The sequence below is a fragment of the Streptomyces sp. NPDC001493 genome, from assembly GCF_053597235.1.
In genome coordinates, this window is record NZ_JBSFHV010000026.1 from 57,672 (window position 1) to 115,342 (window position 57,671).

A 57,671-nucleotide genomic window follows, 5' to 3' on the forward strand; every position below is an offset into this window, starting at 1 on the left:
TCGGGCAGGCCGAGCGACTCCAGTGCCGCCCAGGCGGTCAGCGCGTTCATCGGAAGGGTGGACGCCTCGGCGTCGCTCGCTCCCACGGGCACCCGTACGACGGACTCGGCCGGGACGACGATCCGTTCGGCGTACGCGCCGTGCAGGCCCGTCGGCACCACGATGGCCATCACGCGGTCTCCGACGCGCAGGTCGGTCCGGGTGCCCTCGCCGATCTGGTCGACCACCCCGGCGGCGTCCATGCCGGGCACGAGGGGCGGGCCCGGTTCGCGGCGGCCCGCGCCGCTGATCAGCAGCGCGTCCGTGGGGTTGACCGCTGCGGCGCTCACCCGTACTCGAATCTGGCCCGGACCCGCCTCGGGGTCCGGGAGTTCCAGGACCTCCAGCACCTCGGGTCCGCCGAATCGCTTTGCTCCCACACCATTCATGAGGCGGTGCAACACAGGGCCGAGCCGCACTATTCCTTCGTGCTCCTCCGGTGCTTCTTCGGTCAACTGGCTTGCGTGGCAACGGATTCGCGGCCGCCCGGCCTGAGGGCAGCGGTGATCGCCGCGGTGAGGGGGCGTCCGGCGAGGACGTGGCGGACGGCGTCCAGAGGCACGGGGCGCTCGTAGTAGTCCTCGAAGTAGGAGTGGACGGCCTCGGGGGAGCGGTCGGTGAGGAGGTCGAAGAGGTAGGCCGAGCCGTCCGGGTCCTCGACCCCGGGCGGGAAGTCGATGGCCGAGCCGGTCCGCCACTCCGTGTCGTCGGACGTGCGCCACAGGCAGGCGGTCACGCGGGGGACATCGATGCCCTCCTCGAAGAAGGCGGGGTCGTCCAGGAGCGGACTCAGCGCGGCGGGCACCTCGTCGATGACGCCGGGCCAGACCTCCTCGTCGTCCGTGCCGTACGGACTCATCCTCGACTCGTGGTCGAAGCCGCGTATGAGCACACCGGCCGGGGTGAAGAGGACGGAGAAGTCGTCCCCCGAGCCGTTCTCCATCAGGGCCGCCTCTTCCCCGGGGGCCCAGTCGGCGTCGAAGGTGTAGCAGCAGTAGGCCGGGTCGTCGCCGATCGTGGCGTCCAGCACCGCCAACGCGCGCAGGTGGGCGCGGAGTTCGTCGGGGCCGGGAAGGCGGGCGGCGGTCTCGTGCAGGGTGCTCATGGCGCCATCCAAGCAGCACCCACTGACATCCTCCGTCTCAGACGGAGGCCCCCGACTCGTTCGCCCCCTGCGCAGGAACCCCCAGCGCCAGCAGTGCCGTGTCGTCGTTCACGCCCTCGCCGAAGCCGTCCAGCAGCCCGGTCAGGGCGGCGACGACGGCGTGGGCGGGTTCGCCGGCCCGGCCTCGGGCGAATTCGCGGAGCGCCTCGTCCCCGTAGAAGCCGGTGCGGTCCGGGCCGGTGCGGGCTTCGGTGAGGCCGTCGGTGTAGAGCAGGAGGGTGTCGCCGGGGGCGAGCCGGGTGTCGGCGGTGACGAAGGCGGGGTCGGGCAGGACGCCGATCAGGAGGCCGCCCGGTGTGGGCAGGTAGTCGGCGCGGCCGTCGGCGCGCAGGACGAGGGCCGGGGGGTGGCCGCCCGAGGCGAGGTGGACGTCGACCTGCCCGGTGGCGGGGTCGGGTTCGAGGACGCCGAAGACGGCGGTGCAGTAGCGGGGGTCCTTGTTGCCCGAGTAGCGCTCGTACAGCACCGTGTTGAGCGTGGAGAGGGCCGACAGGGGGTCGGGGTCGTGCAGGGCCGCGGCGCGCAGGGTGTGCCGGGTCAGCGCGGTGACGGCGGCGGCCTGCGGGCCCTTGCCGCACACGTCGCCGAGGAAGAAGGCGAACCGGGTGCCGTCGACGGGGAAGACGTCGTAGAAGTCGCCGCCGAGCCGGTCGGGGGAGGCGGTGTGGTAGTGCGCGGCCGCCTCCATGCCCGGGACCGGCGGCAAGGTGTTGGGCAACAGCGCCTGTTGGAGGACGGCGAGGGCGTCCTGCAGCCGGGCGCGGTCGGCCTGGGCGCGCCGGGTGGCCTCCTCGGCGGCTCTGCGGGCCCGCAGGAGCTCCTCCTCGTAGGCGCGGCGGTCGCGGGCGTCGAAGACGGTGACGCGGATCAGCAGCGGGTCGCCGTCGGCGTCGTTCTTGACCACGGCCGAAACGAGTACCGGCATCCGGTCCCCGCCGGACCGTCCGATCTCCAGGGCGATGCCGCTGATGGTGCCGCGCATGCGCAGCAGCGGGGCGAAGTGCGTCTCGTGGTACAGCTTGCCGCCCATGGTCAGCAGGTCGACGAAGCGCATCCGGCCCACCACGGATTCGCGCGCGAGGCCGAGCCAGTCCAGCAGCGTGCGGTTGATCTTCGCGACGGTGCCGTCCATCAGGGTCGACAGGTAGCCGCAGGGGGCACTCTCGTACAGTTCCTCGGCGCTGGGCTCCAGGAGGTCCATGAAGGCGTCCGCCCCGGGTGGTGGGTCGGCTTCCGGCCCCGGCCCTGTTCCGGGGTCGGGGCCGGGTTCCGGTCCTGGCCCCGTCCCGGGGTCGGGTTCCGGCCCCGTTCCGCCCGTCATCCCAGTCCGGCCAGGAACTCGGTGATCGCCGCGTTGGTGGCTTCGGGCGCCGACAGCTGGGGGCAGTGGCCGGTCGCGTCGAGGGTGACGAGGGTCGAGCCGGGGATCGCGTCATGCACGTACGCGCCGACTTCCGGCGGCGCGATCATGTCCTGGGCGCACTCCAGGATCAGCGTCGGCACCGTCACGCCCGCCAGGTCCGCGCGGCTGTCGGAGAGGAACGTGGTGCGGGCGAAGACCCTCGCCATGTCCGGGTCGGTGGCGCAGAAGCTGTTGGTCAGCTCCTCGCCCAGTTCGGGCCGATCCGGGTTGCCCATGATCATCGGGGCCGTCGCGGCGGACCAGCCCAGGTAGTTCAGTTCCAGCGACGCGAGCAGCTCGTCGATGTCCTCGGCGCTGAAGCCGCCCCGGTAGCCGTCCTCGCCGGTGCCCTCGTCGATGTACCGGGGCGAGGGGGCGACCATCACCAGTGCGCCGATCCGGCCGGGTGCCGCCTGCGCGGCCAGGACGCCGATCATGGCGCTGACCGAGTGCCCCACGAATACCGCCGGGCCGAGGTCCAGCTCCTCCAGGACGTCCACCACGTCCTGGGCGTACCCCTGGAGCGAGGAGTAGCGCTCCTCGCTCCACGCAGACAGGTCGGAGCCGCCCGAACCGACGTAGTCGAAGAGCACCACCCGGTACTCCCCGGCCAGCGCCGGTACGGTCAGGCGCCACATGTTCTGGTCGCACCCGAATCCGTGCGCCAGCACCACCACCGGACCGTGCGGGTTGCCGGTGACGGTGACGTTGTTCCTGCGCCGGATGTCCATGCCACCCAGTCTCGCAGCAGCCGTCGCCCGCTACGACCCGGACGGCACGCCCTGCCGCACCTCCAGCTCCGCGATCCCGGCAGGCTTCGCCGGGTCCGCCGAGACCACCGTCACCCGCACCTCGCGGGCGGTGGCGCCCGGGACGTACGGGTGCCAGGCACGGCCGTCCGACGAGGTCTCCACGGTGTGCGAGACGGGCGGTACGTCGCTCCAGACCGGGGTCACCGAGGTGATCCGCAGCGCGCGGTCCAGCCGGACCGTGAGGGTGCCGGTGGCCCCGTCGGGGGACCAGGCCGTGGCGGGGGAGCCGTCCACGGCGGCCTCCGCGTAGAGCCCGGGGGACTCCGAGGAGGCGGTGGCCGGGCGGCAGCGGGCGGCGTCGTCGGTGGGGGTCAGGTCGGGGCGGCGGGTGGGCAGGACCAGGGTGGAGGCCAGACGCCTCGGCCCCGCCGGGGTGTGCACGGTGAACGGGGCGCCCGACACCAGCCGGACCGTGGTGGTGCGGGGCCCGAGCTCGATGTCGTAGGTACGCCCCCGGTGGCGCAGCCCCTTCAGCGTGACGCCGGCGCGCAGCTGCGGCGGCAGCACGGGGTCGAGCCGGATGCCGTCCTCGCGGAGCCGCAGCCCGGTCAGGCCGTGGGTGAAGACCTGGAGGAAGCCGCCCTTGCCGGTGAGGAAGTCCTCGGCGGGGAAGCCCGACAGCGGGTCCGAGGCGCCCGACTTCGCGCCGCGCGCCTCGGAGAAGAGGCCGAACGGGCCCCGCATGAACGGGCGTACGGACCGCTGGAGATAGGTGTACGCGGCGCACCCGGGTTCCCCGATGGCGGCGGCGTCGATGGCGTGCACCGAGTCCGTCATGGCGGGGCCGTCCGGATCGGTGCGGGCGGCGTAGAAGTCGAGGGTCGCGGCGGCGGCACCCGGCTCCATCGGCCACTCCAGCGGGTACATCAGCAGCACCGTGTCGGCCTGCTTGATCGTCGAGCCGTTGTACCCCGCGTACTGGAGGAAGATCTTGCGCTCCGCGTCGTACGGGATGCGCAGCCCGTCCGCGACCCGCTGCCAGGCGGCGGGCGCCGGCCGGCCGAGGATCGCAGCGGCGCGTGCGGCGTCGCGCAGGGCGGTCGCGGCGACCGCGTTGGTGAAGACCCCGTCGGTGACGCCGTTGCTGTACTCGTCGGGACCGGCGACGTTCACGACCGACCAGCTGCCGTCAGGGTTCGGGGTGGCCCGGGAGGCCCAGAAGTCGGCGATCCCGCTCAGCAGCGGCCAGCCGCGCTCCGCCAGCCAGGCGCGGTCGCCGGTGGCCAGCCAGTACTGCCACACGGCCAGCGCCACATCGCCCTGGAGGTGGTTCTGGGTGAGGCAGTGCGGCGGGTCCCAGCTCTGGCATTCGGAGTCCAGGCGGCCCCGGCTCGCGCTGGTCCAGGGGTAGAACAGCCCGTCGTACCCGAGCTTCTCGGCGTTCGCGCGGGCCGCGTCGCGGGTGCGGTAGCGGTACTCGACGACCGTGCGGGCGAGTTCGGGGCGGGTGGCGAGCAGCCCCGGGTACATCCACGTCTCGGCGTCCCAGAAGATCATGCCCGCGTAGTTGTCGCTGGTCGCACCGGCGGGCGCGATGCTGTCGGAGGCGCCGGTACGGGTCGCGGCGAGCAGCCCGTACTGGGCCGCCCGCAGCCACCGCTGGAGGTCCGGGCTGCCCGGCACCAGCACGTCGGAGGACCAGTCGCGGCGCCACACGGCGGTGCTGTCGGCCAGTACCCGCGCCCAGCCGCGCCCGGCGGCCCGCCGCGAGGCCGCGCGCGCCGAGGCGAGCGGGGTGCGCGAGGTGAGGGCGGTGTCGACGCCGACGTACTTCTCGACGGTGTACGACCGCCCCGCGCGCACCCGCAGCTCCCGGACGAGCCCCTTGCCCGGGCCCTGGTCCGGGTCCGGGCGCAGGGTCTGCGCGACCGCGCCGTCCACCTCCGTACCGTGCGTGCGGAAGGTCCCGTCCTCCGCCACCGTCATCCGCCGCGCCCCCCGCGCGTCGAGCCGTCCGGTGACCGTCGCCGTGCCGGTCCACCGGGGCGTCAGCGTGAGCCGTACGGCACCGGCGTGGACGTCCGAGCGGTCCGTCAGCACCTCGTACACCAGGTCGGTGGCCCTGCCGTCCGCCGTCGTCCACCGCAGTGAGGTGCGGACCAGCCCGCAGGCGAGGAAGAGGGTCTGGCGGTAGCGCGAGATCCGGCCCGGCGGGGTGCCGGGGCCGAAGGTCTCCGGGCCGACGCGGACGTCGAGCGGGGTCCAGCTCGGCAGCGCGGCGAGGACCTCGCGCCCCTCGGTGGTGCCGGGTTCGGCCCCGTACAGCCCGGTGACGAACGCCCCGTCGTAGCGCGGGGTGTAGAGCGGCCAGCCGGTCTTCTCCGGGCGCTCGGCGTAGCCGGTTCCGGCCGGGGGGACGCGGTGGCCGAGGTAGCCGTTGCCGACGTACGGGTCGTACCCGTCGGCCTCGCCGTACCGGGCGGAGGTCAGTTCCCACGTTCCGTCGGAAGGCGTGGCCGGGGACGCGGGTGCCGTGCAGGAGGGCGGGGCGGGGGAGGGGCGGATGCCCTGGGCGGACACCTGGCCCGGCGTTACGATCACGGTCAGAAGAGCGCTGGTCAGGCAGCCGACGAGGGAGGTGCGCGCATGGGTCACCCGTACCAAAGTAGGGACGTGACCGGCGGGCGCCCGGCGCGGCGCGGGCGACCACGCGCACGGCAGGCGGACGGCCGAAGGGGCTGCCCGCCGGATGGAGCAGCGGCGCCCGGGAACGCACGGTCGCGGAGCTGACGCCAACTCGAGGACGGGGACACCCATGTCGTATCCGGAACCGGTGTACAAGGACGGCCAGGGCGTCATCAACGCCACCTACCGGCCGGCCGGGACCGCCGCCGAACTGGCCGCCCCCAACGGCAATCGCACCCACTACCTGGCCAAGGGCACCGCCACGAACGGCGCGTTCGGCCTCTACCGGGTGGACATGGCACCCCGGGCGGGCGGCCCCGCCACCCACTTCCACCGGGCGATCTCCGAGTCCTTCTTCATCCTCGGCGGGACCGTGCGGATCTACGACGGTGAACGGTGGACCGACGCCGGCGAGGGCGATTTCGTGCACGTTCCGCAGGGCGGACTGCACGGTTTCCGCAACGACGCCGACGCGGACGCCTCGATGCTGCTGCTCTTCGCCCCCGGAGCTCCCCGGGAGGAGTACTTCGAGAAGGTGGCGGAGGCCGTCCACTGGTCGGAGGAGGAGCGCGCGGAGTTCTTCATCAAGCACGACACCTACTGGGTGGGTGACTGACGCACCCTCAGGCGGCCATCCCCGTCTTGAGTCCCGCCCCGCAGACCGGGACCACGATGCTGCCGTCCGTCCACCCGCCGACCGCCGCCCAGCAGGCCACGGCCGTGGTCTCCGCGTAGAGCCCGCGCCGGGCCAGATCCCGCTGGGCCTCCCGGATCTGCTCCTCCGTCACCGTGAGGAAGGTGCCGCCGGACTCGCGTACCGCGAGCAGGATCTGTGCCGCGCGCGGCGGGTCCGGGATGGCGATGCCCTCCGCGAGCGTCGGCGCCGGGGCCGCCGGCTGCCGCAGGGAGGCCGCGCCGGCGTGGAAGGCGGCGGCGAGCGGCGAGACCGCTTCGGCCTGGACGGCGATCAGGGCGGGGCGCCGCTCGATGAGCCCCTGCGCGAGGAGTTCGGCGGTGGCGAGGGCGGCGCCGAGGAGCAGGGTGCCGTTGCCGACCGGGACCGCCAGGGCGTCGGGGAGCCGCCCGCCGAGGTCCTCCCAGAGTTCGTACACGTAGGTCTTGGTGCCGTGCAGGAAGTACGGGTTGAAGACGTGCGAGGCGTAGAAGGTGCCCGGCTCGTCGGCGGAGGCGCGGGCCGCCAGCGCGGTGGCCGTACGGTCGCCGGGGACGATCTCCAGCCGGGCGCCGTGGGCCCGGATCTGCTCGGTCTTCTTGGCCGAGGTGCCCTCGGGGACGTACACCGTGCAGGGCAGTCCGGCCCGCGCGCAGTAGGCGGCGACGGAGGTGCCCGCGTTGCCGCTGCTGTCCGCGACCACCCGGGCCGGGCCGAGACGCCGCGCGAGCTCCGCCAGCATCACCGCGCCCCGGTCCTTGAAGGAGAGCGTCGGCATCAGGTGGTCGAGCTTCGCCGAGACGGAACCGGTGAGCGCGACCAGCGGCGTACGCCCCTCCCCGAGCGAGACCGCGGGATCGGCGAGCGGCAGCGCTTCCCGGTACCGCCACAGGGAGTTGACGCGCCCGGCGAGGTCGGCCCGGCCGAGCGGCTCCGCAGGGGTGAAGTCGAGGTCCCACGGGCCCCGGCACTCCGGGCAGCACCAGTGCGCGGTGGCGGCGTCGGCCGTGGTCCCGTCCACCGGGCAGCGGTACGGGGGCAGGGGCGAGGTCTCCGGCAGGGTCATGGGGCCAGCCTGCCAGCCTGCCAGCCGCCGGGGCGGCGCGGGCGCCGACGGAGAAGATCGTGCGGCCCGTGCGCTTCCCGCACGCTCCGCGCACACGGCGGGCGCGGACCCGGGCGGCCGGGTGGCCGCCGTGACCCGACCGGTCGCCCGGGAGGCACGTGTCACTTCCTCGGGCTTCCGGGGCTTGCGGAGGGCGAGAAGTGGGCAGAGAACGGCCGGAAGAGCTGTGGTGATGTGGTTCGGACCATGCGTGGAGCACCCCCGAATCATCACTTTGAGTGAAACTCTGGCCATCGCTTGTCTTGTGCCACTCACGGTTGCGACTCTGTTGCGGTCTGTCAACTTGTTGGGAGTGGCCAGTGACTTTCGGTGAGCAGCCCGCCTATCTGCGCGTGGCGAGCGATCTGCGGGAGAAGATCGTCAAGGGAGCGCTGCCGCCCCATACCCGCCTGCCGTCCCAGGCGCGCATCCGCGAGGAGTACGGCGTCTCGGACACCGTCGCGCTGGAGGCGCGGAAGGTCCTCATGGCCGAGGGGCTGGTGGAGGGGCGCTCCGGCTCCGGCACGTACGTCCGGGCGCGCCCGGTTCCACGCAGGATCGCCCGGTCCGGGTACCGCCCGGGCATGGGGTCCAGTCCGTTCCGCCAGGAGCAGAGCGCGGACGGCGTGCGCGGCACCTGGGAGTCCAGGAGCGAGCAGGAGGAGGCCGGACCGGAGATCGCCGCCCGCCTCGGCATCGAGCCGGGGGAGCGGGTCATGCGCACCCGGTACGTCTTCCGGGACGCGGGTGAGCCGATGATGCTCTCGACCTCCTGGGAGCCGCTCTCGGTCACCGGGCGGACCCCGGTGATGCTCCCCGAGGAGGGGCCGCTGGGCGGCTGCGGGGTGGTCGACCGGATGGCGGCGATCGACATCGTGGTGGACAACGTGACCGAGGAGGTCGGCGCCCGGCCGGGCCTGGCGGACGAACTCGGCGACCTCGGCGGGGTGCCGGGCCATGTGGTCATGGTCATCGCGCGCACCTATTACGCGGGCGGGCAGGCGGTCGAGACCGCCGACGTGGTCGTCCCCGCCGACCGGTACCGGGTCGCCTACCACCTGCCGGTCAAGTAGGGCAGCCCCCGGGTCAAGTAGGGCCGCCCCCGGCCCGGTCCGGCAGTCGACGGCCTGTCGTCCGCCCCGCCCCGCCCTCGTCCACCCGCCACCGTCCGGCCCCGTTGTCCGCCCGTCCGCCCGTCCGCTCGTCCGTGACATGAGCCGTCGCGGGCGGGCCGGCCGGTGGGGCCGACCGGTGGGCGGTGCGGCGTGTCCGGTGCCGGTGACACAGACTTAACCCCCCGTCACCTGCCGTAACGCCCGGGCAATGCCCGGCACCCGCGGCCCGTCATGTCCGGCTCCTACCTTCCGGTCCGTCGCCGCACCAACGGACCGAGGACGGGACCCTCATGACGGACATCGCACCACCCACCACGGCCGAGACCCCGCACGCCCCGCAGCAGCCCCCCGGGCCCCCGGGCGCGCCCGGCTCCGGCGGACCGGCCCGCAGTTACGCGGCGCTCGCCGCCGACGAGAGCCGCGAGGACTACTCGCTGCGCTATGCCCCGCACGCGTTCCGCCGTTGGTCGCCCGGGACGGTCGCGGGTACCGCGCTCGGCGGCATCGCCTACCTCGCGGACTTCGCGATCGGCGCCTCGATCGTCTTCACCTACGGCTTCACCAGCGGTTTCGCGTCGATCCTGACCGCCGCCGCGATCATCTTCCTCACCGGCATCCCCATCGCCCGGGCCTGTGCGACGTACGGCCTGGACATGGACCTGGTCACCCGGGGCGCGGGCTTCGGCTACTTCGGCTCGACGCTGACCTCGCTCATCTACGCGTCGTTCACCTTCATCTTCTTCGCGCTCGAAGGCTCGATCATGGCGCAGGCCATGCACCAGGCGATCGGGCTGCCGGTCCAGATCGGCTATCTGCTCACCACGCTGATCGTGATCCCGATCGTCTTCCGGGGCATGGGCGCGCTCGCCAAGGTGCAGGCGTGGACCCAGCCCGTCTGGATCATCGGCATGATCCTGCCGTTCCTGGTGCTCGCCTTCGAAGCCCCGGACGCCTGGGGCTCGTTCAGCTCCTTCGGCGGTACGGAGGGGGCCGGCTCCGGCTTCTCCTGGCTCGGGTTCGGCCTGGGCACCGGGGTGGCGCTCTCGCTGATCGCGCAGATCGGCGAGCAGGCGGACTACCTGCGCTTCATGCCCGCGAAGACCGAGGCCAACAAGCGCCGCTGGAACCTCGCGGTGCTCGCCGCCGGGCCGGGCTGGGTGATCATCGGCGCCGCCAAGCAGCTCGGCGGCGCGTTCCTCGCCTTCGTCGCGCTGGAGGCGGTCGGCAAGACGCACGCCCTGGAGCCGATCGCCCCGCAGATCGAGGCGCTCAAGCCCTGGCTCGGCGGGTTCGCCCTGCCGGCCGCGGCGATCTTCGTCATCGTCTCCCAGGTCAAGATCAACGTGACGAACGCCTACAGCGGCTCGCTCTCCTGGTCGAACTTCTTCTCCCGGATCACCCACCGGCACCCCGGGCGGGTCTGGTACATCTTCCTCAACCTCGCCATCGCGCTGACGCTGATGGAGATGGACATGTTCGCGGCCCTCAACAAGCTGCTGGGCTTCTACTCCAACGTCGGCATCGCCTGGATCGCCGCCGTCGCCGCCGACCTGGTCATCAACAAGCGGATCGGGCTCAGCCCGCCGTACATCGAGTTCAAGCGGGCCTACCTCCACGCGGTGAACCCGGCGGGCTTCGGCGCCATGGTGATCGCCTCGACCGTTTCGATCCTGGCATTTTTCGGCCTCTTCGGGGAGTACGCGGAAGCCTTCTCCACCTTCATCGCGGCGGGACTCGCCGTGACGCTCTGCCCGCTGATCGCCTGGGCGACGAAGGGCAAGTACTACCTGGCCCGGCCCAATCCGGTGAACGGCCCCGGCGTGGCGGTCGAGGACATCACCGCCACCCACACCTGCGCGGTCTGCGCGACGGCCTACGAACTGCCGGACATCGCCGACTGCCCCGCCCACGCGGGCCCCGTCTGCTCGCTCTGCTGCTCGCTGGACGCCACCTGCGGCGACGTCTGCCGGAAGGCGCCCGCGGCCGGACCGGTGCTGATGCCCCTGCCCACGGTGCGGGTGGCCGGTTCCGGCGGAGCGGGGTGAGGGCGATCGCGCCCGGGGCGATCGGCGCCCGCCCGGCGCGGTAGGGTCCCGTTCTCCGCTACGGGGGCGCATCCGGACGGATGCGCCCCGTGTATGGCCGGTTCCGTATCCCTTTGTGTGATTCCGCATTCGCTGAGTGAAGGTCAGGCGTACGCTCCGGCATATGCGCACAGCGATTTCCTGGGGATCGTCCTATGAGATGTGCAGACCGGTGGGGAGAGGGGCAGCATGCTCGGGAGGAGCACGATGAGTGACAGCGCAGCTGTCCTCCCGTGGCTGGTGATACGGCAGGACATCAACGGCAGTACGTACCGGGTCGGCCGATACGCCACGCAGGAAGAGGCGCAGAAGGTCGTGGAAAAGTTCGACACCCGCGAGCATCAGCAGCTCTACTGGGTGGAACGCGCGGGTGAGACCGCCCGCCCCTGACCCGCGTCACCGGCGGCCGGGCACCCTCCCTGACCAGGGGGTGCCCGGCCGCCGTCGTACGCTCCGCCGGTGCCGCCACCGCCTGCCGCCACCGCCCGGCGCGCACTCCCTCCACGCCCGCGCCGGCGCGCGCCCCGCGGGCCTTCCGGACGGACCTTGGCTCGGAACGCGCCGCCGTACGAAGGTAGGGTCCGGCTGACCGGCCTGACCGCCAGGCCGGGGAACGAAGGCGGAGCGATGCCGGCCCTGATCGACACGGTGGCGTGGGTACGAGTGGAGAGCGGCAGGATTCTCTGCGCGCGGTCGAAGGGGAAGGACATCTTCTACATCCCCGGCGGCAAGCGGGAAGCGGGGGAGAGCGACCTCCAGACCCTGCTGCGGGAGGTGGAGGAGGAGCTCGCGGTGGCCCTCGACCCGGCGACCGTCGTGCACGCGGGGGTCTACGAAGCCCAGGCGCACGGGCACGCGGACGGCGTGGTGGTGCGGATGAGCTGCTACTACGGCGACTACCGGGGCACTGTGACGGCGAGCAACGAGATCGACGAGGTGGCCTGGTTCACCTATGCGGACCGGCCGCTCGTCGCCCCGGTCGACCAGGTGCTCTTCGACGATCTCCACGCGGCCGGGGTGCTGGCCTGAGCCGCCCGCCGCACCCGTAGGGCCTGCGTGTGCCCGTTAGGCCGGTGCACCCGTAGGGCCTGTGCGTGGACGCGTGAGGCCCGTGCGCCAGCCCGTGCACCCGTATGAACCATTGGTTACGATCTGTTGTGATACATGATGAATTCCGGGTATGTCCACAGTGACCCCTCGCAGGGTGAACCCGCTGTCGGCTCCGGGAAGTGATCGGCGTGATCGATACCGAAGGCGGCAGCGCCGAGTGGTCCTTCCCGGCGGAGCCGGGCTCCGTGCGGGGCGCGCGGAACGCGGTCCGCGAGACGCTGCGCGCCTGGGACCTCGGCCTGCCGGTCATCGACGTCACGGTGCTGCTCGTCAGCGAGCTGGTGACCAACTCGCTCCGCCATGCCACCGGACCCATCGGCGTACGCCTGGTACGGCCCGGCGACCCCCCGGCCGAGGTGGCCGAAGCCTCGGCCGACGGCCACGGGCTGCTGGTGGAGGTCTCCGATCCGCTTCCGGATCTTCCCACCCGCCGGCGGGCGGGCCCCGACGACGAAGGGGGCCGCGGGCTCCAGCTGGTGGCCTGTTCGGCGCGCCGCTGGGGGACGCGCAAAGGAAAGAGTGGCAAGACGGTGTGGTTCGAGCTGCCTCTGTCTGGTTAGGAGAGGAGGGGGACGCACAGCGATCACCTGAGGTCGGGGCCGCCGACGAGAAGGACTGAGACCTTGCTGTGATCGTGAACGCCGTGTCGGGAGTGGCCGCAGTGCTGAATACTGCGCACAGGACCGGTCCGGTGTGTGAGCTGGAGGGGACGGTCGCGTGAGCGAGATACCTGGGACAGCGGGCGACATCGTGTGGCAGAGCAGCCCGCCTGGCTCGATATATGAGTACATCAGGGTTGCCTCCTTCTCGATCGGCCCGGACGGCCTGATCGAGCAGTGGAGCGGAAGGGCCGCCGATCTCTTCGGCATGGGCCCGCACGAGGTGATCGGGCGCGATCCCGTGGAGGCGTTCATGCCTCCCGAGCTGCGCCGGGGCGGGCACCGTCGAATCCGCGAGATCCTCGACGGCAAGGAGTGGACGGGCCTCGTCCCCTTCCGGATACCGGGAGAGCGGGACGTCCGCGGGCTCGCCGAGGTCTACGTCATGCCCAGCGTGACCGCCGCCGGGGAGCGGGCCGCCCTCTGCATCGTGGTGGACGTGCGGGCGCTGCGCGGCATCGAGACGGACCTCGCCGCCTCGCAGGCAATTTTCGGCCAATCCCCCTTCGGGTTCGTCCTGTTCGGCAAGGACCTCTCGGTGGTCCGCGCGAACGAACGATTCGCCGACGTCTTCGGCGGCATGGCCGCCGACCACCGGGGGCGCAGGGCCGAGGACTATCTGACCCGCCCCGAGGCGGACCGGCTGACGGAGACCCTGAGAAGAGTGCTGGCGACCGGGGAGTCCGTCACCGACCTCCGGCTCATCGGCACGGTCCCCGGCGACACGGACCGCCGCCACTGGTCGATGAACCTCTACCGGGTACACAGCGGATCGGGGCGGCCCACCGGGGTCGCCGGACTCGCCACCGACGTCACCAGCCGCCACATCGCCGCACGCGAGGCGGCCAGCGCCCGGCGCAACCTCCGGCTGCTGAACGAGGCCAGTGCCCGCATCGGCAACTCCCTCGACCTGGAGACCACCGCCCGCGAGCTGCTGGACGTCGCCGTCCCCGGCTTCTGCGACCTCGCCACCGTCGACCTCTTCCCCGCCGTGCTCACCGGCGCCGAGGCCCCGCCCGCCGGCGGCCCCGCGCCGGAGCCCGGGGCCCCCTCACCGGAACTGCGCCGGGTCGCCCAGGCCAGCGCGGTCTCCGACGCCCACCCCCGCGTCCCCGGACAGCCGGGCGCACAGGTGCCGGCCGCGCGGTCCGGCGAGCACCCCGGCGGCGACGCGGGAGCCGGGCCCGCGACGGGGGAGCCCGTCCTCGGAGCCGTACACCGCTACCCGCACGCCTCCGCCTGCGCCACCGCCCTGCGGACCGGCCGGGTCCACGAGGCGCCCGGCGACGGCCTCGGGTTCGTCCGGTCCACGCTCGCGGTGCCGATGGTCGCCCACGACACCGTGGTCGGGCTCGTCCGCTTCTCCCGTACGAAGGGCAGCGAACCCTTCGGCGAACGCGACCGGGACCTGGCCGGCGAGCTCGCCGCCCGCGCCGCCGTCTGCATCGACAACGCCCGCCTCTACCGGCGCGAGCACGAACGCGCCCTGATCCTCCAGCGCAGCCTGCTCCCGCCCGGCGCCCCCGAGGCGGCGGGCCTGGACATCGCCTGCCGCTACCTCCCCGGCAACGCGGCCACCGAGGTCGGCGGCGACTGGTTCGACGTCATCGAACTGCCCGGCCACCGCACCGCGCTCGTCGTCGGCGACGTCATGGGGCGCGGGCTGCGCGCCGCCGTCGCCATGGGCGAACTCCGCACCGCCGTACGGACGCTCGCCCTGCTGGACCTGGAACCCGCCGAGGTGCTCTCCGCACTGGACGAGGTCGCCCGCGGCCTCGGTACCCCAGGCGGCGGCGACCGGCCCGAGGGCGGGGGCACCCAGTGGCCCTCGCGCGCCCGGCAGAAGTCCCGCGAGGCGGACCTGTCCGAGGTGTACCTCGCGACCTGCGTGTACGCGGTCTACGACCCGGTCACCCGGCGCTGCACCTTCGCCAACGCGGGCCATCTGCCGCCGGCCGTCGTCGAGCCCGGCCAGGAGGCCCGGCTCCTCGACGTACCGCCGGGGATGCCGCTCGGCGTCGGCGGCGAACCCTTCGAGGAGGTGGAGGTCGAACTCGCCGAGGGCGCCCTGCTCACCCTCTACACCGACGGCCTCGTGGAGTCGCGCGACCATCCGCTCGACGAAGGCCTCGAGACGCTCCGTACCGCCCTCACCGGGCCGCGGATGCGGCTGGAGGCCGCCTGCGACCACGTGCTGGCCGCCCTGGACACCCGGCACGGCGAGGACGACATCGCGCTGCTGATGGCCCGCATCCAGGGGCTGCCGCAGGAAGCGGTCGGCGACTGGACGCTGCCCCGGGAGCCGCGCTCGGTCGGCCGGGCCCGCGAACTCACCCGCCGGCGGCTGACCGAGTGGAACCTCGACGACCTGGTGGACACCACCGAACTCCTGGTCAGCGAACTCGTCACCAACGCCCTGCGCTACGGCGAGGGCGAGATCCGGCTCCGGCTGCTGCGCGACCGCACCCTGGTGTGCGAGGTGTGGGACGCGGGGCTGGTCCAGCCGCGCCGCCGCCGCGCCCGCGACACCGACGAGGGCGGCCGGGGGCTGCAGCTCGTCGGGCTGCTCAGCACGGCCTGGGGCTCGCGGCGCACCCCGCGCGGCAAGACGGTCTGGTTCGAACTCGCCCTGCCGGACGGGCAGCCGGCCGCCGAGCTCACGGTCGAACAGCTGCTCAGCATGTACTGAGCACGTACTGACACGATCCACGCGGGGGACGAAAGGGTGCGGGGCGGACACGTCCGCCCCGCACCCTTCATCTCTTCCCGCGCCGCTCAGGACGGGGACTTCAGCGCGGCGAGCCGTGCCTCGACCTCCGCGCTGTCGCCCATGGTGTCCAGCTGCTCGAACTGCGCGTCCAGCGAGGAAGCGGCCAGCTCCTGCTTGCCCACCGCCCTCGCCTCCTCGCGCCGCACCTTCTCCTCGAAGCGGTTCAGCTCGCTCGTCGGGTCGAGCACGTCGATCGACTTCACCGCGTCCATCATCCGGTTCTGGGCCTGGGCGGACTTGGCGCGGGCCACCAGCTCGTCCCGCTTCGCCTTCAACTCGCCCAGCTTGGCCTTCATCTGGTCGAGCCCCGCCTTGAGCTTGTCCACCACCTCGGTCTGCGAGGCGATCGTCGGCTCGGCCGTCCGCGCCTCCTTCTCCGACTGCAACTGGCGGCCCAGCGCGACCTTGGCGAGGTTGTCGAACTTGTCCGCCTCCGCCGCCGAGCCCGAGGCCCGCAGCTCGTCCGCCTTGCGGCTGGCCGCGAGCGCCTTGCCGCCCCACTCCTTCGCCGCCGCCACGTCCTCCGCGTGGTCCTGCTCCATCAGCCGCAGGTTGCCGATGGTCGCGGCGACCGCCTGCTCGGCCTCCGCGATGTTGTTGGTGTAGTCGCGGATCAGCTGGTCCAGCATCTTCTGCGGGTCCTCGGCCTGATCGATGAGCGCGTTGATGTTCGCCTTCGCGAGCTGGGTGACACGGCCGAGAATCGTCTGCTTCGACATGGGAGCTCCTCTCCTGGAGTGGGGACGGTTCGCCTGGGACGGGAATGCGGGCTGTACGGGGACGGAGCCCGGTCAGAAACGGCCACCACCGCCTCGGCGGCCCCGCGTACCTCCGCCGCCGAAGCTGCCGGGCCCCGCGCCGCCGAAGCCGCCCCCGCCGAACCCGCCGCCCCCGCCGAAGCCGCCGCCGAACCCGCGGCCGCCGCCCCGCCCGCCGCCGCCGAGGAGCCCGCCGAGGAGGATGCCGCCCAGGACGGCCCCGCCCATTCCGCCGCCCCCGCCGCGCATCCCGCCCGGACCGGAACGGCTGTCGAAGGCGCGTACGTCCTGCTCGGCGAGGGCCTGGGCCTGCCCGGCCAGCGCGTCGGCCCGCTGCGCCTCGGCGAGCGCGCGCTGCGGATCGCCGCCCGCGGCGAGCTGCCCGGCCTGCTCCGCGTGGCGCTGGGCCTCCGCGAGCCGGGTACGGGCCTGGCTGCCGACCGCGCCCCGGTGCGTCGTGATGTAGTCGGCGGCGGCCGAGACCGCCGAGCGGGCGGAGAGCATCGCCTGGTCCAGCAGCGGACGGGCCCGGGCGTTGCCCTGGTCCCGTTCGCGCGCCCCGGCCAGCGACTCGTCCAGTGCCGCGTCCGCCTCCTCCAGCCGGCGCAGCGCGTCGATGGGGTCGTAACGTCCGCCCGCCACCTCGCCCCGTACGTCCTGCAGCACCGCCTCCGCCCGGCCGATCCGCCCCTGGAGGTCGGCCGTGGAGACGCCCTGCGCGGTGCCCCGCAGCAGCCCGTGCGCGTCCGCGAGGTCCGTCTCCATCTCGGTGAGCGCGGCGGGGATGCGGGAGGCGGCCTCGGCGAGTTCGGCGGCCCGCCGTTCCACGGCGTCCACCAGGGTCGCGGCCTGGCGCACCGCGCTCTCCGCCGCCCGTACGAACACGGCGGCCCGGGAGTTGTCGCCGCCGTCCACCGCCTGGCGGGCCTGGTTGAGGGAGGACGTGGCGAAGACCAGGCGCTCCTTGGCCTGTTCGACGTCGTCCGCGACGGGGGCGGCGGCCGAGGGCGCGTAGTCCGTACGCATCGCGTCCAGCGTCGAACCCGCCGTCGCCGTACGGCCGGCGAGCTCGCGGAAGGTCGACTCCACCTCGGACAGTGCCTGCGGGGCGTTCTGCTCCAGGTCCCGCAGCCGGTCGAAGTCGGCCGACACCGCGTCGAGCTGCTCGTCGGCGGCGGTGCAGCGGCTGATGATCTCCGCCAGCATCCGCCGCTGGGTCGGCTCGTCCTCCGGGATCGTGTCGTCGAGCTGCTGGCGCAGCCGGAAGGACGCGGTCAGCTCGCTCTTGGCACGTGTCACCGCCGCCGCGAACGGTGCCGCCGCCTCCTCGCCGAACTGGGCCGAGGCGAAGCCCAGTTCCTCCTCGCTGGTGCGTACCGCGTCGTCGGTGTCCACCAGCAGCTCCTTGGCGCGGGCGTCCAACTCGGGCAGCGGGACGGGTGGTTCGCCGGCCGCCGCACCGGGCGCCGCGGTGCCCCAGCCGGTGGCGGCCGGAGTCGTACGGGTCTTCGCCCGCCGCTTGCGCCGGGCGAAGGCGTACGCCGCGACCGCGACGACCGCGACCAGCAGGACCGCCGGGAGCAGGAAGTCACCGGCGTCGGTGCCGCCCGAGCCGCTCGACCCGGGATCGGCCGCGCCGGGGGAGAGCGAGGGCGCGGGCACCGGCTGCCCCGCGAGCACGGCGGCGTACCCGTTCGCCGCGCCGATCGCCGCACCCGCCCAGTCGTTCGCCCGCAGCGCCGGCACGATCGCGGTGCTCGCCACGTCCCTCAGCTGCTCGTCGGTGAGCCGGGACGCCTCGTCCACGGAGTACGCGTACTGCCGGTCGTGGGTGGCGACGGCCAGCAGCACGTCGTCCTGGCCCAGACCGTTGCGGGTGGCGGTCTCGTCGGCCCAGCTCTGCGAGGAGCGGCCGGAGAAATCGCGTACGTACACGACGAAGAGCTGCACCCGCCGCTCGTCGAAGAGCGAGTCGAGGGCCGCCTCCACCTCCCCGGTACGGTCCCCGAGCGCTCCGGTCCGGTCGGTGATCTGCCCGTCCCGGGACAGCGTGACGGGGTTGTCCGCCCGCGCCGGGGCGGCGGTCCCGGCGGCCAGCCAACAGGCCGCGAACAGCACGCCGAGCAGGGCCAGGCCGGGTCGGGAGCTGCGGATACGGGTCGCGGGAGGCGTCACATCTGGGAGGCTATGGCCACCTTTGACCCCCCGCGACCCGAGCATCCGGCGGGGGCGCGGGGCCTGGGAGGGGGCCGGTCCGATCGGGGGGCGGGGCACGTCACGCGATCGGACCGTTGCACGGGGACGGAGGGTGCCCGGACATGCCGACGGCGCGGCCGGAGTGTGGGCTTCGGCCGCGCCGGGGCGTGGTTCGGTGGAGGCCGGCGGCGGGTCAGGACCGCCGTCCGCACCGGGTGGGGAGCCGGTCAGGAACTCCCCCGTTCAGGGGCGGCGGCGCCAGTGGGCCGCCGATGCCGGGATCAGCCCGCGAGGCGCGGGAGTTCGCGGGTGCGGCCGAGCGAGCCCAGCCACTTCGCGGAGTCGCGGGCGGTGCGCTCGAACGTCTCCAGGTTCACGGCGATCAGGCCGAAGGTCGGCTTGAACGAGCCCCACTCGTAGTTGTCGAGCGCGCTCCACGCCAGGTAGCCCTGGATGTTGAGCCCGTCCTCCATGGCGGCGGCGACCTCGTTCAGCGCACCGGCGTAGTAGTCGGCGCGGCGGGTGTCGTCGTCGGTGGCGATGCCGTTCTCGGTGACGATCAGCGCGACCTCGGGGCCGACCAGCTCGGCGGTGTGGCGCAGCGCGTGGCCGACCGCGCTGGGGTAGTACTCCCACTGCGTGAGGGTGCGCTCGACGTCGGCGGGCGCCGGGATCGGGCCGTCGGTGCCGATCTTCGTCCGGGTGTAGGACTGCACGCCGATCCAGTCGTCGCCGCGGGACGCCTCGATGAAGACGTCCTCGCGCGGCTGGCGGTAGGCGGCGGTGACCTCTTCGGCGCCGGGCTGGGCCTGGTAGACCTGGTTGGCGACGGACCAGCCGACCTTGATCGACGGGTCGATCGCGCGGACCTCCTTCACGGCCGCGTGGTGCGCGGCGATGACGGCGACGGTGGTGTCCTCGTCGGGGAAGGGCAGACCGGCCGGCGGGAAGCCGATCTCGCCGCGCTTGGCGAGACCCGCCATCACGGCGATCATGTTCGGCTCGTTGATGGTGCAGACGTGGCTGACGTCCGAGGCGATGACCGGGGCGCAGGCGGAGACGTACCGGGCGAACAGCTCGACGGCACCCTCGGCCGTCCAGCCGCCGCGCGCCTCGAACCACTGCGGCACGGTGAAGTGGTGCAGGGTGATCATCGGGCGCAGGCCGCGGGCGACGGCGCCTTCCACCATGCGGCGGTAGTGCGCCAGTTCGGCGCGGGAGAAGTGGCCCTCGGCCGGCTCGATGCGCGCCCACTCGATGGAGAACCGGTAGTCGGTGAAGCCGAGGGAGGCCAGCAGGTCCATGTCCTCGTCCCAGCGGTGGTAGCTGTCGCAGGCGTCGAGGCTGGGCTCCTGGATGTTGGTGCCGGCGGAGTGCTCCTTGACCCACCAGTCGCTGTTGGTGTTGTTGCCCTCGATCTGGTGGGCGGCGGTGGAGGCGCCCCACAGGAAGCCTTCGGGGAACGGGACCGGGGTGTGCGTCATCGCGGAGTGTCTTTCTGGTGCGTGAGGGGGCGGGCTCGCGGCTCTCCGTGCGCGGCCCGTGCGGGGTGGTGCGGGTGGTGCGGGTGGTGCGGGTGTCAGGGGGGTCCGCGCCGGGCGGGGCGCGGACCGGGGCGGCCGGACGTGCGGGCGGGCCCTACTTCATGCCGGCGGTGGCGATGCCCTGGGTGAAGTGGCGCTGCAGGGCGATGAAGAGGATCAGCACCGGCAGGACCACGAGGAAGGCACCGGCCATCAGCACGCCGTTCGATCCGCCGGCCTTGTTCGGGTCGGTGGCGAAGGTCGCGAGCGCGACCGGCAGCGTGTACTTGTCCGGGTCGTTGGTCGCGATCAGCGGCCAGACGAAGTTGTTCCAGGAACCGAGGAAGGTGAAGATCGACAGGGTCGCGAGGGCGGGCTTCACCAGCGGCATCACGATCCGCCAGAAGATGTACCACTCGCCGGCGCCGTCCATCCGGGCCGCTTCCAGCAGCTCGTCCGGGATCGACTGCATGAACTGCCGCATCAGGAAGACCCCGAAGGCGCCCGCCGCGAACGGCAGCACCAGACCGGCGTACGAGTCGATCAGGCCGAGCTTGCTCATCAGGACGAAGAGCGGCAGCAGCATCAGGTTGCCGGGCACCATCAGCGCACCCAGCACCAGGCCGAAGATCTTGTTCTGGCCGGCGAACTTCAGCTTGGCCAGCGCGTAGCCGAGCATCGAGCAGAACACCAGATTGCAGACGGTGACCAGCACCGCCACGATCACGGAGTTCATGAAGTAGAGCGGCAGGTTCAGCTTGTCGAGCAGTTCGCGGAAGTTGTCCAGCGTCCAGGTGGACGGGATCCAGACCGGCGGGCTGGCCGAGAGGTCGGCCGTGGTCTTGAAGGACGAGAGCGCCATCCAGAGGAACGGCGCGGACATGACCAGCAGTCCGACCGAGAGCAGCACGTAGACGAGGACGCGGCCGGGACGGAAGCCCGAGCGCGGCTTCGTCGCCTGCGGTACGGAGCCCTTGGACGCGGAGCCCCGCGACGGGCGCTGCTCCTTCGACGGCGCCGTCCGCAGCGTGCCGGGTGCGTTGGTGGCGCTCATTTGGTGTTGTCCTTCAGCAGTCGGAGCTGGAGCACCGTGATGGCCATGATCACCACGAACAGGACGTACGCCATGGCACTGGCGTAACCCATGTGGAAGAAGTTGAAGCCTTCGCGGTACATGTTCAGCGAGACGGTGAGGGTCGAGTCGGAGGGCCCGCCCTGGGTCATCACGAACGGCTCCTCGAAGACGTTGAGGTAGCCGATGGTGGTGATGACCGTGGCGTAGAGCATCGTCGGCCGCAGCAGCGGGACGGTGATGCCCCTGAACTCGCTCCAGATCCCCGCGCCGTCGAGGCGCGCGGCCTCCCGGACCTCGGTCGGGATGGCCTGGAGGCCGGCGATGAAGAGCACCATGACCGTACCGACGTTCCGCCAGACCGCCATGACGATCATCGACGGCATGGCGAGCGCCTCGGACCCGAGGAAGTCCGGCCCGGTGAGGCCGACTTCGGAGAACAGGCCCGAGATCAGGCCGTCGCTCGGGTCGAGCACGAACCGCCACACCACGGCGACCGCGACGATGGTGGTGACCACCGGGGCGTAGAAGCCCACCCGGAAGAACGTCCGGGCGCGGTCGATGCCGTTGTTCAGCAGTACGGCGACGACCAGGCCGATCACGATGGTCAGCGGTACGCCGACGACCACGAAGTACCCGGTGTTCAGCAGCGACCTCAGGAACTTGTCGTCACCGAAGAGGTTGACGTAGTTCTCGAAGCCGATGAACTTCGCGTCCAGCGGGTGCGTCACGTTGCGCAGCCCGAAGTCGGTGAAGCTCATCACCAGGGTGGCGAGGATCGGGAAGGCCATGAAGACGAGGAACAGGACGAGGAACGGGGTGGAGAAGAGCCAGCCCGCCGCGTTCTGCCTCCCCAGCGGCTTCCTGCGGACCTGACGGCCCTGCGATGCGCCGGGCCCGGCGGCGGGCGACTTCGCGGTCGCCCGCCCTTCCGGTCCCTTGGCCGTCTGCGCGGCCTTTCCGGTCACGGTGCTCATGGCTCCTACTTCACGAGGCTTTCGATCTGGGACTGCGCGGTCTTCAGCGCGTCCTCGGCCGAAGCCTTGCCCTGGGTCACCTTGGCGATGGCCTGGTCGACCTTGTCGGTGATCTCCGTCAGGTTCGAGAGGGTCGGGGACGCCTTGGCGGTGTCCATCTGCTTCTTGAAGACCTGGAGGTCGGCGTCGTCGGCGAGGGTGCCGGAGGTCCACGCGTTCGTGTTCGCCGGCAGGTCCTTGGTGCGCTTGTACCAGTCGGCCTGGCCCTCGGTGCCGGTCAGGTACTTGATGAACTCGGTGGCCGCGGCCTTGTGCTCGCTGTCCTTGGAGATCACCAGGGAGGAGCCGCCCGCCATCGAGGTGGAGGAGGCGTCGGCCGGTACGTTCGCCACGGCCCACTTGCCCTTCAGCTGCGGCTGGCCCTCGTTGAGGAGGGTCACGTGCCACGGACCGCCGAAGAACATCGGGACGCGGCCGTTGCCGAAGTCCTTCACCACGTCGTAGCCGGGCTGCACCGACTTGTTGGAGAGGCCCTTGTCGAAGTAGGAGCCGTACTCCTTCAGCGCCTTGACGGCGGCGGGGCTGTCGATGACGACCTTGCCCTTGTCGTCGATGATGTCGCCGCCGGCCGAGTACAGGAACGGGTAGAAGTTCTGCACCGTGTCCAGACCGCTGGGCTGGATGGAGAGGCCCCACTTGGTGCCCGCGTCCTTCTGGTACGCGGTGGCGAGGGCCTGCATCTCCTTCCAGGTGGTCGGAGCCTTGGTGATGCCGGCCTTCTTCGCCAGGTCGGTGCGGTAGTAGAGGACGCGGGTGTCGACGTACCACGGCACGCCGTAGGCGGTGCCGTCCACCTCGCCCTGGCTCCAGCCCGCCGGGAAGTAGTCCTTCTCGGCGAAGGTCTTGGTGTCGACCGGCTCCAGCACACCGAGGTCGGAGAACTCGCCCATGTAACTGCCGCCCATCTGGGCCACGTCCGGCATGGTGCCGGCGGCAGCCGCGGAGACCAGCTTCTGGTGGGCGACGTCCCAGCCGACCGGAGTCACCTTCACCGTGACGTTCGGGTGGGCCTTCTCGTAGACCTTGGCGACGTCGGCGAGCTTCTCACCCTCGGCACCCATGGCCCAGACGGTCAGCGTCTGCTTCTTGTCGGCGGCGACGGAGCCGCTTCCGGAGCCGCCACAAGCGGTGATGCCGAAGGCGAGAGCGGCCGCTATCCCGGCGGAGACGGTGATTCTGGCGGTGCGGGGCATGGAGGGCTCCTCCTTGAGCAATCCGAATGTATGCGCTGCCTGTAAGCGCATACATCACTTTGCGACACACGCTCAGAAATCCGCAAGAGGGTTCTGCGTCACATTCCGGCAAAGTCCCGGACATGAGGAAGCTGCGGCTTTCGAAGGTAAGCGCCATGTATGCGAAAGATGAAACCTTGTGACCGATTAGTCAGGCTTGAGGGGGGTGGCCGGGTCCGTGCGGGCGGGTCGTACTGTCGGGCGTATGCCCTCACCTGCCCACGCGTTCCCCTTCGACCCGCGCCACGGCCACACCCGCGCAACCCTGTTGGGCGTCCCCGCCCCCGCCGCCCCCGAGGACTTCGAGGCGTTCTGGCGCGGCCGGTACGAGGAAGCCATCGCGGTCGACACCGCGCCTGAGCTCGGCCCGGTGGAGGAGGAGCGGGACGGAGTACGCGTCCACGGGGTGACGTACACCTCGGTCGGCGGGGTGCGGCTGGGCGGCTGGGTCGCCCTCCCGCAGGACGCGTCTTCGCCCGGGGGCGTGGGCGAAGCCCGGTACGGCTTCGTCGTCGGGCACGGCTACGGCGGGCGCGACCGGCCCGGCCCCGACCTGCCGCTCCCGCTGCCCGGGGCGGCGGCGATCCTGCCCTGTGTACGAGGGATGGGCACCCGGGGGCTCGTCCCGGGCATCCCCGACACCGCGGACGCGCACGTCCTCACCGGCATCGGCGCCCGCGACACGTACGTCCTCGGCGGGTGCGTGGCCGACCTCTGGTGCGCCGCCTCCGCGCTGCTCGCGCTCGTACCGGAGCTGGAGCTGCCGGGAGCGCCGCGCCTCGGCTACCTCGGCGAGAGCTTCGGCGGCGGGCTCGGCGCCCTCGCGCTGCCCTGGGACGAGCGGTTCGGCGCCGCCCAGCTCACCGTGCCGACCTTCGGCAACCACCCGCTGCGCCTCACGCTCCCGTGCACCGGAAGCGGCGAGGCGGTACGCGCCCACCACCGGGAGCACCCCGAAGTCGCCGAGGTGCTGGCCTACTTCGACGCGGCGACGGCGGCGACCCGGCTGACCCTGCCGACGCTCGTCGCGGCGGCCCTGTTCGACCCCGCCGTACCGCCGCCGGGCCAGTTCGCCGTGTACAACGCGCTGGCCGGGGTGCGGGAGCTCCGGGTGCTGACCGCGGGGCACTTCGTGTACCGGGGCATCGCGGAGGAGGTCCGCGGACTGCGCGCGCACCGCGCACGGTTCTTCCGCGAGCACCTCGGGGAGTGAGGCGCCGCGCGGGAGGGGGGCCGCGTCACCGGCCCCGGGGAGTGAGGCGCCGCACGGGAAGGGGCCGCGTCACCGGCCCCGGCGGACACCGCCCGCCCGCTGGCTCACGCCCATCAGGGCGATCCCTGCCAGCAGGACCAGGTTCCAGACCGGGTAGACCGGCGGGAGGGCCCTGGACGTGCCGCCCAGGAGCAGCAGGAAGGCACCCTGCCCGAGCAGCGAGAGGGCCACCAGTGTCTGGCCCCAGCCGAAGAGGCGGACGTTGCGGACCCGGCCCCGGTTGAAGGGGAGCACCCAGCCGCGCGCGACCGCGGCGATGCCCGAAGCGCCGATGACCAGAGCGAGTGCGACGAGCGGTATGCCCACGTAGAACTTCATGATCCCCCCAGGCGTGCCGGAACCCGTGCCCGGCCGACGGCGCGATCATGGCACCCGCCGTACCGGGCGTCCACGGGCTTCACGGTTCCCGAACGGCGAGACGGCGGGACGGCGGGACGGCGGGACGGCGAAACGGCGAGACGGCGGGACGGCGAGTCGGCGGGAGTGCGAAACGGCGAGACGGCGAGTCGGCGAGTCGGCGGGAGTGCGCCTCGCGCCCCCGCCCGCCCCGCTCGCGGCCCCGCCGCCCCGCCCCCGCGCTACCCGCAGCCGCAGCTCTCGCGGCGGGCCAGGGCCACCGGGAGCTCCACCGAGACCGGATCGCGGTCGCGGTCGCCGAGGCGCTTCACCAGCAGCTCCGCCGCCTCCTCGCCGAGCCGCCGGATGGGCTGGCGGACCGTGGTCAGGGCCGGGCGTACGAGACGGCTCAGCGGGATGCCGTCGAAGCCGGTCACCGCGATGTCCTCCGGTACCCGCACCCCCCGGCGCTCCAGCGCCTGCAGGGCCCCCACGGCCATCTGGTCGTTGGCGAAGAGCATCGCCTCGGGCCGGACGGCCCCGGCCTCGTCCGCGCGGTCGAGCAGGACCTCGGCGGCGCGGGCGCCCTCCGCCTGGGTCATCATCGCGACGCGCAGCTCGGGCTGGTCCGGTACGGGCAGCCCGGCCTCCCGGCACGCCTGCCGGAAGCCGTCGAACCGGGCCTCCGCGTCGGGGGAGTCCGCCTCGCCGCCGACGAAGACCAGGCGGCGCAGCCCGTGGTCGTCGATGAGGTGCCGGGCGAGTTCGCGTTCGCCGTCCCGGTTGGCGACCTCCACGTGGTCGAGGTGGTCTATCTCGCGGGGGCCGGCGAGCATCACGACCGGGAGGCGGCGCGAGATGACGTCGAGGTCCTCGGTCGGCACGGTCCGCGCGAGGACGGCGAAGCCGTCGACCCGTCCCGCGACCTTCGCCACCAGGCTCTCGGGCCCGCCGTCCAGCGAGGCGGCGATCAGCAGGGCGTAACCGTGCCGGCGGGCGGCCCGTTCCATGCCCCGGATGATCTGGTCGGAGTAGAGCATCACGGCGTTGTCGTCGTCGCCGTCGCTGAGGGCCGCCGCCGTCTCGGCGTCCGGGTCGGCGTAGTCGGGGAAGCAGAGCCCGAGCACGCCCGTGGTGCGGCTGGCCAGGCCCCGGGCGTTCCCGCTCGGTACGTAACCCAGCTCCCGGGCCGCCGCCAGGACCCGCTCCCGGGTCTGGGGCCGGACCGAGTCCGGGGTGCGGTACACACGGGAGACCGTGGCGATGGAGACGCCGGATCGCTCCGCGACGTCGTACACCGTGGGGGCGCTCACTCGACCGGGACCGTCCGCTTCTTCGTTCGCGGCCACATGCCCGAGGCGTGCGCCGGCTGTCTGCCTGGGATGCCGCACCGCGCGGGGCCGGGGTGTGCACGGTCGGAATGTGCATGATCGGAAAACGCGCGATGAAAGCGCATTCACCCTAGATCGCGGGGGTGCGGAGGCACAAGGTGACGTTCCGGACATCACCCGAAGCGGGCAGTGCGGCCGGGGGTGCGCACCCCGGAACGTCCGGGGGGTGTCGCACCCCTGGGGGCCGGGGTCTCCGCGTGGCGCCATGCCCCGGAGGTCCGGGACTTCCAGCGACCCGGCAAGATGGACAGGCAAACTTGCAAGATGGTCTGCACATCTTCTACGGTGGAGAAATGCCCGATACGACCGAAACCTCAGCCACGCAGCCTGCCACGCCCCCCGCGGACGACCCCGCACCGGACGTGGTGGCCGTGCGGCTCGCGGCGGTGGTGAGCCGGCTGCTCCGCAAGCTGCGCACCGAGTCCGCCGAGAGCCTGCTCACCCCGTCGCAGCGGTCCGTGCTGGCCCGGCTGGAGAGCGAAGGGCCCGCCACCACGGCGGCCCTCGCGCGGGCGGAGTACGTACGCCCGCAGTCCATGCGGCTGACGCTCGCCGCGCTGGAGAGCCAGGATCTGGTCGACCGGGCCCCCGACCCCGAGGACGGGCGCAAGTCGCTCGTCTCCGTCAACGAGGCCGGCCGGGCCACGCTCGCCGGCGTCCGGGCCGCCAAGCACGACTGGCTGGCCGAGGCGCTCGGCGCGGAGATGGACGAGTCCGAGCGGCAGACCGTCGCGACGGCCGTCACCCTCCTCAACCGGCTGGTGGAGCAGTGAGCGCGGTGCGCGGCACACAGGCCGCGACCCCACCGCTCATACCCGCGGCGGCGACCGGAATTCCCGGTCCCGCCGCCCCGGCCGGGAGCGCGGGCAGCGCCTCCCCGGCCCCCGAGCAGCCGGGCTTCGGCGGCCGCCTCACGGCGCCCCTGCTGATCGGTTCGCTGGTCAACCCGCTCAACACCACCATGATCTCGACCGCCCTGGTCGCGATCGGGCACAGCTATCACGTCGGCGCGGCCGGTACCGCCTGGCTGATCTCCGTCCTCTACCTCACCAGCGCCGTCGCGCAGCCGGTGCTCGGCAAACTCGCCGACTCCATCGGTCCGCGCCGGGTCTTCATCGCCGGTCTGGTCGTGGTCCTGATCTCCGGCCTGGTCGGCGCCTTCGCCCTCTCCTTCACCTGGCTGCTCGTCTCCCGGCTGCTGCTGGGCATCGGCAGCGCCGCCGCCTACCCGGCCTCGATGTCGATCCTCCGCTACGAGGGCCTCCGGGTCGGCCGTACCCCGCCGCGCCCGGTCCTCGCCCGGCTCTCGTTCGCCGCGGTCGGCAGCACCGCCGTCGGCCCGACGCTCGGCGGCGTGCTGGTGATGCTCGTCGGCTGGCGGGGCATCTTCGCGGTCAACGTGCCCGTCGCGCTGATCGCGCTCGTCACCGCGCTCTGGTGGATCCCGGCCGACCGGCCCCGCGTGCGCGCCGCCGACGGCAGCCGTCCGAAGACCGACATCGACCCGCTCGGCATCGGCCTCTTCTCCACCGCCCTCACGCTGCTCGCCTTCTTCCTGCTCGACCTGGCCCACCCGAACTGGTGGCTGCTGCTGCCCTTCGTGGTGGTCGGCGCCGTGCTGATCCGGTGGCAGCTGCGGACCCCCAAGCCCTTCATCGACCTGCGGGTGCTCGTCTCCAACGGCGCGCTCACCCGTACGTACCTGCGGCACGGCCTCGGCTACCTGCTCGTCTACTGCGTGATGTACGGACTGACGCAGTGGCTCGAAGAGGTCCGCGGGTTCTCCTCCGGCGAGACCGGTCTGCTGATGCTCCCCATGTCCGTCGCCGCCCTGGCCTGCTCGCTCCTCGGAGCCCGTACGAAGGGCATCCGGGGGCCGCTCACGCTGGCCTGCCTGCTGCTCACCGTCGGTTCGGTGGTCCTGGTCTTCCTCACCGGGGACTCCCCGCTCGTCCTGCTCCTGCTCGCGGGCGCCTGCTTCGGCATCCCGCAGGGGCTGATCGGTACGAGCAACCAGGCGGCGGTCGCCCAGTTCGCCCCGGCCGAGTCCATCGGCTCGGCGGCCGGGCTCCAGCGCACCGCGCAGTACATCGGCGCGATCACCGCCTCCAGCATGATCGCCCTCGCCTACGGCCAGGCCGCCACGGACGCCGGTCTGCACCTCATGGCGTGGATCGCCGCCGGACTCGGGGTATTGCTGATCGGCCTGACCCTCACGGACCGGGCGCTGCGCACCCCGCAGGCGCACTGAAGACCACACCCCCCACGCAGGCCGTGTCCGCCCCTTCCCGTGGGGCGGGCCGGACACGACCTGAGACCGCACCATCCCGGCCCCGTACCAGCGGGCCGGACCACACAGCAAGGAGTACGTCCCATGACCACCACCCTCGACGCGAAGACCGCGCTCGTCGTCATCGACCTGCAGAAGGGCATCCTGGAGCTCCCGATCATCCACTCGGGTGACGAGATCGTCGCCAAGGCCGCCGAGCTCTCCGCGGCCTTCCGCGCCAAGGACCTGCCGGTCGTGCTGGTCCGCGTCACCGGCGGTGCCCCGGGCCGCACCGAGGCCGGCCACGGCGGCGGCCGGCCGCCGGCCGACTGGGCCGACCTGGTCCCCGGCCTCGGCCGCCAGGACAGCGACATCGTCGTCACCAAGCAGCAGTGGGGCGCCTTCTACGGCACCGACCTGGACCTCCAGCTCCGCCGCCGCGGCATCACCCAGATCGTGCTGCTCGGTGTCGCCACCAGCATCGGTGTCGAGTCCACCGCCCGTTTCGCCAGCGAGTACGGCTACAACGTCACCGTCGTGACCGACGCGATCAGCGACATGGACGCCGACTCGCACGCCAACTCGGTCGAGAAGATCTTCCCGCGCCTCGGCGAGACCGCCACCACCGCGGAGATCATCAAGCTCCTCGGCTGATCCCTCCCCGCACACCGGCCGCGACGCGCCACCTCCCGCGTACGGCCGGTACGGGCCCCCTCCGTGCCCCGGACCCGGCGAAACCCGCCGGACCCCCGGGGCACGGGTGCGTCCGGAGCCCGGCGGGACCCCGGACGGCGCACTCCGGTGCCCCCGCGCGGGTGAGGTTTCCCGGCCTGCCGACGTGTCGGTGACGACCCACGCGCGCAGGCGCTTTCAGTGGGGAGGCGTCAGCGGTGTGATCAACCGCTAATGCCATCAGATCGTCAGGTAACTGTCATCCGGTCCATTCCGGTACGGGGTGGTCCGTTCCGGCCCCGGAGGTACCAGCCATGTCCCACGTCGGCGTCCCGCGCGGGACCGCCCGCAAGCGCCGCACCCTCGCGCTGTTCACCGCGGGTGTGCTCACCATCCCGGCACTGGCCGGCTGCGGCTCCGGAGACGAGAAGGCGGTCCTCGGCGTCCCCCAGGACATCGCCCCGGCCGCCCGCGGCGCGATCGCCCAGGGATCCAGCCTGAACTGGGCCGTCGACGCGGTGCCCGCCACCCTCAACACCTTCCAGGCGGACGCGGACAGCTCCACCACCCGGGTCACCGGCGCGCTCCTGCCGAACCTCTTCCCGCTCGACGCGACGGGACAGCCGAAGCTCAACCCGGACTACCTGGAGTCCGCGAAGGTCATCGACCGGGAACCGAAGCAGGTCGTCCTCTACAAGCTCAACCAGCGCGCGGTGTGGAGCGACGGCCGCGAGATCGGCGCCCCGGACTTCGTCGCCCAGTGGCGTGCGCTGAGCGGCAAGGACTCCGCCTACTGGACCGCGCGCAACGCCGGGTACGAGCGGATCGAGAAGATCGAACGCGGCCACGACGACCTCCAGGTCCGGGTCACCTTCTCGAAGCCGTACGGCGACTGGCGCTCGCTCTTCTCGCCGCTGTACCCCAAGGAGGTCATGGGCTCCCCGGCCTCCTTCAACGACGGGGCCCGCACCACCCTGAAGAACACCGCCGGACCGTTCAAGCTCCGCTCCGTGGACAAGGACGCCAAGACCGTCACCCTCGTCCGCGACCCCCGCTGGTGGGGCGGCACGGCGAAGCTGGAGAAGATCGTCTTCCGCGCGGTCGCCCCCAAGGACCGGGGCGAGGCGCTCGCCGAGGGCACGGTGGACGTGGCCGACATCGACGGGAGCGACGCGCAGCGCATCCGCCTCGCCTCCCGCGACGACGGCCGCAACGGCCGCCCGCTCACCCACGGCCCCCAGGCCGACCTCACCCCCGCCGCCGCCCTGCGCTCCTGGGCGCTCGCGCACGGTTCGGACGAGGAGGCGGCCGAGATCGCTCAGGCGGCCCGGGAGAAGACCAAGGAGGCGGCGGAGGCGTACGAGGCCGAGCAGGCGGGCCTGCGCTCCTACGTCGTACGCAAGTCCCTGGAGCCCGCCTACACGCAGCTGGCGCTCAACGGGGAGTCCGGCCCGCTGGCCGACGAACGGGTGCGGCGGGCGGTGGCCCGCGCGATCGACCGCCAGGAGATCGCCGACTCCGTCCTGAAGCCGCTGGGGCTGCCCGCCGAGCCGCTCGGCAGCCACCTCGCGATGCTCGGCCAGCCCGGATACACGGACAGCAGCGGCGCCATCGGCGACCAGGACACCGCGGAGGCCCTGGCCCTGCTCGCGGACGCGGGCTGGACCCCGGGCGGCGGCGCCCGGAAGCCCAAGGGCACCGAGGCCGGCAGCGAGGCCGGGACGAAGGCGAAGGCCTCCGCCTCGGCGGACGCGGACGAGGAGGCGGACGCGGACGCGTCGGAGGGGGCGTCGGACGGGGCGGCGGGCGCGGAAGCCACGGAAGCCGCGAAGACCGACACGGAGGCCGACGCGGCGAGCACCGCGAAGACCGGCACCGGCAGCACCGGCAGCAGCACCGACAGCGCCGACGGGACGCCCTCCACCGGGGCGTCCACCGGAACGTCCTCCACCGGGGCGTCCACCGCCGACAAGGCCGCCGCCGACGAGAAGGCCGACGCCGGGAACGCCGGGCGCTACATCGTCGGGGACGACAACAAGCCGGGCGACGACGACTCCGCCGCCCAGGTCTCCCTCCGCGACCGCAAGGCCGGGGGAGCCCCCGGTCTGTACGCCCCCGTGGGCACCGCCGCCCCGGCGCGGCCCGCCGCACCGGCCCGGCACGCGGCGGTACGCAGCCGGATCGGCAAGGACGGAAAGACGCTGAGCCTCCGGTTCGTGCTCCCCTCGGGGGCGGAGTCGGCGGCCCTGCGCAAGGTCGGCGAGAAGATCGCGGCGATGCTCGACTCCGTCGGCATCTCCACGGTGATCACCAAGGTCTCCGACGCGAGCTACTTCAAGGACCACATCGCCTCCGGCGAGTACGACCTGGCGCTCTACTCGTGGCCGGTCAGCGCCTATCCCGCCACGGACGGCCGCCCCATCTTCGCCAAGCCCGTCCCCGCCTCGGACGGATCGCTGGTCGTCGAGCAGAACTACACCCGGGTCGGCACCGACTACATCGACCAGCTCTTCGACCGGGCGGTCGCGACCCTGGACGAGAAGACCTCGCGCGACCTGATGAAGCAGGCGGACGCCAGGATCTGGGCCGCCGCCGGTTCGATTCCGCTCTACCAGCGCCCGCAGCTGGTCGCGGTCGACAAGAAGCTCGTGAACGTCGGGGCCTTCGGCTTCGGGACGCCGCGCTACCAGGACATCGGGTTCAAGGGCAAGAAGGCCGCGGGCGCCCCGGCCCGCCTGACCGAGTAGCGGGGACCCGCCCTCGTACCCCTCGTACCCCTCGTCCCCCCACGACCGTGCCCGCCGGACCGACCCGGCGGGCACGGTCGCGTCCGGGGGGTCTGCGGGCCCCCGTCCCGGCCCGCGCGGGTGCTCGCGGGAGGGGGCCGGCGGACGGTCTCGGCGGCCGCTTTCGGCGTTCGTGGGCCGGTCCGCGACCGGTCCCCGCGCTGAATATCCGTTGAATCCTGGGGGCAGAGCGGTCTCGCGGATCGGGCCGGGAAGCCCCGCGCGCGGCTGGCCCGTACCATGGGACAAGCCGTGGCGTGTCAGCCCGGCGGGGCGTACGAGGACCTGAGACCGACTGCGACGCCTGATCCCACGATCCGAGAGAAGCGCATTCCACCCATGCCCACGCGCCACGACATCCGTAACGTAGCCATCGTCGCCCACGTCGACCACGGCAAGACCACGCTGGTCGACGCCATGCTCAAGCAGGCCGGTGCCTTCGCCGCGCACGCCGCCGAGAGCCTCGACGACCGCATGATGGACTCGAACGACCTGGAGCGTGAGAAGGGCATCACGATCCTCGCCAAGAACACGGCGGTGAAGTACCACCCCAAGGCCGGCGGGGAACCCATCACGATCAACATCATCGACACCCCCGGCCACGCCGACTTCGGTGGTGAGGTCGAGCGCGGCCTGTCGATGGTGGACGCGGTCGTCCTGCTCGTCGACGCCTCCGAGGGCCCGCTGCCGCAGACCCGCTTCGTGCTCCGCAAGGCGCTCGCCGCGAAGATGCCGGTCATCCTCTGCATCAACAAGACGGACCGTCCCGACTCCCGCATCGCCGAGGTCGTCGACGAGACGTACGACCTGTTCCTGGACCTGGACGCGGACGAGAACCAGATCGAGTTCCCGATCGTCTACGCCTGCGCCCGTGACGGCGTCGCCTCGCTGACCAAGCCGGAGGACGGCACCGTCCCCACGGACAGCGTCGACCTGGAGCCGTTCTTCAACACCATCCTGGAGCACGTCCCGGCTCCGGAGTACGACGAGGCCGCGCCGCTCCAGGCCCACGTCACCAACCTGGACGCCGACAACTTCCTCGGCCGTATCGCGCTCTGCCGCGTCGAGCAGGGTGAGCTGCGCAAGGGCCAGACCGTCACCTGGATCAAGCGCGACGGCAGCCAGCAGAACGTCCGCATCACCGAGCTCCTCATGACCGAGGCGCTCACCCGCAAGCCGGCCGAGGTCGCGGGCCCCGGTGACATCTGCGCCATCGCCGGTATCGCCGACATCATGATCGGCGAGACGCTGGCCGACCCCGAGAACCCGATCGCGCTGCCGCTGATCACGGTCGACGAGCCGGCCATCTCGATGACCATCGGCACCAACACCTCGCCGCTCGTCGGCAAGGGCGGCAAGGGCCACAAGGTCACGGCCCGCCAGGTGAAGGACCGTCTGGACCGCGAGCTGATCGGTAACGTCTCGCTCCGCGTCCTCGACACCGAGCGCCCGGACGCCTGGGAGGTCCAGGGCCGTGGTGAGCTCGCGCTCGCCATCCTGGTCGAGCAGATGCGCCGTGAGGGCTTCGAGCTGACCGTCGGCAAGCCCGAGGTCGTCACCAAGCAGATCGACGGCAAGACGCACGAGCCCATCGAGCGCATGACCATCGACTCGCCCGACGAGCACCTGGGCGCCATCACCCAGCTCATGGCGACCCGCAAGGGCCGCATGGAGACCATGACGAACCACGGCTCCGGCTGGGTCCGCATGGAGTGGATCGTTCCGTCCCGCGGCCTCATCGGCTTCCGTACGGAGTTCCTCACCCAGACCCGCGGCACCGGCATCGCGCACTCCATCTTCGAGGGCCACGAGCCGTGGTTCGGCGAGCTGCGCACCCGTCACAACGGTTCGCTCGTCGCCGACCGCGCCGGTTCGGTCACGCCGTTCGCGATGGTCAACCTGCAGGAGCGCGGTGTCATCTTCACCGAGGCCGGCACCGAGGTGTACGAGGGCATGATCATCGGCGAGAACTCCCGCGCCGACGACATGGACGTCAACATCACCAAGGAGAAGAAGCTCACCAACATGCGTGCGGCGTCCGCCGACACCACGGAGAACGTGGTTCCGGCCCGCAAGCTCTCCCTGGAGCAGTCCCTGGAGTTCTGCCGCGAGGACGAGTGCATCGAGGTGACCCCGGAGACCGTGCGTATCCGCAAGGTCGTCCTGGACGCCAAGGAGCGCGGCCGCTCCGCGTCGCGCGCCAAGCGCTGACCCCGGGCACTCTCTGATCGCCGATCACTTTCGGCCACTGGCCGGAGAGTGCACGGTGTGGATCGAACCCGATACGGAGCATTGACACGAGGCCCGGCCTCCCGCAGACACTGTGGGAGGCCGGGCCTTCGTCAATTGATTTTCGTCACTTCAGTGTCCGGTTATCGGGCGTTGCTCTCCGGAACATGTGTTAACAGTCCGTTTCGGGGGTGTCTGTCTGGACTCAGTTTGTCCGGATTTCGGTCATAGGGGGTGGAGTGATGTTGTCAAACCGAGACCCTTTAAGTGTGGTTTACAGCCTCGCGGTGCCCAATAGTTGGCTCCATTGAGCTCGGGTCAATGGGTCACGCACTGTGGGGAGTGCGCCGACTCACGAGCACACTTGGGGCACCAGGACCATCACCCTCAGAGGGGAGGGGATGGACGAGAGGTGCCCCTCTTGTAGTCATAAGTGGACTCATGAGGAGGAAACCCATGCGCGGTGCCAAGAGCGCCAAGTGGGTCGCGGGAGCGGCCATCATCGCCCTGGCCGCAACGGCCTGTGGCGGCGGCAACGACGACGCCAAGGACAGCGGAAGCGCCAAGGGCGCTGTCGACCCGAACGGGATGTTCTCCATCGAGGTCGGCGAGCCGCAGAACCCGCTGCAGCCGGCCAACACGATGGAGTCGAACGGCAGCATCGTCACGGACGCGATCTTCTCGCAGCTCGTGGACTACGACCCGTCCGGCAAGCTGGTGATGGTCAACGCCGAGTCCGTGGACACCACCGACTCGAAGCTGTGGACCGTCAAGCTGAAGGCCGGCTGGAAGTTCCACGACGGCACCCCCGTCACGGCGGAGTCCTACGTCAAGGCCTGGAACTGGGCCGCGAACATCACCAACGCGCAGACCAACGCGTCGTGGTTCAGCGACATCAAGGGCTACGCGGACGTGCACCCCGACGGTGAGGGCGCCAAGCCGAAGGCCGACGCCATGTCCGGCCTGAAGGTCGTGGACGACACCACGTTCACCATCGAGCTGAACTCCGCGCTGCCGTACTTCTCCTACAAGCTCGGCTACACGGTGTTCTCGCCGCTGCCCGAGTCCTTCTACGCCGACCCGAAGGCCGCCGGCGAGAAGCCGGTCGGCAACGGCGCGTACAAGTTCGTCAGCTGGGACCACAAGAAGCAGATCAAGGTCGTCCGCAACGACGACTACCAGGGTCCGGACAAGGCGAAGAACGGTGGTGTGATCTTCAAGAACTACACCACCCTCGAGACCGCGTACGAGGACCTGAAGTCCGGCAACGTGGACGTGCTCCGCCAGCTCGCGCCGAAGGACCTCCCGGTCTACAAGGCCGACCTCGGTGACCGCGCCGTGGACAAGGCGTACTCCGCCATCCAGACGCTGGGTGTCGCCTTCTACTCGCCGACCTTCAAGAACGTCGACCCGAAGGTCATCCAGGGCCTGTCGATGGCGATCGACCGGGACACCATCACCAAGACGGTGCTCCAGGGCACGCGTGAGCCGGCGACCGGCTGGGTCGCCAAGGGCGTCCTCGGCTACCAGGCCAACGCCGCGGGTGACGTCACCACCTACAACCCGACCAAGGCCAAGGCCCTCATCAAGGAGGGTGGCGGTGTTCCGAACAACAAGGTCTTCATCCAGTTCAACGCCGACGGCGGTCACAAGGAGTGGGTGGAGGCCGTCTGCAACAGCATCACGCAGGCGACGGGCGTCCAGTGCGTCGGCGACTCCAAGACGGACTTCCAGGCCGACCTGAACGCGCGTGACGCGAAGGAGGTCAAGTCCTTCTTCCGCAGTGGCTGGGTGCTCGACTACCCCGTCAACGCCAACTTCATCAGCGACCTGTTCAAGACGGGCGCCGCCGGCAACCAGGGCGGCTTCTCCAACAAGGAGCTCGACGCGCAGATCAAGGCCGCGGACTCCGCCGCCTCGCTCGACGAGTCGGTCAAGGCCTACCAGCAGATCGAGAAGGAACTGGCCGACTACATGCCGACCATCCCGCTCTGGTACTACAAGGTCAACGCCGGTTACTCGGAGAAGGTCCAGAACGTCAACTACGCCCAGGACGGCGACCCGATCCTGACCGGCGTCGAGGTCAAGAAGTAACACCGACGTAGTCAGCGGGCCGGTACCGGACCGAACTGACACCGGACCTGTACCAAAGCCTGCACGCAGTGGCCGGGGGGCCCTTCCGCACCTCGGACCGACCCATCGGGGAGGTCCGTCGCACGGGAGGGCCCGTCGGCTGCCGCTGCCGATTTACATGGAGGCACGATGGGGCGCTATGTCGTACGGCGACTGCTCCAGATGATCCCGGTCTTCATCGGGACAACCCTGCTGATCTTCCTGATGGTCTACACGCTGCCCGGTGACCCCGTGCGCGGGCTCTTCGGGGACAAGGGCGCCGACCCGGCGACCCTCGCGGCGATGAGACACCAACTCGGGCTGGATCAGCCGATCCTGGTGCAGTACTGGGATTACATGAAGGGGATTCTCTTCCACTTCGACTTCGGCAACCAGATCGCGAGTGGACGGCCCGTCACCGACGTTCTCGGCGACGCGTTCCCGGTCACCCTGCGACTCGCCGGAATCGCCTTCGTGATCGAGATCGTCCTCGGCGTCGGACTCGGCATGATCGCCGGTCTGCGCGCGGGCAAGCTGACGGACAACATCGTCCTCATCGTCACGCTGCTGATCATCTCGATGCCCGTCTTCGTGATCGGCTTCCTCGTCAAGTCGGTGTTCGCGTTCCAGCTGGACTGGATCTCGCCCAACGTCTCCAACGACGCCACCTGGGGCGAGCTCTTCACACCGGGCATCGTGCTCGGATCGCTCTCGCTCGCCTACGTCGCCCGGCTCACCCGGACGACCATGGCGGAGAACCTGCGCGCCGACTACATGCGTACCGCGGTCGCCAAGGGTCTGCCCAAGCGCCGCATCGTGGGCGTGCACCTGATGCGCAACTCGCTGATCCCGGTCGTCACCTTCCTCGGCACGGACCTCGGCGCCCTGATGGGTGGCGCGGTCGTCACCGAAGGCCTGTTCAACGTGAAGGGGATCGGCGGCACCATCTTCGAGTCGATCGTCCGACGCGAGGGCACCACCCTCGTCGGACTGGTCACCATCCTGGTGCTCGTCTACCTCGTCATGAGCCTCATCGTCGACCTGCTGTACGCGGTCCTGGACCCGAGGATCCGGTATGCCTGACATGACCAAGACCGCGACCACCCCCGAGGACCCCACGTCCGCGGCCGAGCCCGTCGAGGCCGTCAAGACCGAGAAGGCGCGCAGCCTCTGGGGCGACGCCTGGATAGACCTGCGCCGCAACTGGTACTTCCTGATCTCGGCCGTCCTCATCCTGCTCCTGATCGTCATCACGGCGTTCCCGAGCTGGTTCACCGGCGCGTCGCCCACCACGGGCGACCTCGTGCACCACTTCCTCAGCAAGCCCGAACTGGGCAAGGTCGGTTCGGACGGCTGGCTGGGCTACGACGGCCAGGGCCGCAGTGTCTACGCGCGTGTCATCTACGGCACCCGCGCGTCGGTGATCGTGGGCGTCGGCGTGACGCTGCTGGTGACCGTGTTCGGCGGACTGATCGGCATGCTCGCCGGTTACTTCGGCGGCTGGATCGACGCGGTGCTCTCCGGATTCACCAACATCTTCCTGGGCGTGCCCTTCCTGCTCGGTTCGATGGTCGTCCTCCAGGCGTTCACCGAGCGCTCCACCCTGGTGGTCGTCATGGCGCTGGCCTTCCTCGGCTGGACCCAGATCGCCCGTGTGATGCGCGGGGCGGTGATCACCGTCAAGCAGGCCGACTTCGTCCAGGCGGCCAGGGCGCTGGGCGCCGGCACCAACCGGATCCTGTTCCGGCACATCCTGCCGAACGTCATGGCCCCGGTGATCGTCGTGGCGACCATCTCGCTCGGTGTCTACATCTCCGCCGAGGCGACCCTGTCCTACCTGGGCCTCGGCCTCGCCGCACCCACGGTCTCGTGGGGCATGGACATCTCCGACGGCGCGAGCCAGATCCGGGTGGCGCAGCACATCCTGCTGTACCCGTCGATCATGCTCAGCATCACCGTCCTGGCGTTCATCATGCTCGGCGAAGCCGTCCGTAACGCCCTCGACCCGAAGACGCGATAAGGAGGGCGCACGTGACCAGCATCGATCAACTCGTAGAAATCCCGGCCGCGCGCTCGGGGGACGACCACGTCGGCCCCCTGCTCGAAGTACGTGACCTGCACGTGGAGTTCCACACCCGGGACGGCGTGGCCAAGGCCGTCAACGGTGTCAACTACTCGGTGAACGCCGGGGAGACGCTCGCCGTGCTCGGTGAGTCGGGCTCGGGCAAGTCCGTGACCGCGCAGGCGATCATGGGCATCCTCGACATGCCGCCGGGCAAGATCCCGCAGGGTGAGATCCTCTTCCGCGGCCAGGACATGCTCAAGATGTCCAACGAGGAGCGTCGGCAGATCCGCGGCCGGAAGATCGCGATGATCTTCCAGGACGCGCTGTCCTCCCTCAACCCCGTGCTGAGCGTGGGGTACCAGCTCGGCGAGATGTTCCGCGTGCACCGGGGACTCTCGAAGAAGGAGGCGCGGGCCAAGTCCATCGAGCTGATGGACCAGGTCAAGATCCCGGCGGCCGCCGCGCGTGTCTCGGACTACCCGCACCAGTTCTCCGGCGGTATGCGCCAGCGCATCATGATCGCCATGGCGCTGGCCCTGGAGCCCGACCTGATCATCGCCGACGAGCCGACCACGGCTCTCGACGTGACGGTCCAGGCGCAGGTCATGGACCTGCTCTCGGAGCTCCAGAGCGAATACAACATGGGTCTCATCCTGATCACCCACGACCTCGGTGTGGTGGCGGACGTCGCCGACAAGATCGCCGTGATGTACGCGGGCCGGATCGTCGAGACCGCGCCGGTGCACGAGATCTACAAGGCGCCCGCGCACCCGTACACCAAGGGCCTCCTCCAGTCGATCCCACGGCTGGACCAGAAGGGCCAGGAGCTCTTCGCGATCAAGGGTCTGCCGCCGAACCTGCTCAACGTCCCCTCGGGCTGCGCGTTCAACCCGCGCTGCACGATGGCGCAGGACATCTGCCGTACCGAGATCCCGGTGCTGCACCAGGTGACCGACCGGGACGGTGCCGAGCAGGCGGGCCGCGGCAGCGCCTGCCACTTCTGGAAGGAGACGATCCATGGCTGACATCGAGAAGAAGTCCGTGGACGCCACCCCGAGCGTCACCCCGGTGGAGACGGTCGACGCGGCCACGGAGGCCGAGGCGGTCGCCGCCATCGACGCCCCGGTGGCGCAGGGCGAGCCGATCCTCCAGGTCCGCAACCTGGTCAAGCACTTCCCGCTGACCCAGGGCATCCTGTTCAAGAAGCAGGTCGGCGCGGTCAAGGCCGTGGACGGCGTCTCGTTCGACCTGTACGCGGGCGAGACCCTCGGCATCGTGGGCGAGTCCGGCTGTGGCAAGTCCACGGTCGCCAAGCTCCTGATGACGCTGGAGCGGGCCACGGCCGGCGAGGTCTTCTACAAGGGCCAGGACATCACCAAGCTGTCCGGCCGGGCGCTGAAGGCGGTCCGCCGGAACATCCAGATGGTGTTCCAGGACCCGTACACCTCGCTGAACCCGCGCATGACGGTCGGCGACATCATCGGCGAGACCTTCGAGATCCACCCCGAGGTGGCCCCGAAGGGCGACCGGCGCCGCAAGGTGCAGGAGCTGCTGGACGTCGTCGGCCTCAACCCGGAGTACATCAACCGGTACCCGCACCAGTTCTCCGGCGGCCAGCGCCAGCGCATCGGCATCGCCCGCGGCCTCGCGCTCAACCCGGAGATCATCATCTGCGACGAGCCGGTCTCCGCGCTCGACGTCTCGGTGCAGGCCCAGGTCATCAACCTGATGGGGAAGCTGCAGGACGAGTTCAACCTCTCCTACCTCTTCATCGCGCACGACCTGTCCATCGTCCGGCACATCTCCGACCGGGTCGGGGTCATGTACCTCGGCAAGATCGCCGAGATCGGCTCGGACGCGGAGATCTACGACCACCCGACGCACCCCTACACCCAGGCGCTGCTGTCGGCGGTCCCGGTCCCCGACCCGGAGGCCCGCGAGGGCCGCGAGCGGATCATCCTCTCCGGTGACGTCCCGTCGCCGGCGAACCCGCCGTCCGGATGCAGCTTCCGCACCCGGTGCTGGAAGGCGCAGGACAAGTGCGCCGCGGAGACCCCGCTGCTGGCGATCCCGGAGCGCTTCAAGTCCGTGGAGACCCCGGCGGCCCACGCTTCGGCGTGCCACTTCGCCGAGGAGAAGGACGTCGTTCACGCGGCCTGACCCTCAACACCCCGCACGGGCCCGTGCGCGCGGAACGCTCCGGCGTTCCCCGCGCACGGGCCCGTCGGCGTACCGGGTGCGTACGAAACGTTCCGGCACCGCCCCGTACGGGCGACGTGAACATGCGGCCGGGGTGCGCATGGGTTCCGATGGGCTGAGCTACCCATAGGACTCATAGGAGGCACTCCATGCGCGGAGCCACACACGTCAAGTGGGCCGCATGCGCGGTGGCCGTCGCCCTGGCCGCGACGGCCTGCGGCGGTGGCGGCGACAGCGGCAGCGGCGGCGGTGGCGCCGACGGGATCGTCAGTTCCTCCTGGGGCGACCCGCAGAACCCGCTGGAGCCCGCGAACACCAACGAGGTGCAGGGCGGCAAGGTCCTCGACATGCTCTTCCGGGGGCTCAAGCGGTACGACCCGAAGACCGGCGAGGCGAAGAACATGCTCGCCGACAAGATCGAGTCCAGCGACGCGACGAACTACACCATCACGGTCAAGGACGGCTGGACCTTCTCCAACGGCGAGAAGGTCACCGCGAAGTCCTTCGTCGACGCCTGGAACTACGGCGCCGCGCTGAAGAACAACCAGAAGAACGCCTACTTCTTCCAGTACATCGACGGCTACGAGAAGGTCCACCCCGAGAGCGGCTCCGCCTCGGCCGCCTCGCTCTCCGGTCTCAAGACCACCGGCGACCTGACCTTCACCGTGAAGCTGTCGCAGAAGTTCTCGCTCTGGCCCGACACCCTCGGTTACGCCGCCTTCTCGCCGCTGCCGCAGAGCTTCTTCGACGACCACGACGCCTGGCTCTCCAAGCCCGTCGGCAACGGCCCGTACACCATCGACAGTTACGCCAAGGGCTCGTCGATGAACCTGCGCCGCTGGGACGACTACCCCGGCGACGACAAGGCGGAGAACGGCGGCATCGACCTCAAGGTCTACACCGACAACAACACCGCCTACACCGACCTGACCGCGGGCAACCTCGACCTCGTCGACGACATCCCCGCCTCCCAGCTCACCAACGTCCAGTCCGACCTCGGCGACCGCTACATCAACACCCCGGCCGGCATCATCCAGACCCTCGCCTTCCCCTTCTACGACAAGGAGTGGGACACCGAGAACGGCCGCAAGGTCCGCCAGGGGCTGTCGATGGCGATCAACCGCCAGCAGATCACCGACCAGATCTTCCACCAGACCCGGACCCCCGCCTCCGACTGGACCTCGCCGGTCCTCGGCGAGGAGGGCGGCTTCAAGAAGGGCCTGTGCGGCAAGGAGTGCGAGTACAACGCCGACGAGGCGAAGAAGATGATCAACGACGCGGGCGGCATCCCGGGCGGCCAGCTGAAGATCTCGTACAACGCCGACACCGGCTCCCACAAGGAGTGGGTCGACGCCGTCTGCAACAGCATCAACAAGGCGCTGGACAACAACCGGGCCTGCGTCGGCGGCCCCGTCGGCACCTTCGCCGACTTCCGCAACCAGGTCTCCCAGCAGAAGCTGCACGGCGCCTGGCGCGCGGGCTGGCAGATGGACTACCCGCTCATCCAGAACTTCCTCCAGCCGCTCTACTACACCAACGCCTCGTCCAACGACGGCAAGTGGAGCAACCAGGAGTTCGACGACCTCGTCGACAAGGCCAACGCCGAGACCGACAAGGCCACCGCGGTGAAGACCTTCCAGGACTCCGAGCAGGTGCTCGTCGAGCAGATGCCGGTCATCCCGCTCTGGTACCAGAACGGCAGCGCCGGCTACTCCGACCGCGTCTCGAACGTCGCGCTGAACGTCTTCAGCGTCCCCGTCTACAACGAGATCAAGGTCAAGTGACCCGCTGAAGCCGGGTGGCCGGAGCGGAGCACCGCCCCGGTCGCCCGGCTTCCCCGTCCCGGCCCCCGCTTCCGCCCCGACCCCCCGGAGCCCCACATGGGACGTTATGTGATCCGGCGGCTGCTGCAGATGATCCCGGTCTTCTTCGGCACCACGCTGCTGATCTTCCTCATGGTGAACGTGATGGGCGACCCCATCGCGGGTCTCTGCGGCGACCGCCAGTGCGACCCCGCCACCGCCGCCCAGCTGCGCGCCGAGTTCGGCCTCGACAAGCCCGTCTGGCAGCAGTACCTGACGTACATGGGCAACGTCTTCACCGGCGACTTCGGCACCGCGTTCAACGGGCAGAAGGTCACCGAGCTGATGGCCACCGCCTTCCCCATCACCATCCGGCTCACCCTCGTCGCGATCTTCTTCGAGATCGTCATCGGCATCAGCCTCGGCGTCCTCACCGGTCTGAAGCGGGGCCGGCCCATCGACACCACCGTGCTGATCCTGACCCTGGTCGTCATCTCCATCCCGACCTTCGTCACCGGCCTGCTGCTCCAGCTGCTGCTCGGCGTGAAGTGGGGCATCATCAGCCCCTCGGTCTCCTCGGCCGCCCCGCTCGACGAACTGATCGTCCCCGGGCTCGTCCTCGCCTCGGTCTCGCTCGCGTACGTCGCCCGGCTCACCCGCTCCTCCATCGCCGAGAACACCCGCGCCGACTACGTACGCACCGCCACCGCCAAGGGGCTGCCCCGGCGCCGGGTGATCGTCCGCCACCTGCTGCGCAACTCGCTGATCCCGGTCATCACCTTCATCGGTACGGACGTGGGCGCCCTGATGGGCGGTGCCATCGTCACCGAGCGGATCTTCAACATCCACGGCGTCGGCTACCAGCTCTACCAGGGCATCCTGCGCCAGAACACCCAGACCGTCGTCGGGTTCGTCACCGTCCTGGTCCTCGTCTTCCTGGCGGCCAACCTGATCGTCGACCTCCTGTACGCCGTACTCGACCCGAGGATCCGCTATGCCTGAGCCCGAGCCGTATTCGCAGGACGGGGCGATCTCACCGGCGGGCGCCGGCGGGCCCATGGACCTCGCCCTGGAGGAGGGCGAGACCCTGGAGAAGCCGCCCGGCCACGACGGCGGAGGCCCCTCCGAGAAGCCCCGCAGCCTCTGGTCCGACGCCTGGCGCGACCTGCGGCGCAACCCGGTCTTCATCATCTCCGGCCTGGTCATCCTCTTCCTGGTGATCATCTCGATCTGGCCGTCGCTCATCGCCAGCGGCGACCCGCTCCAGGCCGACCTCGCCGACGCCCAGAAGGGCCGCGAACCCGGCCACCCCTTCGGCTTCGACGGGCAGGGCCGCGACGTCTACACCCGCGTCGTCTACGGCGCCCGCACCTCCGTCACCATCGGCGTCTGCGCCACCCTCGGCGTCGGCATCCTGGGCAGCATTCTCGGCGGACTCGCCGGGTTCTTCGGCGGCGGCTGGGACGCCGTGCTCTCCCGCATCACCGACGTCTTCTTCGGCATCCCGGTGGTCCTCGGCGGCCTGGTCTTCCTCTCCGTCGTCACCAGCTCCACCGTCTGGCCCGTCGTCGGCTTCATCGTCCTGCTCGGCTGGCCGCAGATCGCCCGCATCGCCCGCGGCTCCGTCATCACCGCCAAACAGAACGACTACGTCCAGGCGGCCCGCGCGCTGGGCGCCTCGAACTCGCGGATGCTGCTCCGCCACGTCGCCCCGAACGCCATCGCCCCCGTCATCGTCGTGGCGACCATCGCGCTCGGTACGTACATCTCCCTGGAGGCGACCCTCTCCTACCTCGGCGTCGGCCTGAAGGAACCCGCCGTCTCCTGGGGCATCGACATCTCCGCCGCGTCCAACTACATCCGCAACGCCCCGCACATGCTGCTCTGGCCCGCGGGAGCGCTGGCGGTCACCGTGCTGTCGTTCATCATGCTCGGCGACGCGGTGCGCGACGCCCTCGACCCCAAGCTGCGCTGAGGAGTCCGCTGCCATGCTGCTGGAAGTGCGCGATCTGCACGTGGAGTTCCACACCCGGGACGGCGTCGCCAAGGCCGTCAACGGCGTCAACTACTCGGTGGACGAGGGCGAGACGCTCGCCGTACTCGGCGAGTCCGGCTCGGGCAAGTCGGTCACCGCGCAGGCGATCATGGGCATCCTCGACATGCCGCCCGGGAAGATCAGCGGCGGCGAGGTCCTCTTCAAGGGCCGCGACCTGCTGAAGCTCAAGAAGGACGAGCGGCGCAGGATCAGGGGCCAGGAGATGGCCATGATCTTCCAGGACGCGCTCTCCTCCCTGAACCCCGTGCTGACCGTCGGCGACCAGCTCGGCGAGATGTTCCGGGTGCACCGGGGGATGTCCCGCAAGGAGTCCCGCCGGAAGTCGATCGAGCTGATGGACCGGGTCCGCATCCCGGCGGCCAAGGAGCGCATCGGCAACTACCCGCACCAGTTCTCCGGCGGTATGCGCCAGCGCATCATGATCGCCATGGCGATGGCGCTGGAACCCGCGCTGATCATCGCCGACGAACCCACCACCGCCCTCGACGTGACGGTCCAGGCGCAGGTCATGGAGCTGCTCGCGGAACTCCAGCAGGAGTACCGCATGGGCCTGATCCTCATCACCCACGACCTCGGTGTGGTCGCCGACGTCGCCGACAAGATCGCCGTGATGTACGCGGGCCGGATCGTCGAGACCGCTCCCGTGCACGAGATCTACAAGGCCCCCGCGCACCCGTACACCAAGGGCCTCCTCCAGTCGATCCCGCGCCTGGACCAGAAGGGCCAGGAGCTGTACGCGATCAAGGGGCTGCCCCCGAACCTGCTGCGCATCCCGCCCGGCTGCGCCTTCAACCCGCGCTGCCCGATGGCCCAGGACGTGTGCCGCACCGACGAGCCGCCGCTGTACGACGTGGCCGAACACCGCGCGAGCGCCTGCCACTTCTGGAAGGAGACGCTCGATGCACGCTGACCACTCCGGTGGCCGCCGGGAGGCGCGCGAGGAGGGCGAGATCGCCGCCACCCTGCTGTCCGAGGCGCGGCACAAGTCCGCGTGGGCCGAGGGCGAACCGATCCTCCAGGTCCGCGACCTCGCCAAGCACTACCCGCTCACCCAGGGCATCGTCTTCAAGAAGCAGGTCGGTGCCGTGAAGGCCGTCGACGGGGTCACCTTCGACCTCTCGGCCGGTGAGACGCTCGGCATCGTGGGGGAGTCCGGCTGCGGCAAGTCCACCGTCGCCAAGATGCTGGTCCACCTCGAACGCCCCACCGCCGGCGTCATCCGCTACAAGGGCGAGGACGTCACCAAGCTGTCCGGCCGGGCGCTGAAGGCGGTCCGCCGGAACATCCAGATGGTGTTCCAGGACCCGTACACCTCGCTCAACCCGCGCATGACGGTCGGCGACATCATCGGCGAGCCGTACGAGATCCACCCCGAGGTCGCCCCGAAGGGCAGCCGGCGGCAGCGGGTGCAGGACCTGCTGGACGTGGTGGGGCTGAACCCCGAGTACATCAACCGCTATCCGCACCAGTTCTCCGGCGGCCAGCGCCAGCGCATCGGCATCGCCCGCGGCCTCGCCCTCAACCCCGAGATCATCGTGGCCGACGAACCCGTCTCCGCCCTCGACGTCTCCGTCCAGGCGCAGGTCGTCAACCTGCTGGACCGCCTCCAGGCCGAGTTCAACCTCAGCTTCGTCTTCATCGCCCACGACCTCTCCATCGTCCGGCACATCTCGGACCGGGTCGGGGTGATGTACCTCGGCCGGATCGTCGAGATCGGCACCGAGGAGGAGATCTACGACCACCCGACGCACCCCTACACCCAGGCGCTGCTCTCCGCCGTCCCGGTGCCCGACCCGGAGGCCCGCGAGCACCGGGAGCGGATCATCCTGCACGGGGACGTGCCCTCGCCCGCCAACCCGCCCTCCGGCTGCCGCTTCCGCACCCGGTGCTGGAAGGCGCAGGAGCGGTGCGCGGTGGAGGAACCGCTGCTCGCCGTCCCGGAGGCGTTCACGGCGGCCCGGGGCCCGCTCCACCACGACTCCGCCTGCCACTTCGCGGAGGAGAAGCACGTGGTCGCGGTGGAGGACGAACGGGTGCTGCCGCCGGGGGCGGAGACGGGCCGGGGTACGGATACGGCTCCGGGCGCGGATGCGGGTACGGCTCCGGACTCGGGTGCGGCTCCGGCTCCGGACCCGGGTGCGGCTCCGGACCCGGGTACGGGCCAGGGGCCGGGCGACGGGGAACATCGTTAACAGCGAGGCAACTTGCCTGTCGCCACACCGATATACGAACGCCGCACCATGGACAGCGTACGGCCGTGCGGGTGCCGTGGACCGGCCGGGACGACTTCGTGTCGTACCGGCCGGTTACCCGTTTCCCGGCCCTCCGGCCCCCTTGTCGGGTGGTTCCGGGCGGTAGAGGATCCTCGCGTGACACTCACACGGGGAGCCCGCATCACGGGCACGGTTCTCAGCGCCGTGCTCGCTCTGATCAACGTCGGCTGGATCGTCCGGGACCTGCGGGTCCTCGGCGGACCCGGCCCCCTCTGGGACTTCTGGTCCGGGACGCCCGAGAGCTTCCCCACCGGAATCCCCACCACGACCGGCGGCACGCTGGTCCTCCTCCTCGTCCAGGTGGTCACCGCCTTCGTCGTGCCCCGCTCACCGGCCGCCGCCGGGGCGCTGGTCGCCACCGGCGTGACCACCCTGGTGCTGAGGCTCCCCGGTGTCTGGACCACCACCGCCTCGTGGATGGGTGCCTACTCCGACGAGCTCCGCCTGCGCGCGACGATCTGCACGGCCCTCGCCCTGGCGGCCGCGATCGCCATGATCGTGACCGCATCGGCCGGCCGGCGGCCCGCCGAGGAGGTGGGGCTCCCCGCGCCGAACCGGCCCACCGCGGGCGCCGGGGTCGTCGCCTTCCTCGCGCTCGGGACCGCCGGGCTGGTGGTGGTCGCCTGGGAGATCCGGCAGTTCTTCGTCTTCCCGGCCGAGTTCTACCCCGACTGGTACATCGGCGGGCGGGTGGCCGGCAGCACGCTCGTCGACCCGCCGGGCGGCTGGTCCACCGTGACCGTGGCGCTGCTCGCCCTGTTCGCCGCGGTCTCGGCGCTCGCGCGCGCCGCGCACTCCCGGCCGTTCGCCATGGTCGCCGCACCCTTCCTGCTGCTCTCCGGCGGACTGGGCATCGCCCGCGGCATCCGGCTGGACCTGTTCGGGGGGTTCTCCGACGTGGGGATGGAAGAGCAACTGACCACGGCCACCTGGGTGTTCCTCCCCCTCGCGGGGGTCGTCGCGCTCCTTGCGGCCGTCCGCCCGGGGCGGCCCGAGGCCGAGGGCGGACCGGGCCAGGGATGGGGGCCGGGCGCCCCGGGGTACGGCTACCCGCCCCTGGAGCCTCCCGGCCGGGCCCCCGGCTACGGCTACCCGTACCCGTCGTCGGCCCCGGGCTCCGGGTACCCGCAGGCCGGCTCCCCGTACGCGGGCGGTGCGGGGTACGGCTACCCGTCCGCCGGGCAGGGCGGGGGGTACGGCACCGGGCAGGGCTCCGGGCAGGAGTACGGACAGAACTACGGACAGAACTACGGACAGAACTACGGACAGGACTATGGGCAGGGCCCGACGGAGGGCCCGGCGGAGGGCTCCGGTGGCCCGGGTTTCGGTCCCCCGCCGCCCTCGTCGCCCCCTTCCTCCCCGCCGCCGCCCTCGTCGCCGCCGCGCGGCTGGTGAGCCCGGGGGCCCCGACGGTCAGCCCGCCGTGGGCAGGCCCAGGGAACGCCTGAGGAACTCCACCTGGAGCAGGAGCAGGTTCTCCGCGACCTGCTCCTGCGGGGTCATGTGCGTGACCCCGCTCAGCGGCAGCACCTCGTGCGGGCGTCCCGCCGCGAGCAGCGCGGAGGAGAGCCGCAGGGCGTGCGCGACCACCACGTTGTCGTCGGCCAGGCCGTGCACGATCATCATCGGCCGTACGGTGTCCGCCGGTTCGGACAGCCCGTCGTCGGTCACCAGCGAGTTGCGCGCGTACACCCCGGGCTGTTCGGCGGGGTCGCCGAGGTACCGCTCGGTGTAGTGGGTGTCGTAGAGCCGCCAGTCGGTCACCGGGGCGCCCACGACCGCCGCGTGGAACACGTCGGGGCGCCGCAGCACCGCGAGGCCCGAGAGGTAGCCGCCGTACGACCAGCCGCGCATCGCCACCTTCGACAGGTCCAGCGGGAAGCGCCCGGCCAGCGCGTGCAGGGCCTCGATCTGGTCGTCCAGGGTGAGCGCGAAATCGTCCCGTACGGCCTTCTCCCAGGCGGGGGAGCGGCCCGGGGCGCCCCGGCCGTCGGCCACGACCACCGCGAAGCCCTGGTCGGCGAACCACTGGGAGGTGAGGTGGGCGTTGTACGCGGCGACCACCCGGCGGCCGTGCGGGCCGCCGTACGGGTCCATCAGCACCGGAAGCGGACCGTCCGACTCCTGATAGCCGGTGGGCAGCAGGACGGCGCACGGAATGCGCCGTGCGCCCCCCTCGGTGAGGACCGGCCGGGCCCGCAGCACGGGTTCCTGGGCGTGGCTGGCCACTTCGGCGACCTGCTTGCCGTCCCGCAGCACGCGTACGGTCGCGCCGGGGCGTTCCAGGGAGGTGGAGAGCAGCACCGTCAGGGGGCCGGAGCGGACCGCCGAGTGGACGCCCACCCCTTCCGACATCCGTTCGACGCCCAGTTCGTTCACCCGGTACACATGGCTCTCGCCGGTCTCCGGTGCGGCGGCCTCCTCGCCCGCCACCGCCTGCACCAGGATGTCGGATTCGCCGATGTCCAGGACCGCCTGGAGGTGCAGCCGTGCCCCGGTCAGTGCCCGGTCGCCGACCTGGAGGACCCGCGCCCCGCCCTCGTCCGCGATCCGTACGAGCCGCCCGTCCGGCGTCCACGCGGGCACCCCACCGAAAAGATCAAGCCAAATCGGGTCCCCTTCGGCGTGCACGGTCCGGGTCGTCCCGGTCTCCGGGTCCACCGCCAGGTACAGCTGGGAGCGCTGGTCGCGGGCCTGCACCAGCAGCAGCGGCGCACCCGCCGACGACCAGTGGACCCGGGCCAGATACGGGTAGCGCGCCCGGTCCCACTCCACCTCGGTGCGCCCGCCCGCCAGGTCCATGAAGAAGAGCCGGACTCCGGCGTTCGGGGTGCCCGCCGCCGGGTAGGCGACCTCGGCCGGCCTGCGCTCCGGGTGCGCCGGATCCGCGATCCACCAACGCCGGACCGGGCTGTCGTCCGCCCGGGCCACCAGCAGCCGGTCCGACTCCGGCGACCACCAGAAGCCCCGGTGCCGGTCCATCTCCTCGGCCGCGACGAACTCCGCGAGCCCGTAGGTGAGGTGCTCCTCCTCCGGTTCGGCCACCGCCCGGTCGCCGGTCCCGTCCGCGCCGACCACCCGCAGCGCGCCCCGTACGACGTAGGCGACGTGCCGGCCGTCGGGGGAGGGGCGGGGGTCGATCACCGGTCCGGGGACGGGCAGCGCCCGTGCCGTACCGGCACGCAATTCGGCCACGTACACCGTGCCGGAGAGCGCGAAGGCGGCCAACTCCGCCTCGGCGTCCACCGCGTACCCGACGATGCCGGCGCCGCCCTCACGGGTGCGTTCGCGCCGGGCGCGCTCCTGCGGCGACAGCTCCTCCGTCGAACCGTCCAGCAGGGCCTCGGGGTCGGCGGCGACGCGTTCCTGGCCGGTGGAAGGGTCCAGCACCCAGAGCCGGTTGACCGGGTCCGTGCCCGAGGAGGAGCGCAGGAAGACCACCCGCGTCCCGTCAGGTGAGACGGAGAAGGCCCGGGGCGCACCTCGGGTGAATCGCTGGGTCCGTGCGTGCTGGCGGGGAAAAGACAGCTTCTGCGAGGTCATGGGCCGAAACCTAGCCGGAGGCCCGCCGTCCGTGCGCCCCCTTGTGCTGCCGTGACCCGGACAATGCCTTGGCACGGATAGTTATGATCCGTAGCGCTCGGTGGGTAGGAACCTGCTGGGCTCTTCGTTGCTGCCCGACTGCTGTCCGTTCAGACCCGATGTGTTTGATCTGTCCGATGTTTCCGTCGCGACCGTACTGATGGAGGTGAACCGCCGTGGCACTCTCGATTTCGGCGGTAGTGCTGCTGGCGATCGTCGTCTTCCTGCTGATCCGGAAATCCGGACTCAAGGGCGGACACGCGGCGATCTGCATGCTGCTCGGGTTCTATCTGGCGAGTTCTTCCATCGCCCCGACGATCGCGGACCTCACGTCGAACGTCGCGGGCATGATCGGCAGCATCAAGTTCTGACGGGCCGCCTCCGAACGGTCCGCCCAGGGGCTTGACCGCCCGGCGCGCGCACGAGGTACGAGGCCCCCGGCCACGGCCGGGGGCCTCGTACTTCGCGCCGTCGGGCTCCCCGGTCGTGTGAACCGAGGACGCCGACGCCCGGAGGGTGCGCCGGGCTCGTAGGGTGGTCCTCATGAAGGACCTTCCCGCCCGCCGTCTGCTGCTGGTGCACGCGCACCCCGACGACGAGTCGATCAACAACGGCGCCACCATGGCCAAGTACGCCTCCGAGGGCGCCCACGTCACGCTGGTGACCTGCACCCTGGGCGAGGAGGGCGAGGTCATCCCGCCGTCGCTGGCGCATCTCGCGGCCGACCGGGACGACACGCTGGGCCCGTACCGCGTGGGCGAACTCGCCGCCGCCATGAAGGAGCTGGGGGTCACCGACCACCGCTTCCTCGGCGCCCCGGGCCGGTACCGCGACTCCGGGATGATGGGCACCGAGCAGAACCACCGCCCCGGCGCGTTCTGGGACACCGCCGTGGACGACGCGGCGGCCGCGCTGGTGGACGTCGTCCGCGAGGTCCGCCCGCAGGTCCTGGTGACGTACGACCCCGACGGCGGATACGGCCACCCCGACCACATCCAGGCGCACCGGGTGGCGATGCGCGCGGCCGAACTCGCCGCCGACCCCGGGTACACCACCGGCTCCGGCGCCCCGGACGCGCCGCACGCCATCGCGAAGATCTACTGGAACCGGATGCCCCGCCCGGTCGCCGAGGAGGCGTTCGCCCGGCTCCGGGCCGAGGCGCCCGCGGTGTTCGGCCAGATCGCCGGGATCGACGAGGTGCCCGGGGTGACCGAGGAGTCCGTGATCACCACGGAGATCGAGGGCGGCCCGGCGCACGCGGCGGCGAAGGCGGCGGCCATGCGGGCCCACGCCACCCAGGTCACCGTGCACGAGCCCTGGTTCACCCTCTCCAACGACAAGGGCCAGCCCCTCTTCGCCACCGAGTACTACCAACTCGTCCACGGCGTACGGGGTGGTGACGGGGCCCGCGAGCGCGACCTCTTCGCCGGGCTGCCCGAGGCGGCCGCCGGTGCGGGGGCGCGGGCATGAGCGGCAAGAAGGACCGGGCGCGCGCCGAGGCCCGCGCCCCGCGCACCAACGCCCCGCCCCGGGCGCCGGAGCCCACCGGGATCGCCGCCCCGCTCAACCCCCGCCGGATCGGCGCCTACATCGGTCTCGCGGTTCTCGGGGCCCTGGTCTCGCTGGCCGGTTCGCTGGTCCAGGGGGCCTGGTTCCCCGGTGGTCTGCTGCTGGCGCTGGCCGGTGCGGCGGGTGTCTTCTACGGCGGGCGCGTCCTCACCCGTACGCAGCTCGGCGCCTTCGCGCCCGCCGTCGGCTGGCTGATCGCGGTGGTGGTGGCGCTCAACGGGCGCCCCGAGGGCGACTACTTCTTCGGGGGCGGTGACGAGATCAATCTGGCGCTCTTCGTCCTCGGAGGGATGGTGGTCGCTGTGATCTGTGCCACCATCGGCAAGGGGCCGGTTTCGGCCAACGGCCAGGAACGTTCAGGCCGGTGACCCGCCTTGAGCGGCAGCTCGGGGACGTCCATGTGTGTGAGGCGCCGGTGGAGGTTTGCACCGGCCGTGAAACGCCCGTGCGCGGCGGCCAGTATGGTGGTGCGCGCGCCGAGCCGTCCCCTGGCCTGCGGCATGGGGGAAGTACGGGCGGCGGAGCCAATCGGGAGAACCTGCTTTGAGTCGTGAAACTGACAGTTCGTCCTCCGGGCCCCAGGGGCGCGGTGGTGCCGCCTACCCCTCGGGCACGCCGCCGTACGGATCACGCCAGTACCCGTCGTTGCACCCGACGCAGGACGGCGTGGATCCCGCACCGGAGTCCGCCCAGGAATCCCCCCGGTCGTCACGGCCCGACGAGCCCAGGACCGAGACGACCCTGACGACGCGCATCCGGATCAACATCCCCGGTTCGCGGCCGATCCCGCCCGTCGTGATGCGTACGCCGATGGCGGAGGGCGACAGCGCCCCCGACCCCGACCCCGAGCGCACCGCCGTCACGCCGCTCCCGGGCGCGGGCACCCCCGCCCCCGGGCAGCAGGCCGGCGAGTCCGCGTCCGCCGCGGAGACGCGCGAGGGCGGCGACCCAGAGGGGACGCCGGCCGAGCCGCCCGCCAAGGAGAAGCCCACCAGCGACTGGTTCGCCCCGCGCAAGACCCCGGCCGCCAACTCCGTACTGGGCACCCCGGGCACGTCCACCGGCTCCGCCGGTGGTTCTTCCGGCGGTCCTTCCGGCGGAACCGTGCCCGGCCCGGCCGGAGCGGAGCCGCAGTCCGGCCCGCGTGACGGTTCGCCGTACTTCGACGGCCCGCAGAGCGGCCCGGGGAACGGCCCGCAGAACGGCTTCCCCGCCGCTCCTCCGGCCGGCCGGAGCGCCCTGGACAGCATCGACGCGGACCTGACCGACTCCGGCCGGCCGACGCCGAACCTCGGGGTACGTACCCCCGGCCCGGCCGGCTCCACGACCGGACCGGCGGCCGGCACCGCCAGCTTCCCGGCGCCCGGTGCCGGTGGGCCCGGTACGCCCGGTGCTCCCGGTGCCGGTAACCCCGGCTCCGGCGCGCCCGGCCTCGGAATCCCGGGCCTCGGCGTCCCGGGCCTCGGGAACCCCGTCCCCGGGAACCCCGCGGGCCAGGGCCGTCCCGGCCTCACGGTCCCGGGTGGCCTCGGCGCCCCGGGCGGTCCGGGTGCGCAGGGCGGTCCCGGTGACTCCGGTGTTCCGGGCTCAGCGCCCCGGCTCTCCGACGACACCGCGATCCTGACCCCGCAGGCCCCCGCGCCCGTCCCGGGCGGCGGACACGTCTCCGGTGACACGCTCACCGGCGGCATCCCCGTCGTGCCCGGCGGTCCGCGGCCGTTCCCGCCCCGCCCCGAGGGCGCGGACGGGCCGAACGCCGCACCGCAGGGGCCCTCGGGTCCCACCACTCCGCGTCCCGCCCCGCAGGCCGCCGCCGCGCCCGCCCGCAAGGGCCGGTCCAAGACGGTCCTGCTCGGCGTCGCGGTCGTCGTCCTGGCGGGTGTCGCGTACGGCGCGGGCCTGCTGATGAACCACTCCGAGGTCCCGAAGGGCACCACGGTGCTCGGCCTGGACATCGGCGGGGGCACCAGGACCGAGGCGGTGAGCAAGCTCGACGCCGAGTTCGGCAAGCGCGCCCAGGCGCCGCTGAAGCTCTCGGTCGACGGCAAGCAGACGGCACTCTCCCCGGAGAAGGCCGGCCTGGAGCTGGACAGCGAGGAGACCGTGCGCGAGGCGGCGGGCAGCGACTACAACCCCGTCTCCGTGATCACCTCGCTCTTCGGCGGGGCACGCCCGGCCGACCCGGTGATCCCGGTCGACGAGGAGAAGCTCGGCGCGGCGCTCAACGCCCTGTCGGGCGAGTCGGGGTCCGCGACGGACGGCACCATCAAGTTCGAGCCGAACAAGGCCGAGCCGGTTGCGGGCAAGCCGGGCAAGGGGATCGACGTCAACCAGTCGATCATCGCCGTACGGGACGCCTACCGCGCCCAGGTGCAGACGGGTACCTCCGCGGTCGTGGAGCTGCCGGTCGTCACCCAGCAGCCCACCATCACCCAGGCCGAACTCGACCGGGCGATGAAGGAGTTCGCGGAGCCCGCCATGTCCGACCTGATCACCATCCAGGCCGGTGGCAAGGAGATCCAGTTCGGCCCGGCGCGCTCCCTGCCGCAGATCCTGTCGATGAAGGCGATCGACGGCAAGCTGGTGCCGTACTACGACAAGAAGGCGATCGAGACCCTCTGCGACGGTGTCTTCGACGGCGTCATGGCGGTCAAGGCCGACGGCAAGCAGCACCCGATCGGCGCCGACGACGTGGCCAAGGCCATGCAGACGGCGCTGCTCGGCAAGACCACCGCTGAGCGCACCGTCACGATCGACCTCACCGGCGAGGGCTGACCGGGCCCGCCCGAAGCGTTGCCGCACACCGCCCCGTCCGGGTCCTCCGGTCGGGGCGGTGGCGTACGTACGGGGGCGGGGCGACGACCGTGCGGGGGCGTACGTACGGGGCGGGGGAGTGGCCGTGCGGGGGCGTGCGGGGCGGTCCTCCGGGTGGCCCGGTCGTCCGGTCACCCGCCCGGTATGACAGATGTCATCGCCGATCACAGCCCCCCGTCCCTGCCGCGCGTACTTCCCATCGGCGAGGCTGTACGCATGACAACGACAGCCCCCGGAGTGACCGCCGCAGCCACGGCCGTGGTCAGCTTCGACCAGGTCAGCAAGGCGTACGGCGATGTGCGCGCGGTCGACGGGCTCCGCCTCGAACTGCACCCCGGCGAGACCGTGGCGCTGCTCGGCCCCAACGGTGCCGGGAAGTCCTCCACGCTCGATCTGCTGCTCGGTCTGCGCAACGCGGACAGCGGCACGGTCCGGATCTTCGGCACCACCCCGCATGAGGCCATCGCCGCCGGGCGGGTCGGCGCGATGCTGCAGAGCGGCGGGCTGATGGAGGACGTCACCGTCGAGGAGATCGTCCGGCTCGCGTGCAGCCTCCACCCGCGCGCCTACCCGGTCGGCGAGGTGCTGGCCCGCGCGGGGATCGCGTCGATCGCCGGCCGCATGGTCAACAAGCTCTCCGGCGGCCAGGAGCAGCGGGTGCGGTTCGCGCTCGCCACCGCCGGGGCGAACGACCTGATCGTGCTGGACGAGCCGACCACCGGCATGGACGTCACCGCCCGCCAGGCGTTCTGGGCGACCATGCGGGAGCAGGCGGACCAGGGCCGTACCGTCCTGTTCGCCACCCACTACCTCGAAGAGGCCGACGCCATCGCCGACCGCGTCCTCGTCCTCCACAAGGGCCGGCTGCTCGCCGACGGCACCGCCGCCGAGATCAAGGCCATGGCGGGTGTCCGCCGGATCTCGTTCGAGCTGGAGGGGCCGATCGACGAGACGGCCCTGCGGGCCCTGCCGTTCCTCTCGGCGCTCGACATCAGCGGCGACCGGGTCCGTATCCAGTCGCAGAACGCCGACGCGACCGTCCACGCGATCTACGGCCTCGGCCTGTACCCGCGCGCACTCGAAGTAGCCGGACTCGGCCTGGAACAGGCCTTCGTCGCCATCACCGAGGCCGAGGAGGCCCGAACCGCATGACGAACACCACCAGCGCGACGACTGTCCTGGGCGGGAAGACCGCCGCGCGCACGAAGAGCCGGACGAACCTCTTCTCCGGGGTGCTGATCCGGCTCGAAGTGACCCGCACCCTGCGGAACAAGAAGTTCATGTTCTTCTCGGTCCTCTACCCGTCGGTGATCTACCTGGCGGTCTCCAGCACCCAGAACACCACCGACACGGTCCCCGGCACCCACCTGACCCTGCAGGCCTTCTTCATGGTCGCCATGGGCTCCTTCGGCGCGCTGACCGCCGTTCTCATGGGCAACAGCGAACGCATCGCCAAGGAACGGGAGAAGGGCTGGGTGCGCCAGCTCCGCCTGACCGCGCTGCCCGGTCACGCCTACGTCCTCGGGAAGATCGCCAGTGCCGCGATCGTCACCCTGCCCTGCATCGTCGTCGTGTTCGTGGTCGCCGCCGCCGTCAAGGGCGTACGGCTGGAGGCCTGGCAGTGGTTCGCGCTGACCGGGGTCATCTGGGCCGGGTCGCTCGTGTTCGCCGCCCTCGGGGTGGCCATCGGCTACGTGGCCAGCGGTGACGCGGTCCGCCCGATCACGATGATCATCTACTTCGGGCTGTCGATCCTCGGCGGCCTGTGGATGCCCGCCTCCACCTTCCCGCAGTGGCTCCAGAACATCGCCCAGTGGCTGCCCACCCACGCGTACGCTGCTCTCGGCCAGGCCATCGAGACCGGTGGCGCCCCGCACGCCAAGGACGTCATGCTGCTCCTCGCGTACTTCGTGGTCTTCGCGGGCAGCGCGGCCTGGCTGTACCGGAAGGACACCCTGAAGGCGTGAGCGACGACGTCACGGCGGTGGGTATCGGGCGCCCCCCGGTCACCCGCCGCCAGATCGCGATGAAGCTGCTCTGGATCTGCGTCTGGCTCGCGTTCATGAGCGCGCCGGTGAAGGACCTCGGCGACGGCGGCCACACCGGATGGGCGATCCTGCTCGGCTCCCTCGGACTGGCCTCGTTCCTCGGCGTCTACCTCCGCCTGGTCTTCCGCTACACCTCCCGGTCCCCGTATCCGGCCCCGCTGGCGGGGGCCCTCACCGTGCCCGTGACGCTGACCGTGCTGACCGTGCTGGCCACCGTCCTCAGCCTGACGCTCGGGCTCCCGTGGCTGGTGCTCTTCGTCTACGTCAGCGTCTCGGTCGGCGCCACCCTCTCCCTGCGGACCGCCGCCTGGCTGATTCCGGCCCTGACCGCACTCATGTCGGGGCTCGGACTGGCCATCGGCGGAGACGGGGCACGGGCCCTGGTCGTCGCCCTGATCCCGCCCGCCCTGCTGGTCGGCTTCGCGATGACCGGCGTACGGCAACTGGTCCGCACGACGGTCGAACTGCGCGAGGCCCGCGCCACGGTCGCCCAACTCGCGGCCAACGAGGAGAGGTTGCGCCTCGCCCGGGATCTGCACGACCTGCTCGGCCACTCGCTCTCGCTGATCACCCTGAAGAGCGAGCTGGCCGGGCGGATGCTCCCCGGCCACCCCGAACAGGCCGCCCTCCAGGTCGCCGACATCGAGCAGGTCAGCCGCCAGGCCCTGGCGGACGTACGCGACGCCGTCACCGGCTACCGCCGCCTCACGCTCCCCGGCGAACTGGCGGGAGCCCGTACGGCGTTGGCGGCGGCGGGCGTCACCGCGGCCGTCCCCGCCGACGTCCCCGACGGCGCCCCGGTCCCGGACGGGCTGCCC

Annotated in this window: 46 protein-coding genes (2 of these 46 cut by a window edge); 31 read left to right on the plus strand and 15 right to left on the minus strand. The window is 71.5% G+C overall.

The annotated features are described in order from the left end of the window. The 5 genes from ACWCWD_RS29875 to ACWCWD_RS29895 all read right to left on the minus strand — a co-directional run. On the minus strand, positions 1-428 hold the 5' portion of the coding sequence (locus ACWCWD_RS29875) for a quinone oxidoreductase family protein (RefSeq protein ID WP_450777544.1). Its footprint begins 502 nt before the window's first position; 428 of the gene's 930 nt are visible here — the first part of the coding sequence; the start codon lies at positions 426-428; its stop codon lies beyond the left edge, outside the window. Between the two features lie 62 nt (positions 429-490). Beyond that, positions 491-1,144 (minus strand): hypothetical protein, encoded by a 654-nt coding sequence (locus ACWCWD_RS29880; RefSeq protein ID WP_450777546.1) that lies wholly within the window; start codon positions 1,142-1,144, stop codon positions 491-493. Positions 1,145-1,181: 37 nt separating this feature from the next. Then, entirely contained in the window at positions 1,182-2,525 is a 1,344-nt protein-coding gene (locus tag ACWCWD_RS29885) for a PP2C family protein-serine/threonine phosphatase (RefSeq protein ID WP_450777547.1), read from the minus strand. Next, positions 2,522-3,337 (minus strand): alpha/beta fold hydrolase, encoded by an 816-nt coding sequence (locus ACWCWD_RS29890; protein ID WP_450777549.1) that lies wholly within the window; start codon positions 3,335-3,337, stop codon positions 2,522-2,524. Before ACWCWD_RS29890 ends, ACWCWD_RS29885 begins: the two co-directional genes overlap by 4 nt. Before the next feature lie 30 nt (positions 3,338-3,367). Continuing rightward, the gene (locus ACWCWD_RS29895; RefSeq protein WP_450777551.1) at positions 3,368-6,013 is read right to left on the minus strand and encodes a discoidin domain-containing protein; all 2,646 of its coding nucleotides are present in this window, start codon (positions 6,011-6,013) and stop codon (positions 3,368-3,370) included. A gap of 160 nt (positions 6,014-6,173) precedes the next feature. On the opposite strand from ACWCWD_RS29895, the gene ACWCWD_RS29900 reads away from it, so the two are divergent. Then, positions 6,174-6,659 (plus strand): cupin domain-containing protein, encoded by a 486-nt coding sequence (locus ACWCWD_RS29900; RefSeq protein ID WP_450777553.1) that lies wholly within the window; start codon positions 6,174-6,176, stop codon positions 6,657-6,659. Between the two features lie 7 nt (positions 6,660-6,666). Here ACWCWD_RS29900 and ACWCWD_RS29905 read toward each other — a convergent pair whose 3' ends face one another. Further along, positions 6,667-7,782, minus strand: coding sequence for a pyridoxal-phosphate dependent enzyme (locus tag ACWCWD_RS29905; RefSeq protein WP_450777555.1), 1,116 nt, complete (start codon positions 7,780-7,782; stop codon positions 6,667-6,669). Between the two features lie 359 nt (positions 7,783-8,141). Here ACWCWD_RS29905 and ACWCWD_RS29910 point away from each other — a divergent pair, with 359 nt between their 5' ends. The 6 genes from ACWCWD_RS29910 to ACWCWD_RS29935 all read left to right on the plus strand — a co-directional run bounded on the left by ACWCWD_RS29910 (position 8,142) and on the right by ACWCWD_RS29935 (position 15,478). Further along, on the plus strand, positions 8,142-8,894 hold the full coding sequence (locus ACWCWD_RS29910) for a GntR family transcriptional regulator (RefSeq protein ID WP_450777557.1): 753 nt from the start codon (positions 8,142-8,144) through the stop codon (positions 8,892-8,894). A 332-nt stretch (positions 8,895-9,226) separates the two neighbouring features. Further along, complete coding sequence (locus ACWCWD_RS29915; protein WP_450777559.1) at positions 9,227-10,981, plus strand: purine-cytosine permease family protein; 1,755 nt, start codon at positions 9,227-9,229, stop codon at positions 10,979-10,981. 246 nt (positions 10,982-11,227) lie between these two features. Beyond that, on the plus strand, positions 11,228-11,410 hold the full coding sequence (locus ACWCWD_RS29920; RefSeq protein WP_450777561.1) for an SPOR domain-containing protein: 183 nt from the start codon (positions 11,228-11,230) through the stop codon (positions 11,408-11,410). 237 nt (positions 11,411-11,647) lie between these two features. Beyond that, a complete protein-coding gene (locus ACWCWD_RS29925) occupies positions 11,648-12,049 on the plus strand; it encodes an NUDIX hydrolase (protein ID WP_450777563.1) in 402 nt (133 codons plus the stop codon). A 200-nt stretch (positions 12,050-12,249) separates the two neighbouring features. Continuing rightward, on the plus strand, positions 12,250-12,690 hold the full coding sequence (locus ACWCWD_RS29930; RefSeq protein ID WP_450777564.1) for an ATP-binding protein: 441 nt from the start codon (positions 12,250-12,252) through the stop codon (positions 12,688-12,690). A gap of 190 nt (positions 12,691-12,880) precedes the next feature. Beyond that, the gene (locus ACWCWD_RS29935; RefSeq protein WP_450777634.1) at positions 12,881-15,478 is read left to right on the plus strand and encodes a SpoIIE family protein phosphatase; all 2,598 of its coding nucleotides are present in this window, start codon (positions 12,881-12,883) and stop codon (positions 15,476-15,478) included. Positions 15,479-15,564: 86 nt separating this feature from the next. Here ACWCWD_RS29935 and ACWCWD_RS29940 read toward each other — a convergent pair whose 3' ends face one another. The 6 genes from ACWCWD_RS29940 to ACWCWD_RS29965 form a co-directional block, all read right to left on the minus strand. Continuing rightward, entirely contained in the window at positions 15,565-16,278 is a 714-nt protein-coding gene (locus tag ACWCWD_RS29940) for a PspA/IM30 family protein (RefSeq protein ID WP_450777566.1), read from the minus strand. Between the two features lie 72 nt (positions 16,279-16,350). Beyond that, positions 16,351-18,492: a TPM domain-containing protein gene (locus ACWCWD_RS29945; RefSeq protein WP_450777568.1), complete on the minus strand. Its 2,142-nt coding sequence runs from the start codon at positions 18,490-18,492 to the stop codon at positions 16,351-16,353. Positions 18,493-18,794: 302 nt separating this feature from the next. Next, complete coding sequence (locus tag ACWCWD_RS29950; RefSeq protein WP_450777570.1) at positions 18,795-19,997, minus strand: glycoside hydrolase family 1 protein; 1,203 nt, start codon at positions 19,995-19,997, stop codon at positions 18,795-18,797. A gap of 154 nt (positions 19,998-20,151) precedes the next feature. Next, positions 20,152-21,090, minus strand: coding sequence for a carbohydrate ABC transporter permease (locus ACWCWD_RS29955; RefSeq protein WP_450777571.1), 939 nt, complete (start codon positions 21,088-21,090; stop codon positions 20,152-20,154). Then, positions 21,087-22,085: a carbohydrate ABC transporter permease gene (locus ACWCWD_RS29960; protein WP_450777573.1), complete on the minus strand. Its 999-nt coding sequence runs from the start codon at positions 22,083-22,085 to the stop codon at positions 21,087-21,089. The genes ACWCWD_RS29955 and ACWCWD_RS29960 overlap by 4 nt, the downstream gene beginning before the upstream one ends. Before the next feature lie 5 nt (positions 22,086-22,090). Next, a complete protein-coding gene (locus tag ACWCWD_RS29965; protein ID WP_450777575.1) occupies positions 22,091-23,338 on the minus strand; it encodes a sugar ABC transporter substrate-binding protein in 1,248 nt (415 codons plus the stop codon). A 244-nt stretch (positions 23,339-23,582) separates the two neighbouring features. Between ACWCWD_RS29965 and ACWCWD_RS29970 the strand changes: the two genes are divergently transcribed. Then, the gene (locus ACWCWD_RS29970) at positions 23,583-24,590 is read left to right on the plus strand and encodes an acetylxylan esterase (protein ID WP_450777577.1); all 1,008 of its coding nucleotides are present in this window, start codon (positions 23,583-23,585) and stop codon (positions 24,588-24,590) included. 69 nt (positions 24,591-24,659) lie between these two features. Here ACWCWD_RS29970 and ACWCWD_RS29975 read toward each other — a convergent pair whose 3' ends face one another. Beyond that, positions 24,660-24,968 carry a hypothetical protein gene (locus ACWCWD_RS29975; protein ID WP_450777579.1) on the minus strand — a complete coding sequence of 103 codons (309 nt, stop codon included), beginning with the start codon at positions 24,966-24,968 and terminating at the stop codon, positions 24,660-24,662. A 260-nt stretch (positions 24,969-25,228) separates the two neighbouring features. After that, complete coding sequence (locus ACWCWD_RS29980; protein ID WP_450777581.1) at positions 25,229-26,299, minus strand: LacI family DNA-binding transcriptional regulator; 1,071 nt, start codon at positions 26,297-26,299, stop codon at positions 25,229-25,231. Between the two features lie 371 nt (positions 26,300-26,670). Between ACWCWD_RS29980 and ACWCWD_RS29985 the strand changes: the two genes are divergently transcribed. The 16 genes from ACWCWD_RS29985 to ACWCWD_RS30060 all read left to right on the plus strand — a co-directional run bounded on the left by ACWCWD_RS29985 (position 26,671) and on the right by ACWCWD_RS30060 (position 48,235). Continuing rightward, positions 26,671-27,150: a MarR family winged helix-turn-helix transcriptional regulator gene (locus ACWCWD_RS29985; protein WP_450777583.1), complete on the plus strand. Its 480-nt coding sequence runs from the start codon at positions 26,671-26,673 to the stop codon at positions 27,148-27,150. Between the two features lie 59 nt (positions 27,151-27,209). Continuing rightward, complete coding sequence (locus tag ACWCWD_RS29990) at positions 27,210-28,628, plus strand: MFS transporter (protein WP_450777636.1); 1,419 nt, start codon at positions 27,210-27,212, stop codon at positions 28,626-28,628. 123 nt (positions 28,629-28,751) lie between these two features. Then, positions 28,752-29,300 carry an isochorismatase family protein gene (locus ACWCWD_RS29995; RefSeq protein ID WP_450777585.1) on the plus strand — a complete coding sequence of 183 codons (549 nt, stop codon included), beginning with the start codon at positions 28,752-28,754 and terminating at the stop codon, positions 29,298-29,300. 332 nt (positions 29,301-29,632) lie between these two features. After that, positions 29,633-32,065: an ABC transporter family substrate-binding protein gene (locus ACWCWD_RS30000; RefSeq protein WP_450777587.1), complete on the plus strand. Its 2,433-nt coding sequence runs from the start codon at positions 29,633-29,635 to the stop codon at positions 32,063-32,065. A gap of 378 nt (positions 32,066-32,443) precedes the next feature. Further along, complete coding sequence (typA, locus tag ACWCWD_RS30005) at positions 32,444-34,315, plus strand: translational GTPase TypA (RefSeq protein WP_450777589.1); 1,872 nt, start codon at positions 32,444-32,446, stop codon at positions 34,313-34,315. Positions 34,316-34,789: 474 nt separating this feature from the next. Next, complete coding sequence (locus tag ACWCWD_RS30010) at positions 34,790-36,427, plus strand: peptide ABC transporter substrate-binding protein (protein ID WP_450777591.1); 1,638 nt, start codon at positions 34,790-34,792, stop codon at positions 36,425-36,427. A gap of 168 nt (positions 36,428-36,595) precedes the next feature. Continuing rightward, complete coding sequence (locus tag ACWCWD_RS30015; protein ID WP_390963509.1) at positions 36,596-37,528, plus strand: ABC transporter permease; 933 nt, start codon at positions 36,596-36,598, stop codon at positions 37,526-37,528. Next, positions 37,521-38,465 carry an ABC transporter permease subunit gene (locus ACWCWD_RS30020; protein WP_450777593.1) on the plus strand — a complete coding sequence of 315 codons (945 nt, stop codon included), beginning with the start codon at positions 37,521-37,523 and terminating at the stop codon, positions 38,463-38,465. Before ACWCWD_RS30015 ends, ACWCWD_RS30020 begins: the two co-directional genes overlap by 8 nt. Before the next feature lie 11 nt (positions 38,466-38,476). After that, positions 38,477-39,535: an ABC transporter ATP-binding protein gene (locus tag ACWCWD_RS30025; protein ID WP_450777595.1), complete on the plus strand. Its 1,059-nt coding sequence runs from the start codon at positions 38,477-38,479 to the stop codon at positions 39,533-39,535. Further along, positions 39,528-40,670, plus strand: a complete 1,143-nt coding sequence (locus tag ACWCWD_RS30030; protein WP_450777597.1) for an ABC transporter ATP-binding protein — start codon at positions 39,528-39,530, stop codon at positions 40,668-40,670. The genes ACWCWD_RS30025 and ACWCWD_RS30030 overlap by 8 nt, the downstream gene beginning before the upstream one ends. A gap of 188 nt (positions 40,671-40,858) precedes the next feature. Then, positions 40,859-42,493, plus strand: a complete 1,635-nt coding sequence (locus tag ACWCWD_RS30035) for a peptide ABC transporter substrate-binding protein (RefSeq protein ID WP_450777599.1) — start codon at positions 40,859-40,861, stop codon at positions 42,491-42,493. A 96-nt stretch (positions 42,494-42,589) separates the two neighbouring features. After that, on the plus strand, positions 42,590-43,513 hold the full coding sequence (locus ACWCWD_RS30040; RefSeq protein WP_450777600.1) for an ABC transporter permease: 924 nt from the start codon (positions 42,590-42,592) through the stop codon (positions 43,511-43,513). Beyond that, on the plus strand, positions 43,506-44,486 hold the full coding sequence (locus tag ACWCWD_RS30045) for an ABC transporter permease (protein WP_450777602.1): 981 nt from the start codon (positions 43,506-43,508) through the stop codon (positions 44,484-44,486). The genes ACWCWD_RS30040 and ACWCWD_RS30045 overlap by 8 nt, the downstream gene beginning before the upstream one ends. A 13-nt stretch (positions 44,487-44,499) precedes the next feature. After that, a complete protein-coding gene (locus ACWCWD_RS30050) occupies positions 44,500-45,477 on the plus strand; it encodes an ABC transporter ATP-binding protein (protein ID WP_450777603.1) in 978 nt (325 codons plus the stop codon). Further along, positions 45,467-46,759: an ABC transporter ATP-binding protein gene (locus tag ACWCWD_RS30055; protein ID WP_450777605.1), complete on the plus strand. Its 1,293-nt coding sequence runs from the start codon at positions 45,467-45,469 to the stop codon at positions 46,757-46,759. Before ACWCWD_RS30050 ends, ACWCWD_RS30055 begins: the two co-directional genes overlap by 11 nt. A 177-nt stretch (positions 46,760-46,936) precedes the next feature. Further along, on the plus strand, positions 46,937-48,235 hold the full coding sequence (locus ACWCWD_RS30060; RefSeq protein WP_450777606.1) for a hypothetical protein: 1,299 nt from the start codon (positions 46,937-46,939) through the stop codon (positions 48,233-48,235). Positions 48,236-48,253: 18 nt separating this feature from the next. Here the strand turns inward: ACWCWD_RS30060 and ACWCWD_RS30065 are convergent, their stop codons facing one another. Further along, on the minus strand, positions 48,254-50,383 hold the full coding sequence (locus ACWCWD_RS30065; RefSeq protein WP_450777608.1) for a prolyl oligopeptidase family serine peptidase: 2,130 nt from the start codon (positions 50,381-50,383) through the stop codon (positions 48,254-48,256). 215 nt (positions 50,384-50,598) lie between these two features. Here ACWCWD_RS30065 and ACWCWD_RS30070 point away from each other — a divergent pair, with 215 nt between their 5' ends. The 7 genes from ACWCWD_RS30070 to ACWCWD_RS30100 form a co-directional block, all read left to right on the plus strand. Beyond that, entirely contained in the window at positions 50,599-50,793 is a 195-nt protein-coding gene (locus tag ACWCWD_RS30070) for a hypothetical protein (protein WP_266708674.1), read from the plus strand. Between the two features lie 172 nt (positions 50,794-50,965). Beyond that, complete coding sequence (gene mshB / locus ACWCWD_RS30075) at positions 50,966-51,892, plus strand: N-acetyl-1-D-myo-inositol-2-amino-2-deoxy-alpha-D-glucopyranoside deacetylase (RefSeq protein WP_450777610.1); 927 nt, start codon at positions 50,966-50,968, stop codon at positions 51,890-51,892. Then, entirely contained in the window at positions 51,889-52,359 is a 471-nt protein-coding gene (locus ACWCWD_RS30080; protein WP_450777612.1) for a DUF6113 family protein, read from the plus strand. Before mshB ends, ACWCWD_RS30080 begins: the two co-directional genes overlap by 4 nt. Before the next feature lie 175 nt (positions 52,360-52,534). After that, the gene (locus tag ACWCWD_RS30085) at positions 52,535-54,766 is read left to right on the plus strand and encodes a hypothetical protein (RefSeq protein WP_450777614.1); all 2,232 of its coding nucleotides are present in this window, start codon (positions 52,535-52,537) and stop codon (positions 54,764-54,766) included. Positions 54,767-55,021: 255 nt separating this feature from the next. Further along, complete coding sequence (locus tag ACWCWD_RS30090; protein ID WP_450777616.1) at positions 55,022-55,957, plus strand: ABC transporter ATP-binding protein; 936 nt, start codon at positions 55,022-55,024, stop codon at positions 55,955-55,957. A 128-nt stretch (positions 55,958-56,085) separates the two neighbouring features. Further along, the gene (locus tag ACWCWD_RS30095; RefSeq protein ID WP_450777638.1) at positions 56,086-56,772 is read left to right on the plus strand and encodes an ABC transporter permease; all 687 of its coding nucleotides are present in this window, start codon (positions 56,086-56,088) and stop codon (positions 56,770-56,772) included. Beyond that, positions 56,769-57,671, plus strand: partial view of a sensor histidine kinase gene (locus tag ACWCWD_RS30100; protein ID WP_450777618.1) — the 5' portion only. Its footprint extends 381 nt past the window's final position; only the first 903 of its 1,284 coding nucleotides appear in the window; the start codon lies at positions 56,769-56,771; the stop codon falls past the right edge of the window. Before ACWCWD_RS30095 ends, ACWCWD_RS30100 begins: the two co-directional genes overlap by 4 nt.

Bases quoted from the DNA above. Each gene is read 5' to 3' on its own strand.
- ACWCWD_RS30090 (WP_450777616.1), top strand. From the start codon at position 55,022: ATGACAACGACAGCCCCCGGAGTGACCGCCGCAGCCACGGCCGTGGTC.
- ACWCWD_RS29880 (WP_450777546.1), bottom strand. From the start codon at position 1,144: ATGAGCACCCTGCACGAGACCGCCGCCCGCCTTCCCGGCCCCGACGAA.
- ACWCWD_RS29995 (WP_450777585.1), top strand. From the start codon at position 28,752: ATGACCACCACCCTCGACGCGAAGACCGCGCTCGTCGTCATCGACCTG.
- ACWCWD_RS30040 (WP_450777600.1), top strand. From the start codon at position 42,590: ATGGGACGTTATGTGATCCGGCGGCTGCTGCAGATGATCCCGGTCTTC.
- ACWCWD_RS29915 (WP_450777559.1), top strand. From the start codon at position 9,227: ATGACGGACATCGCACCACCCACCACGGCCGAGACCCCGCACGCCCCG.
- ACWCWD_RS30050 (WP_450777603.1), top strand. From the start codon at position 44,500: ATGCTGCTGGAAGTGCGCGATCTGCACGTGGAGTTCCACACCCGGGAC.
- ACWCWD_RS29985 (WP_450777583.1), top strand. From the start codon at position 26,671: ATGCCCGATACGACCGAAACCTCAGCCACGCAGCCTGCCACGCCCCCC.
- ACWCWD_RS29900 (WP_450777553.1), top strand. From the start codon at position 6,174: ATGTCGTATCCGGAACCGGTGTACAAGGACGGCCAGGGCGTCATCAAC.
- ACWCWD_RS29940 (WP_450777566.1), bottom strand. From the start codon at position 16,278: ATGTCGAAGCAGACGATTCTCGGCCGTGTCACCCAGCTCGCGAAGGCG.
- ACWCWD_RS30045 (WP_450777602.1), top strand. From the start codon at position 43,506: ATGCCTGAGCCCGAGCCGTATTCGCAGGACGGGGCGATCTCACCGGCG.
- ACWCWD_RS29960 (WP_450777573.1), bottom strand. From the start codon at position 22,085: ATGAGCACCGTGACCGGAAAGGCCGCGCAGACGGCCAAGGGACCGGAA.
- ACWCWD_RS30015 (WP_390963509.1), top strand. From the start codon at position 36,596: ATGGGGCGCTATGTCGTACGGCGACTGCTCCAGATGATCCCGGTCTTC.
- ACWCWD_RS29890 (WP_450777549.1), bottom strand. From the start codon at position 3,337: ATGGACATCCGGCGCAGGAACAACGTCACCGTCACCGGCAACCCGCAC.
- ACWCWD_RS30080 (WP_450777612.1), top strand. From the start codon at position 51,889: ATGAGCGGCAAGAAGGACCGGGCGCGCGCCGAGGCCCGCGCCCCGCGC.
- ACWCWD_RS29925 (WP_450777563.1), top strand. From the start codon at position 11,648: ATGCCGGCCCTGATCGACACGGTGGCGTGGGTACGAGTGGAGAGCGGC.
- mshB (WP_450777610.1), top strand. From the start codon at position 50,966: ATGAAGGACCTTCCCGCCCGCCGTCTGCTGCTGGTGCACGCGCACCCC.
- ACWCWD_RS30065 (WP_450777608.1), bottom strand. From the start codon at position 50,383: ATGACCTCGCAGAAGCTGTCTTTTCCCCGCCAGCACGCACGGACCCAG.
- ACWCWD_RS30095 (WP_450777638.1), top strand. From the start codon at position 56,086: ATGTTCTTCTCGGTCCTCTACCCGTCGGTGATCTACCTGGCGGTCTCC.
- ACWCWD_RS30035 (WP_450777599.1), top strand. From the start codon at position 40,859: ATGCGCGGAGCCACACACGTCAAGTGGGCCGCATGCGCGGTGGCCGTC.
- typA (WP_450777589.1), top strand. From the start codon at position 32,444: ATGCCCACGCGCCACGACATCCGTAACGTAGCCATCGTCGCCCACGTC.
- ACWCWD_RS30055 (WP_450777605.1), top strand. From the start codon at position 45,467: ATGCACGCTGACCACTCCGGTGGCCGCCGGGAGGCGCGCGAGGAGGGC.
- ACWCWD_RS30030 (WP_450777597.1), top strand. From the start codon at position 39,528: ATGGCTGACATCGAGAAGAAGTCCGTGGACGCCACCCCGAGCGTCACC.
- ACWCWD_RS29920 (WP_450777561.1), top strand. From the start codon at position 11,228: ATGAGTGACAGCGCAGCTGTCCTCCCGTGGCTGGTGATACGGCAGGAC.
- ACWCWD_RS30020 (WP_450777593.1), top strand. From the start codon at position 37,521: ATGCCTGACATGACCAAGACCGCGACCACCCCCGAGGACCCCACGTCC.
- ACWCWD_RS29975 (WP_450777579.1), bottom strand. From the start codon at position 24,968: ATGAAGTTCTACGTGGGCATACCGCTCGTCGCACTCGCTCTGGTCATC.
- ACWCWD_RS30000 (WP_450777587.1), top strand. From the start codon at position 29,633: ATGTCCCACGTCGGCGTCCCGCGCGGGACCGCCCGCAAGCGCCGCACC.
- ACWCWD_RS29965 (WP_450777575.1), bottom strand. From the start codon at position 23,338: ATGCCCCGCACCGCCAGAATCACCGTCTCCGCCGGGATAGCGGCCGCT.
- ACWCWD_RS30010 (WP_450777591.1), top strand. From the start codon at position 34,790: ATGCGCGGTGCCAAGAGCGCCAAGTGGGTCGCGGGAGCGGCCATCATC.
- ACWCWD_RS29905 (WP_450777555.1), bottom strand. From the start codon at position 7,782: ATGACCCTGCCGGAGACCTCGCCCCTGCCCCCGTACCGCTGCCCGGTG.
- ACWCWD_RS29970 (WP_450777577.1), top strand. From the start codon at position 23,583: ATGCCCTCACCTGCCCACGCGTTCCCCTTCGACCCGCGCCACGGCCAC.
- ACWCWD_RS29885 (WP_450777547.1), bottom strand. From the start codon at position 2,525: ATGACGGGCGGAACGGGGCCGGAACCCGACCCCGGGACGGGGCCAGGA.
- ACWCWD_RS29955 (WP_450777571.1), bottom strand. From the start codon at position 21,090: ATGAGCGCCACCAACGCACCCGGCACGCTGCGGACGGCGCCGTCGAAG.
- ACWCWD_RS29950 (WP_450777570.1), bottom strand. From the start codon at position 19,997: ATGACGCACACCCCGGTCCCGTTCCCCGAAGGCTTCCTGTGGGGCGCC.